The organism is Pseudomonas sp. SK2, assembly GCF_016772395.1.
Lineage (GTDB): Bacteria > Pseudomonadota > Gammaproteobacteria > Pseudomonadales > Pseudomonadaceae > Aquipseudomonas > Aquipseudomonas taiwanensis.
Genome location: NZ_CP061944.1, coordinates 57672 through 112246, shown reverse-complemented (window position 1 = coordinate 112246; position 54575 = coordinate 57672). Strand labels below are relative to the sequence as shown.

Sequence of the window (54575 nt, the reverse complement as noted above, 5' to 3'; positions counted from 1 at the left end):
ATTTCCTTCATGCACTGGTCGACCGCCTTGTCGCTGCCTTCGGCTGCCAGGGTGCTGCGCACCAGGCCCCGGCGCAACAGGTCAAGTCGAGCATTCCAGCGACGCTCGAGCTTTTCCTGCTGTTCGATGCTTTTTAGATATTTTTCTTTCCAGCGCTCGGCGTCGATGGTCATGCCTGGATCCGCAAAAAGTGATGCATCTATGAGCTGTGATTACACGCTTTCGGCGAACGCTTCGAACACTTGAGCGCTCGAAACGCTTCTGCTGATCTACCTCAGGACCGGCAGCGTATCCACAGTCAATGCTTCAGGCAATCGGATCTCGACAGCGACGGGAAGGTGGTCGGAAATTGGCTGCGCCAGCACCTCGACCCGTTCGAGGGTCAAGCTCGGGCTGAGCAGGATATGGTCCAGGCAGCGCTGAGGGCGCCAGCTGGGGAAGGTGGCCTCGGCCTGCGGGGCGATCAGGCCCAGATCGCGCAGAGGCGAGTGGTCGAGCAGGTCGGTGGCATGGGTGTTCATGTCGCCCATCAACACCTGGTGACGATAGCCGCCGATCAGCTCGCGAATGTAGGCCAACTGCCTGGCACGGGTCTTCGCCCCCAGTGCCAGGTGCATCATCACCACGATCAGCGCGTCGTCGCCCTCGCCGAATCGCACCAGAATTGCCCCTCGCCCAGCCGGGCCAGGCAACGGATGGTCTTCCAGCAGATGCGGTTTGAGGCGGCTGAGCACCCCGTTGCTGTGCTGGGCGAACCGCCCGAGGTTGCGATTGAGCTGCTGGTACCAGTAGGGGAAGGCGCCCAACTGGGCCAAGTGCTCGACCTGGTTGACGAAGCCTGAACGCAGGCTGCCGCCATCGGCCTCCTGCAGGGCCACCAGGTCAAAATCGTTGAGCAGCTCGCCGATCTTTTGCAGGTTGCCCGCCCGCCCGTTGTGCGGCAGCAAATGCTGCCAGCTACGGGTCAGGTAATGACGGTAACGCTCGGTGCTGATGCCGACCTGAATGTTGAAGCTCAGCAACCGCAGGCGGCCATCCTCGGGCAGGCCAGGGGCCTGCAGGTGATGTTCGTTGACCTGCGGCTGATGCAGGCCAATGCCACGCGTGTTTCTGAAGCGGGGCATAGGGTTCGCCGCTTACTTAGCGGCGCGCTCCTTGGCGATCAGTTGGTCGGCGACGTTCAGGACGCCTTCCGGACCGCCTGCGGTACCCAGGTCGAAGCGGTACTTGCCGTTGACCACCATGCTCGGTACACCCGTGATTTCGTACTTTTTCGCCAGCTCCTTGGCCTGGTTGACCTGGCCTTTGATGGCGAAGGAGTTGTAGGTCGCCAGGAACTTGTCTTTGTCGACGCCCTGGGTAGCGAGGAAGTCAGCCATGTCGGCAGGGTCGGTCAGACGCTTGCGCTGGTTCTGGATGGCATCGAACACGGCGGCGTGCACCTTGTGCTCCACACCCATGGCTTCGAGAGTCAGGAACATCTGGCCATGGGCATCCCATGGGCCGCCGAACATTGCCGGAACGCGTTTGAAATTGACGTCCTTGGGCAGCTTGTCTACCCATGGGTTGATGGTCGGCTCGAAGTGGTAGCAGTGTGGGCAGCCGTACCAGAACAGCTCGATCACTTCGATCTTGCCAGGCACGGATACCGGAACAGGGTTGCTCAGCTCGATGTATTCCTTGCCGGCCACGGGCTCCGCAGCCTGGACGGCAGTCATACCGAATACGCTGGCAGCGACCAGCGCAGCGCTGAGAATCAGTTTACGCATGCTTTACTCCTGAGCAGTCATTGGTCGCCTCGACGCGACCTGAATTCAGACAGGTCGGGAAGGGCCCGAGTTCTGTAGTGTAACGGCTGCGGACTGAAAAAAGGGCGGTCCGGCCGCCCTTTCATCTTTGCCGTACAGCATTAACCGAATGTTAATGCAGGCCCTGGATGTAGCTGGACAACGCCTCGATATCCTTGTTGCTCAGCTTGCCGGCAATCGAGCGCATGGGCATGGCATCGCCATCATTGGTGCGATTGCCTTCGCGGAAGTCCGTGAGCTGCTTGGTCACGTACTGCGCATGCTGGCCCCCCAGGTGCGGGAAGCCGGCGAGGGCGATGCCAGCGCCATTGGGCGAGTGGCAGCCGGTACAGGCCGGCATGCCTTTCTCAAGGTCACCGCCGTTGAACAGGGCACGGCCCCGCTCGACCAGTTTTGGATCGGCCGCCCCCACGCTGCCTTTCTGACTGGAGAAATAGGCGGCGATATCGGCCAGGTCCTGGTCGTTGAAGTTGGCGAGCATGCCTGTCATTTCCAGCACGGTACGCTTGCCGGACTTGATGTCATGCAGTTGTTTTTCGAGGTAGCGCTGGCCTTGGCCGGCCAGTTTCGGGAAGTTCGGCGCCAGACTGTTACCGTCGGGGTTGTGGCAGGCACCACAGACGGCCGTCTTGGCCTGGCCGGCGGCGGCATCGCCTTTGATGGGGTCAGCAGCAGTGGCCGCACCTGCGACACCCATGGTCAACAGCAGACTCACGACTAGTTTGTTCATCAGCTAATCCAACACGGCTAAGGGTGAAATGTTATGTATCGGGACTGCCACTCATCCAAAGGATGACCAAACGGTAGTCCTCGGCACTGCAGTCCATGCACAATCCACGCGGCGGCATAGCCTTGAAACCCTGGGTAACATGCGCCACCAGTGTGTTCACACCTTGCGCCAGCCTTGGCTCCCAGGCTGCCCGGTCACCCCGCTTGGGTGCCTGTGGCAACTGCCCGGCGTGACAGGCCGCACACGTGCGGTTGTACAACGCCTCGGGATCCTGTGTAGCCTGTGCGCTGAAAAACGGTAGGAACATACCGACAGCAAGCAGCCATTTCGCCATGCGGAACGACCTGACAGGGTTGGGGGCCGCGCTGCGTTCTGATGCGCGAGCTATTGTTCGACACCCCATGCTCGATCTCCTTCGCTGGGAGAATGAGCACACAAAAACTGGGGCATTATATACTTCCGCCATCCAAACGGAAACGACACCGCTTGCCGGCTTCGGCCTTGGCAACACCCACATCGGATATCCCATGCAAGTCAAGAACCCCATCCTCGGCCTCTGCCAGAAAGCCAAATTCGCCCTCAGCGCAGCCAAGGTCGAACAATGTCCGGACGACCAGGGTTACGAGGTGGCTTTCGCCGGTCGCTCCAACGCCGGCAAGTCCAGTGCCCTCAATACCCTGACTCATGCCAGCCTGGCGCGCACCTCGAAGACCCCAGGGCGCACCCAGCTGTTGAATTTCTTCAGTCTGGACGATGAACGGCGTTTGGTCGACCTGCCGGGTTACGGATATGCAAAAGTCCCGATCCCGCTCAAGCAGCACTGGCAGCGCCACCTGGAGGCCTACCTGGGCAGCCGCGAGTGCCTGCGTGGCGTCATCCTGATGATGGACGTGCGTCACCCCATGACCGACTTCGACAAGATGATGCTCGACTGGGCAAAGGCCAGCGGCATGCCGATGCACATTCTGCTGACCAAGGCCGACAAACTGACCCACGGTGCCGGCAAGAACACCTTGCTCAAGGTGCAGTCGGAAATTCGCAAGGGTTGGGGCGACGGTGTGACCATCCAGCTGTTCTCGGCGCCCAAGCGCCTGGGAGTCGAGGATGCCTACCGCGTGCTGGCGGATTGGATGGAGCTCGAAGACAAGCCAACTGCCTGAAGTGAGCACAACCACCCTGCAGGAGCGGGCCCACCCGCTCCTGCGGGTGTGTACCGGCTGGTCAAATTCCGGGCAAAAAAAACCCCGGACTTCATATGGGGAGGGGGAAGTCTGGGGTTCAAGTCCGGACCGCTAGGGCGGGGTCCGGGTATCTGCCAACACTTAACACAACATAGGAGCATCGAAAGGCTTCACCAGCCATTCAGTTACTCTGAGCCCCGTTTCACCGATTTAGTTCCGAAGCCCTCAAAACTATTTGCGATAGTTTCATGAAACTTCAGAACCAGAGGCCCGAGGCCTGCTTCGGATCCGCGGCACACATCCCCGATCCTACACAGCTTTTCCAGCGTAATCAGTGAGCTTCGTCCCAATTCGAGCCCACGCCTACCTCTACCAGCAGCGGAACATCCAGCTGCGCGGCATTGCTCATTTGCGTGCGAATTTCATCTTTCACCTGCTCGACCAGACCCTCTTTCACTTCGAGTACCAGTTCGTCGTGAACCTGCAGGATCACACGGGCATCCAGATTGCTCTGGGTGAGCCAGTTGTCCACATTCACCATCGCCCGCTTGATGATATCGGCTGCGGTGCCCTGCATCGGCGCGTTGATCGCCGTGCGTTCGGCGCCTTTGCGCAAGGCTGGGTTCTTGGCGTTGATGTCCGGCAGGTACAGGCGGCGTCCGAACAGGGTCTCGACGAAGCCTTGCTCGGCCGCCTGGGCACGCGTGCGCTCCATGTAGGCCAGCACACCGGGGTAGCGGGCGAAATAACGGTCAATGTAGTCCTGTGACTGCTTGCGATCGACACCGATCTGCTTGGCCAGTCCAAAGGCGCTCATACCGTAGATCAAGCCGAAGTTGATGGCCTTGGCGCTGCGGCGCTGGTCCGTGGTGACCGCCTCGAGTGCCACACCGAAGACTTCGGCGGCAGTCGCACGGTGGACATCGAGGTTGTTGCGGAAGGCATGCAGCAGGCCTTCGTCCTTGGCCAGGTGAGCCATGATGCGCAGCTCGATCTGCGAGTAGTCCGCCGCCAGCAGCTTGTAACCGGGGCTGGCAATGAAGGCCTGACGAATGCGTCGGCCTTCGGCCGTGCGGATCGGGATGTTCTGCAGGTTCGGGTCGCTGGACGACAGGCGCCCGGTCGCGGCCACGGCTTGCTGGTACGAGGTGTGGATGCGCCCAGTACGCGGGTTGATCTGCCCTGGAAGCTTGTCGGTGTAGGTGCTCTTGAGTTTACTCAGGGTGCGGTACTGCATCAGTACTTCGGGCAGCGGGTAACCCTGTTCGGCCAGTTCATCGAGCACCGCTTCAGCGGTGGAAGGCTGCCCTTTGGCAGTCTTGCTCAGCACGGGCATGCCCAGCTTGTCGTACAGGATGGCACCCAGCTGCTTGGGCGAACCCAGGTTGAACTCCTCGCCAGCCAACTCGAAGGCGCGGCGCTCCAGCTCGGCCATTTTCACACCCAGCTCGCCACTTTGGATCTTCAGCAGTTCGGCATCGACCAATGCCCCCTGGCGCTCGATCTTGGCCAGCACCGGCACCAGCGGCATCTCGATGTCCATCAGAACCGGCTGCACGCTCGGGGTCTTGGCCAGGCGCGCCTGCAGCGCCTGGTGCAGACGCAAGGTGATATCGGCGTCCTCGGCAGCATAGGGGCCGGCCTTTTCCAGGGGAATCTGGTTGAAGGTCAGCTGCTTGGCACCCTTGCCCGCAATCTGCTCGAAGGTAATGGTGGTGTGATCGAGGTATTTCTGCGCCAGGCTGTCCATGTCGTGACGGGTGGCAGTGGAATCCAGCACGTAGGATTCGAGCATGGTGTCATAGGCGACGCCACGCATCTGAATGGCCAGCTCGCAATTGGCGAGAATATTGATGTCGTACTTGGCGTTCTGACCGACCTTGGCCTTGCCTGGGTCCTCCAGCAACGGCTTGAGCGCCTTCAACACTTGCTCGCGGTCCAGCTGCGTCGGGGCCCCTTCGTAGTCGTGGGCCAGCGGCACATAGGCCGCCTCATGGGGCTCGACTGCGAACGACAGGCCCACCAACTGTGCCTGCTGTGCATCCAGGCTGGTGGTTTCGGTGTCGAAGGCAAACAGCTGGGCCTGGCGCAGCTTCTCAAGCCAGGCATCGAAGCGAGCCTGGTCGAGGATGGTTTCGTATTTAGGTTCAACCTTGGCCGCCGGTGCCTCGACCGGTTCAAGGGCTTCACCGGCCTGGCTGGCGTCACGCTGGACCTCGGCGATCCAGCTCTTGAATTCCATTTCGGTGTACAGCGCCAGCAGCGCCTCGCGGTCGGGTTCGCCGCAGACCAGGTCATCGACGTCGATTTCCAGCGCCACGTCGACCTTGATGGTGGCCAACTCATACGACAGAAACGCGGCATCGCGATGCTCTTCGAGCTTGGCTGGCAGGGTCTTGGCACCACGGATCGGCAGGGCCGCCACCTTGTCGAGGTTAGCGTACAGGTCGCTCAGACCACCGCCGATCCCTGTCAGCAGGCCGACCGCCGTCTTTTCGCCCACGCCCGGCACGCCGGGGATGTTGTCGACCTTGTCGCCCATCAGGGCAAGGAAGTCGATGATGTGCTCGGGCCCGACACCGAACTTTTCGCGCACGCCCGCCACGTCCAGCACGCTCCCGGTCATGGTGTTCACCAGTGTGACGTGCCCGTCGACCAACTGCGCCATGTCCTTGTCACCGGTCGAGATGATCACCGGCCGGCCAGCGGTGGCACTGCTGCGAGCCAGGGTGCCGATCACGTCGTCGGCTTCGACGCCTTCGACGCACAACAGGGGGTAGCCCAGGGCCTTCACACTGGCGTGCAGCGGTTCGACCTGTACCCGCAAATCGTCGGGCATGCTTGGCCGGTTGGCCTTGTACTCGGCGAACATCGCATCGCGGAACGTGCCGCCCTTGGCGTCGAACACCACGGCGAACAGGCTGTCTGGATATTGCTTGCGCAGGCTCTTGAGCATGTTCAGCACACCCTTGACCGCGCCGGTTGGCATGCCCTTGGACGTGGTCAGCGGCGGCAGCGCGTGAAAGGCGCGGTAGAGATAGGAGGAACCGTCCACCAGGACGAGGGGCACTTGGCTCATGAGGAGAATCAACCTTTTCGGCGGGTCCGGCGCTAGAATAGCCAGATCAATGACGACAAAGGGACAAGGTTATCATGCGTACACCCATTCGCCTGTTACTGCTCGGCCTGTTGGCAACCACGCCGGTCGTCACCCTGGCGGCGGACGACGCCCCATCGGCAGATCCCGATGTGACCATTCGCACGGAAGGCGACAAAACCATCCAGGAATATCGGCAAAACGGCTTCCTGTATGCGATCAAGGTCACGCCGAAGAACGGCAAGCCTTACTTTCTGGTACGCGCCGACGGCTCCGAAGGCAATTTCATTCGTTCCGACCAGCCGGACATGCTGATTCCGTCCTGGAAGATCTTCGAGTGGTAATCTGACGCGCACCGTTCACATCAACCTGGCACTTCCCGGCGGAAGTGCCCGCATGGGCAACTCTTCATCATGTCAGTCTTCACCCCCGTGACCCGGCCTGAGCTGGAAACCTTTCTGGCGCCCTACGAGCTGGGCCGTTTGCTCGATTTCCAGGGCATTGCCGCCGGTACCGAGAACAGCAACTTCTTCGTCAGCCTCGAACAGGGGGAGTTCGTCCTGACATTGGTCGAACGGGGCCCGGTCGAGGACATGCCGTTCTTCATCGAGCTGCTCGATGTTCTGCACGAAGCAGACATGCCGGTGCCCTATGCACTGCGTGACCGCGACGACAACGCCCTGCGCGAACTGTGCGGCAAGCCGGCCCTGCTGCAACCACGGTTGTCGGGCAAGCACATCAAGGCGCCCAACAACCAGCATTGCGCTCAGGTGGGCGAACTGCTCGCGCACATTCACCTCGCCACCCGCGAGCGCATCATCGAGCGCCGTACCGACCGCGGCCTGGACTGGATGCTGCAATCGGGTGCCGAGCTGTTGCCGCGTCTCACCGCCGGGCAGGCTGCGCTGCTACAGCCGGCACTGGACGAGATCACCGCGCACAAGGCGCAGATCCTGGCCTTGCCCCGGGCCAACCTGCATGCCGACCTGTTCCGCGACAACGTGATGTTCGAAGGCACCCACCTGACCGGTGTGATCGACTTCTACAACGCCTGCTCGGGCCCGATGCTGTATGACATCGCCATCACCGTGAACGACTGGTGCCTGGATGAGCACGGCGCCATCGATGTGCCCCGCGCCCAGGCGCTGCTGGCGGCCTACGCGGCGCTGCGACCGTTCACGGCGGCGGAAGCTGAGCTGTGGCCAGAGATGTTGCGAGTCGGCTGCGTGCGGTTCTGGCTGTCGCGACTGATCGCGGCCGAGTCGTTCGCCGGCATGGACGTGATGATCCATGACCCGAACGAGTTCGAGGTGCGTCTGGCGCAGCGTCAGCAGGTGGCGTTGCACCTGCCGTTCGCGCTCTAGGCCGCGCCTGCCTCTTGGTGGGTAAACCCGCTCCTGCACTAAAGCGATAACCTGGGAGTTTTCGCTAGCGCCGTGGGAGCGGGTTTACCCGCGAAGCGGTCGGAACAGGCTTACAACTGTTCCAGACACCCCGCCAGATCAGCACCCAATTTCTCCAGCAGCCGCTCATAGCCCCCGGCATCCACCAGGTCGGTGCCACCCAGGGCATCCAGCTCGGCCAGGCGCACCGGCAACCCTGCCGTCAGGGTCTCGGCCAACCGCGGCCGCAGCGGTGGCTCACTGAAGACACAGGTCTTGCCCACTTCCTGCAGGCGCTTGCGCATGGCGGCCACATGTTGCGCGCCAGGCTGCACCTCGGCAGCGACAGTGAACACTCCGGCGTGTTTCAGACCGTAAGAGGCCTCGAAGTAGTCGAAGGCTTCGTGGAACACGAAGTACGGCTTGTTGGCGATACCCGATACCCGCGCCTTGATACGCGCATCCAAGGCATCCAGACGTTCGACGAAAGCTTTCAGGTTGCCCTGGTAGCGCGCCGCGTTGGAAGGATCGACCGACGCCAGGTCGGCGGCCATCTTCGTCGCGATCACCCGGGCGTTGACCGACGACAGCCACAAATGCGCATCCAGGCTACCCGGCCGGTGATCGTGATCATGGTCGTCGTGGTCTTCTTCCTCATGGGAATGGCTATCCTCGCCGAAGTGACGAAGGCTCATGCCCGGCAGCGACTGAACCGCGACCGTGGGCTTGCTGCGGCTGCCCAGCACCCGTGGCAGGAAGCTCTCCATGTCCGGCCCGATCCAGTACAACAGGTCAGCATCGCCCACACGCCGCATGTCGGAGGGGCGTAGGGCATAGTGGTGCGGCGAGGCGCCCGGCGGCAGCAGCACATCGGGCGTACCTACGCCGTCCTGCACGGCGGCGGCAATCTGCTGCAGCGGCTTGATACTGGTGAGCACCCGCACGTCGGCGTGCGCCGAACAGGCGAGGAAAGCGACAAAAAGCACAAGGAATCGGGACACGATGAATACTCGACTCGTCAGAAACAGGTAACATAATAACGTCTCCATCCAGAATCGTCGCTGCCCATGTCCATTACGCCGCTGGCTCACCGTCCCCACGATCACTCCCATTGCGTACACAGCGCACTGGCTGAGGCCGACGCCCTGTGCACGCGCCAGGGCCTGCGCCTGACCGCTCTGCGCCGTCGCGTACTGGAGCTGGTCTGGCAGAGCCACAAGCCGTTGGGCGCCTATGACATCCTTGCCGTGCTCAGCGAGCAGGATGGGCGCCGCGCCGCGCCCCCTACCGTGTACCGGGCACTGGACTTCCTGCTCGAAAACGGCCTGGTCCATCGCATCGCATCGCTCAACGCCTTCATCGGTTGCAGTCACCCTGAACATGCGCACCAAGGCCAGTTCCTGATCTGCCGGGTATGTCATGTAGCCATCGAGCTGGAGCAGGACAGCATCAGCGACGCCATCATCGCCAGTGCCAAGGACGTAGGTTTCAGCGTCGAAACCCAGACCGTCGAGATCGTCGGCCTGTGCGGCAACTGCCGGAGCGCGGCATGAGCGATGCACTGATCCGCCTTGAGCAGGTCGGCGTCACTTTCGGTGGCGAGGCAGTGCTCGACAGCATCGACCTGTCGGTCTCCCCTGGGCAGATCGTCACGCTGATCGGCCCCAACGGCGCCGGCAAGACCACGCTGGTACGCGCCGTGCTCGGCCTGCTCAAGCCGCACCGCGGTACGGTATGGCGCAAACCGCGCCTGCGCATCGGCTACATGCCGCAGAAAATCCAGGTGGACGCCACGCTGCCACTTTCGGTACTGCGCTTCCTGCGACTGGTACCGGGTGTCGACCGTGCGGCTGCTTTGTCGGCCTTGCAGGAAGTGGGCGCCGAACAGGTCATCGACAGCCCGATCCAGACCATCTCCGGGGGTGAGATGCAACGCGTGCTGCTGGCCCGCGCACTGCTGCGCGAACCTGAGCTGCTGGTACTGGATGAGCCGGTGCAGGGCGTCGACGTGGTCGGGCAGACCGAGCTGTACAACCTGATCACTCGCCTGCGCGACCGCCATGGCTGCGGCGTGCTGATGGTGTCGCACGACCTGCACCTGGTGATGAGCGCCACCGACCAGGTGGTTTGCCTGAACCGCCATGTGTGCTGCTCCGGCCACCCCGAGCAGGTCAGCAACGACCCGGCGTTCGTCGAGCTGTTCGGCCAGAACGCGCCAAGCCTGGCCATCTACCATCACCACCACGATCACAGCCATGACCTGCATGGCTCGGTGATCGCCCCTGGCACCCATGTTCACGGAGAGCACTGCAAGCATGGCTGATTTTCTTCTGTATGCCCTGCTTGCGGGCCTTTCCCTGGCGCTGGTGGCCGGCCCACTGGGTTCCTTCGTGGTCTGGCGGCGCATGGCCTACTTCGGCGATACGCTGTCCCACGCGGCCCTGCTCGGCGTGGCACTGGGCTTCGCCCTGGATGTCAGCCCTGCGCTGGCAGTGACCGTGGGCTGCCTGCTGCTGGCGATCCTGCTGGTGACGCTGCAACAGCGCCAGCCGCTGGCCTCCGATACCCTGCTCGGCATCCTGGCCCCCAGCACCCTGTCGCTGGGCCTGGTGGCGCTCAGCTTCATGCACGATGTGCGCATCGACCTCATGGCCTATCTGTTCGGTGATTTGCTGGCCATCAGCACCACCGACCTGGCCTGGATCCTCGGTGGCAGCGCGCTGGTCCTGCTGCTGCTCGCAGCCTTGTGGCGCCCCCTGCTGGCGGTCACCGTGCACGAAGAGCTGGCCATGGTCGAAGGCTTGCCAGTGGCGAGCCTGCGCATGGCGCTGATGCTGCTGATTGCAGTGGTCATCGCCGTCGCCATGAAGATCGTCGGGGTGCTGTTGATCACATCGCTGCTGATCATTCCCGCCGCCGCGGCACAACGTCACGCCCGCTCCCCCGAGCAAATGGCCTTGGGTGCCAGCCTGCTGGGCGTCAGCGCCGTGTGTGGCGGCCTGGCCCTGTCATGGTTCAAGGACACACCGGCCGGCCCGTCGATCGTGGTGTGCGCCGCAGTGCTATTCTTGCTGAGCCTGGCCTTGCCCAAGCGCTGAAAACCGGGGGGTGCCCAGGCATACCCTGCAACCTTTTCAAGGGTAAAGGGTCTGTAAGACCTGTTTTCGAGCATATGCCCCTGGGTGTAGACTTGCTCGCTTTTTGCGCAAATAGAGAGTCGCAGGAATGAAGCCGTTCGCCTCCCGTTATCTGCTTGTTGCCGCGTTTTCGCTGTTCCTGGCTGCCTGTTCCAGCGCGCCGGTCGAACAGGCGGGTGCACCTGCCCAAGCCGATGCCTGGCAGCAATTGCAGCAAAGTATCACCAGCGATGAGCTGGCCACCGCCGAAGATCAGCTGGCGGCGCTGCAAACCCAGTCGCCCGACGACGCACGCCTGGAGCAATACCAGCGCCAGCTTGCCGAAGCCTACCTGCAGCGTAGCCAGATCGTCCTGCAGAAGGGCGACGTCAATGCTGCAGCCACCGCGCTGGCCCGTGCCCGGGCGCTGATGCCCCAGGCGCCAGCGGTGACCGGTGGCGATGCCGTTACCCAGGCACGCAAGGCCGAGCTGGAAAAAGCCGAGGCAGCGCTGAAGGCTGCCGAGGCCAAGCCCCAGGCGCGGGTGATCGACCCGGCTGCACCAAGCACCGTCGTTGCGCTGAAAACCACCGATATCCGGGCGATGCGACGCCAGCTCGACGAAATTGCCAAGGACGTGGTGAATTACCAGTGCGAGGTGGTGTTCCAGGTACCTCGGACCGAAGACGCGCCTTGGCTGAAGACACTGCTTGAGAAGCGCGTGCACAAGATCGACAGCGATTTCGAGCTCAAGCAGAAGCATGAAATCCGACGCTCGATGCGGGCACAGGTCGTTCTGGTCCCGCATCAGCAGTGACGATCAGGGCTGCGTTTGCAGCCCTCAGGCCGGCACACCCTCCGCGACGGCCTCTCGCTCCCATACCCGATGCCCTTCGACGGCTTTGACGAAGGCATTCATTACCGCCTTGTCATCTTCCAGCAGCAGCCCCCTGTCTTGCTTCAGGCCCAGGCTGCTTGCCAGATCCTTGGTCAGCACCATCGCCTTCAGATGCTTGTAACCCTCCAGCAGGAAATGCTTCGCCAAGCCGCTAGACGCCAGCGCCTTGACCGATTCGCTGCCGCCCGGAACGACTATCCCATCGAACATGATCGACGGCATACCCTCCATCGACGCGTCTACCGGTAACTGCTTGCCATCTGCCGTCTTCACCGGCGCGGAGCTCGGCCCCAGCAGCAGTGGACGGGCGCTCTCGGCCTCCAGCGCCTTGACCAGCGCGTCAACGCTAGCCGCATCCACCCCATCGGCCACCAGCAGCGCAATCTTGCGCCCCTTGATACCGACGTCACCAGGATGGTTCATCTGGCTCAGCGCCTCGGATTGCGCGAGTTTGCTTCCCTTGACCTTCACCGTGCCCTGCTTGGGCGCCGGCAACCCGAGGTTCGCTGCTACTGCAGCCGCCAGCTTCAGGTCGATGTTAGCCAGGATCTCGTTCACCTCACGCTGGCGGATGGTCTCTCGCTCCACCTTGCCCAACTCGAAGCTGTAGGCCTTGATGATGTGTTGCTGCTCAGTCGGGCTCATGCTCTGGAAAAACAGCCGCGCCTGGGAGAAATGGTCGCCGAACGATTCGCTGCGCTGGCGGATCTTGTGCGCGTCGATGCGCTCCTGATAGCTCTCGAAACCGCCGTCCTGCGCCGCAGGAGGCGTCTCCTTGGGCCAACCGCCGTCGATAGAGTTCGGCTCGTATGAGGCACGCCCCCTGTTGATGGTCATGCGGTGCATGCCATCGCGCTGGCCGTTGTGGTTCTGCGACATCGGGCAGTTGATCGGGATCTCATGGAAGTTCGGGCCACCCAGCCTGCTGATCTGAGTATCGGTGTAGGAAAACAGCCGGCCCTGCAGCAGCGGATCATTGCTGAAGTCGATACCCGGCACGATGTGCCCCGGACAGAAAGCCACTTGCTCGGTTTCGGCAAAGAAATTGTCCGGGTTGCGGTTGAGCACCATCTTGCCCAGCTTGGTGACTGGCACCAGTTCCTCGGGAATGATCTTGGTCGGATCGAGCAAGTCGAAGTCGAACTTGTGCTCATCGGCCTCAGGTACGATCTGCACACCCAGCTCCCACTCAGGGTAGTCACCGGTTTCGATCGCTTCCCACAAGTCGCGGCGATGGTAGTCGGTGTCTTTGCCCGCCAGCTTCTGTGCCTCATCCCATAGCAATGAATGCACGCCCTGGCGCGGCTTCCAGTGGAACTTGACGAAACTGGCCACGCCCTCGGCGTTGATCATGCGGAAAGTATGCACGCCAAAGCCTTCCATCATCCGCAGGCTGCGCGGAATGGCGCGATCGGACATGGTCCAGATGACCATGTGCGCCGATTCCGGCACCAGCGAAACGAAGTCCCAGAAGGTGTCATGGGCCGAGCCGCCCGTCGGTATCTCGTTGTGCGGTTCAGGCTTCACGGCATGCACGAAGTCAGGAAACTTGATCGCATCCTGAATGAAAAACACCGGCATATTGTTGCCAACAAGGTCGAAGTTGCCTTCATCGGTGTAGAACTTGACGGCGAAGCCGCGCACATCGCGCACCGTGTCTCCCGAGCCGCGTGGCCCTTGTACCGTGGAAAACCGTACGAACACCGGCGTGATCTTCTCCGGGTCCTGGAGGAAGCCAGCCTTGGTCAACTGGGCATGACAGCCGTAGCTCTGGAAGTAGCCATGGGCACCGGTACCCCGGGCGTGGACGATACGCTCAGGGATGCGTTCATGGTCGAAGTGGGTGATCTTCTCGCGCAGGATGAAGTCTTCGAGCAGCGATGGTCCGCGAGGGCCCGCCTTCAGGCTGTTCTGGTTATCGGCGATCTTCACGCCCTGGTTGGTGCGCAGCGCCTGCCCGGTGGCATCGCTGCGGCAGGACTCCAGCCGCTGCAGCTTGGCATTGGTGTTGGCCCGGTCAGGGGTATCGGTGCCGGCGACTTCACTGTGCTTGGGCGCGTCGTTCTTCTTGGTGGGCATGAGTCGGCTCTCCTCGTCAGTCTTCAGGCATGCCCTGTACGGGCTCGTTCAAGTAGTGACTAGGAAGCTTTGCCGAGCGTTCAATCAGGATTACCGGTTGTCGCGTTATGCCCGCTGGATTGGTGCATGACGAAATAAATGCTAAGAACAGCTATGGGAAAAGGCTAAAATGCGCGACCCCCGGCCAACCGCCGACACAAATTCCATGCGCCCCACAAGGTTCGCTACGTGATCGAGTTCCAAAATGTGCATAAGACCTACCGCGTCGCCGGTAGGGAAATCCCAGCTCTCAACCCGACCAGCCTGACCATCGAAAACGGCCAGGTATTCGGCCTGATTGGCCACTCCGGTGCGGGCAAGAGCACCATGCTGCGCCTGATCAATCGCCTCGAGGAGCCCTCGGGCGGCAAGATCATCGTCGACGGCGAAGATGTCACCGCCTTCAATGCCAACCAGCTACGCGGTTTTCGTCAGCAGGTCGGGATGATTTTCCAGCACTTCAACTTGCTGGCATCCAAGACCGTGGCCGACAACGTGGCGCTGCCACTGACCCTGGCCGGCGAGCTGTCGCGCAGCGAGATCGACAAGCGCGTCAGCGAACTGCTGGCCCGCGTTGGCCTGCAGGACCATGCCAGGAAGTACCCGGCACAGCTGTCTGGCGGTCAGAAGCAGCGCGTCGGCATCGCCCGTGCCTTGTCCACCAACCCAAAAATCCTCCTATGCGACGAGGCCACCAGCGCCCTCGACCCACAGACCACGGCCTCGGTGCTGCAGCTGCTGGCCGAGATCAACCGCGAGCTGAACCTGACCATCGTGCTGATCACCCACGAAATGGACGTGATCCGCCGGGTGTGCGACCGCGTTGCGGTCATGGATGCCGGCCATATCGTCGAGCAGGGCTCGGTGGCCGAAGTATTTCTGCATCCGCAACACCCGACCACCAAGCGCTTCGTGCAGGAAGACGAACACGTCGATGAAAGCGAGCAGCGTGACGACTTCGCCCACGTGCCAGGCCGCATCGTGCGCCTGACATTCCAGGGCGATGCGACCTACGCACCGCTGTTGGGCACCGTGGCCCGTGAGACCGGGGTCGACTACAGCATCCTCGCTGGACGTATCGACCGCATCAAGGATGTCCCCTATGGACAGCTGACCCTGGCCGTCACCGGCGGCGACATGGAGGCGGCGTTCGACCGCTTCAAGGCAGCTGACGTACATATGGAGGTACTGCGTTGATGGACGCGCTCAATTTCTTCGCCAACGTCGACTGGGCCGAAATCTGGCTGGCCACCGTCGATACCATGATCATGCTGTTCGGCTCGCTGTTCTTCACCGTGCTGCTGGGGCTGCCGCTGGGCGTACTGCTGTTCCTCTGCGGACCACGGCAGATGTTCGAGCAGAAGGGCGTCTATGCGCTGTTGTCGTTCGTCGTCAACGTGCTGCGTTCGCTGCCGTTCATCATTCTGTTGATCGTGATGATCCCGGTCACCGTGATGATCACTGGTACCTCGCTGGGTGTCGCGGGCGCCATCCCGCCGCTGGTGGTAGGCTGCACGCCGTTCTTCGCACGCCTGGTCGAAACGGCCCTGCGCGAAGTGGACCGTGGCATCATCGAAGCCACCCAGTCGATGGGCGCCACCACCCGCCAGATCATCACCAACGCGTTGCTGCCAGAGGCCCGTCCGGGCATCTTCGCAGCCATCACCGTCACTGCCATCACCCTGGTGTCCTACACCGCCATGGCGGGTGTGGTGGGTGCCGGCGGCCTGGGCGACCTGGCGATCCGCTTCGGCTACCAGCGTTTCCAGACCGACGTGATGATCGTTACCGTCGTGCTGCTGCTGATTCTGGTTCAAGTCCTGCAAAGCGTGGGCGACAAACTGGTCGTGCATTTTTCCCGTAAGTAACCCCAATGGGGTCGGCCAGGCCGACCCGTTCGGGGGCCGTCGCGGCCCTCACAAGGAGTGATCAATGAAGAAGCTGCTTGCTGTCGCTGCCGCCATCGCGGCCTTCTCGGCCCACGCCGACACCCTGACCGTTGCCGCCACCCCGGTGCCGCACGCCGAGATCCTCAAGTTCGTCCAGCCACAGCTGGCGAAGGAAGGCGTAGAGCTGAAGGTCAAGGAATTCACCGACTACATCCAGCCGAACGTGCAGGTCGCCGAGAAGCGCCTGGACGCCAACTTCTTCCAGCACCAGCCGTACCTGGATGAATTCAACAAGTCCAAGGGCACTCAGCTGGTCAGCGTTACCGGCGTGCACCTGGAGCCCTTGGGCGCCTACTCGACCAAGATCAAGAAGCTCGACGAGCTGTCCTCCGGTGCCACCGTGGTCATCCCCAACGACGCCACCAACGGCGGTCGTGCCCTGTTGCTGCTGGACAAGGCCGGTGTGATCAAGCTCAAGGACAACAAGAACATCCTGTCCACCGTCAAAGACATCACCGGTAACGACAAGGGCCTGAAGTTCCGTGAGCTCGAAGCAGCCACCATCCCCCGCGTACTGACCCAGGTCGACCTGGCGCTGATCAACACCAACTATGCGCTGGAAGCCGAGCTGAACCCGGAGAAGGATGCACTGGTCATCGAAGGCAGCGACTCGCCTTACGTGAACATTCTGGTGGCTCGTCCGGACAACAAGGACTCGGACGACATGAAGAAACTGGCTGCTGCGCTGCACTCGCCAGAGGTGAAGAAATTCATCGAAGAGAAGTACAAGGGTGCGGTGATTCCGGCGTTTTAAGCCGCAGATCTACACCCGCCTCTTCGCGGGCAAACCCGCTCCCACAGGTGAACCGCTGTGCTCCAGATCAGCGGAAAAGCTCTGGGAACGGGTTCACCCGCGGGGCTTACAGGGCCTGGTTCAATCCCGCTTGACCAACCCCGGCAACTGCGCCACCAGCTTCTGGTTATTGAACGGCGCTCGAATGAACCCACGCTGACGCCCGTCCGGCCCGACGATTGCCAGGTTGCCACTGTGATCCACGGTATACCCAGGCTTGCTGGTATCGGCCGGAATGAAGGGAATGCTCAAGGCGTTGGCCAGTTTCTGGGTATCCTCGATCGACCCCGCGACCCCCACGAAATCCTTGTCGAAATAGCCCAGGTAGTGCTTGAGCTGGTTCGGCGTATCGCGGTTCGGGTCAACGCTCACCAGCATCACTTGCAGCCGGTCCACGGCCTCCTTGGGCAGTTCGCTCTTCACCTGGCGCAACTGGGCCAGGGTAGTAGGGCAGATGTCCGGGCAGTAGGTGTAGCCGAAGAACAGCAGCGACCACTTGCCCTTGAGGTCATCCAGCTTTACCGGCTGGCCGTCCTGATTGGTCATGGTCACGTCCGCCACCGTACGGCTCTGGGGCAGCAGGATAATGCCGGCGTCGATCAGCTCGGCAGGGTTGGGTTGGCTGCGGCCATTGAGCACCTTGTTGACGGTAAGGCCCAGGATCAGCGCGACCAGGGCGACGAGGATGAATACGGTTTTCTGGGTTCGAGTCATAGGTTCAGCAACAAGTAGTGGTCAACGAGCAACGCGATGAACAGTGCGAACAGGTAGCCGATAGAGTACTTGAACGTGCCGATCGCCGCGTGCGGCCGGCTGCCACGGTACAACACCCACGCCCAATGCAGAAAGCGCAGGCCGAGCAAAAGGGCACAAACCAGGTAGAGCAGGCCGCTCATGTGGATGGCGTAGGGCAACAGGGTAACCGCCAGCAGAATCAGGGTGTAGAGCAGGATATGCAGCTTGGTGTATCCCTCGCCGTGGGTTACCGGCAGCATCGGAATATCGGCCTTGGCGTATTCCTCCTTGCGGTGAATGGCCAACGCCCAGAAATGCGGGGGCGTCCAGGCAAAGATGATCAGCACCAGCAGCAGTGGCTCGGCGCTGATGTGGCCGCTGACCGCCACCCAGCCGAGCAACGGCGGTGCCGCGCCAGCCAACCCGCCGATGACGATGTTCTGTGGCGTGGCGCGCTTGAGAAAGCCGGTGTAGAGCACTGCATAACCCAACAATGAAGCCAGGGTCAGCCAGGCCGTGAGGGCGTTGGTGAAGACCAGCAGCGAAGCCATGCCCATCAGGGCCAACGCCAGCGCGAACAACAGCGCCGGCAGAGGCGCTACCCGGCCTTCGGCCAGTGGCCGCTTCTGGGTGCGTGCCATGAGTGCATCGATACGCCTGTCGACCACATGGTTGACGACCGCCGCACCACCGGCGCACAGGGCTATGCCCAAATTGCCGAACACCAGCACGCTCCAGGCCACACCCGCACGGGTGGCGAGAAACATGCCCACCAGCGAGGTGATCAGCATCAACACGACCACCTTGGGTTTGGTCAATTCCAGATAGTCGCGCCAACCGGCACGCGAGCGGTGTGCACTCAGAAGCGTCGCCACGAATCATTCCTCATAGGTTGCGAGAGGCCTACGCCTGGCACAGGCGTAAGACGCCAGCCATGACCGACGCGAACCTTGTCGACCACCCGAATGCGGTAGTTCACAAGCACCATGCTCAGCAACAACAGCGCGCCGCCTGCGTTATGTGCCACGGCGACGGCCAGGGGCAAATGGAACAGCACGTTGCTGATGCCCAACCCGACCTGCATCACCAATGCCAGGAGCACCAGGCGCGCCAACCGGCTCAGGCCACAGCGGTGAAGCTTCCAACTGAGCATCAGCAGGACACAGGTGACGATCATCGCGCCCAGTCGATGGCTGATATGAATGGCCGTGCGCGCATCGCTGTCCAGCTGCCCGCCGAGGTAGTTCGGACCGACATGTTGGGTCAGGTGGAAGCCATTGCTGAAGTCGGCTGACGGCCACCATTGCCCATGGCAGGTGGGCAAGTCGATACAGGCAACCGCGGCATAGTTGGCACTGACCCAACCACCCAAGGCGATCTGCCCAATCACCACCAGCAATGCCAAGGCAGCCACCCTGCGCAGGCTCAACGGCAGTTTTGGCAGTGGCGCAAATGCCCGGGATAGACGCAGCGACAACAGTAACAGCAGGCTCAACGTGGTAAAGCCCCCCAGCAGGTGCGCAGTGACCACCTGCGGCCACAACTTGAGAGTGACCGTCCACATCCCGAATGCCGCCTGGGCCAGGACCACCCCAAGCAGCAATACCGGCAAGCGGTAGGGCTGGCCATCACGCGCGTGACGGCGCACCGCCTGTAGGGCCAGGTAAGCGATCACCAGCGCTAAGGTACCGGCAAAGTAGCGATGGACCATTTCGGCCCAGCCTTTGGCCTCTTCCACTGGGTGTTCGGGAAAGTGCAATTCGGCATGGGCCAGCTGCGCTTCAGTCTTGGGCACGCTGATGAAGCCATAGCAGCCTGGCCAGTCCGGGCAACCGAGGCCTGCATGGGTGAGGCGGGTATAGGCACCGAGCAGGACGACCAGCAGTGCCAGCAGGGTGGCGAACACAGCGAGGCGGAATCCAGGTCTGGCCATGACAGGCTCCTAGCCGATGTTGGACAGCTTGAGCAGGTGACGCAGGTCGTCCAGCACATGCTTGCCGTTGACCTTGGCGTCATAGCGCAGCACCAGGTTGCCGTGAGGGTCGACGATCCACAGTTGCGGACCGGCCTCCTCCACTTTCTGCAGGTAGCGTTGAATATCCAGCGGGTAGCGCTGCAACTGGGGATATTCGCGACCCAGCAGGGCCTGATAGTCGGGGCTCAATGGCTGGGCGATGGCCAAGGCATGACTGGCACGGCTGGCGTCGCGACCAAGGCCGATCTGGATCTGCCGGGCCAGGTACACCAGTTTCTGACAATCGTCGGCGCAGGCCTGGGGCGTGCTGACCAGCAGCTGCCACCGTTCGTCCTGCGCAGTGACGCCGATGTCTGCAAGGCTCTCGCCATTGCCGATCATCACGCCGTGATAGCTGCGCCCCTCCGGCACCCAGAACTGCAGCTTGTACATGAAGGTGGCGAGCAGCATCGGCCCGAGCACCACCAGCAGGATCAGAATCAGCTGCAAACGCCCACGGGCTTTGGGTTTGCGGCCTTCAGGCACGTCCAGTGGACTGGTGGCGGCGGCCATGGTCGTTCTCCTTCTTGTTGTGCCAGCCAAAGTAGAGGTAAAGCAGCACCAGGGCGGTGGCCAGGGCGAACCACTGCACGGCATAGCCCTGGTGCTTTTCCGGGCCCATGGCGACCACCGGCCAGTCTGCACGGTAGCTGGCGGGGCCGGGCTGCAGGCGCAATTCATGGGCGAAACCTTCGCGGTCCAGCTGTTGCCACAGGTGGGCGGGGTCGACAGCGGTCAGCAGGTGAGGCCATTGACCGCCCTCCGGGTCGGGGTGAAGCTGGAAAGCACTGCCCGGCGCCACATAGACCGAAGCATCCAGCACCATGGATTGCGCAGGCGTCTCGAAGTGCACGGGTACACGGCGGTCGGGCCAGGGCAGCCAGCCGCGGTTGACCAACAGCCACAGCCCGCTGGCCTGGTCATGGAAGGGCTGGAGCAGCTCGATGCCTGCCTGGCCGTCGCGCATGCGGTTATCCAACAGCACACTGTGTTCGCCATCGAAGCGTCCAAAGAGGTGCACGCGTCGGTAAGCTACATCCTCAGCCAGCTGCAACTGGGCCGCGCCCACCGGGGCCTCCACCTGGCGCTGGGCATAGGTGTCCAGCAGGGCGCGTTTTTCCTGTGCGCGGCCGAGCTGCCAGCCGCCGAGCGAAATCAGCACCGGCAGCAGTGCAAGCACTACCAGGGTGGGCATCCAGCCTGGTCGAAACGGCCTCACAACGGCCTCATACGGTCGAGCGCTATACTTATCCACATCACCGCATCCCCCCGGAGTATCGTCATGCTCAAGGCCGCGATTGTCCTGATGCTGTTGGCCACGATTGCCAGCCTGTTCAGTGGCCTGGTGTTTCTGGTCAAGGACGATGAAAACTCGACCCGGCTGCTCAAGGCACTGACCGTTCGTGTCGCCCTGGCCGCCGTCACCGTGGGGCTGGTGGCCTGGGGCTTCATCAGTGGCCAGCTGGTTTCCAACGCCCCCTTCTGAAACACGTTGCATCTGCGGCTAAAGCCGGCTTGCCCGCAACCGCCCCTACAGCACGTAGACAAAGATGAACAGCCCGACCCACACCACATCGACGAAGTGCCAGTACCAACTGGCCGCCTCGAAACCGAAGTGTTTGTCCGGGTTGAAATGCCCGCGCAGGATACGCACGAGCATGACGATCAGAATGATCGTGCCAAGGGTAACGTGGGCACCGTGAAAGCCCGTGAGCATGAAGAAAGTCGCGCCGTAGATGCCAGAACCCAAGGTCAGCCCAAGCTTGGTGTAGGCCTCGTGATATTCGTACGCTTGCAGCGCGATGAAGCTGATGCCCAGGATGATGGTCAGCGCCATCCACAACTTCAGTGCCCCACGATGATCACGCCGCAAGGCGTGGTGGGCGATGGTGATGGTTACACTGGAACTGACCAGCAAGATGGTATTGATCAGCGGCAGGTGCCACGGGTCGATCACCTCCTTGGGCGGCGGAAAGAGTTTCGGGTCCGGGGTGTTGAGCAACGGCCAGGCGAACTCGAAGCTTGGCCACAGCATGTGGGCGATCCCCTTGTGTCCTTCGCCCCCCAGCCATGGGCCAGCCAGCACGCGCACGTAGAACAGCGCACCGAAGAAGGCCAGGAAGAACATCACTTCGGAGAAGATGAACCAACTCATGCCCCAGCGGAACGAGCGGTCCATCTGCGCGCTGTAGAGACCGGCATGGCTTTCCTTGACCACCGCGCCGAACCAGCCAAACAGCATGTAGGCCAGAAACAACGCACCGATGAAAAAGATCAGTGGCCCATGGGAATCGGGATGCCCGGCCTTGAGGTCATTGAACCAGGTGCCCAGGCCGAACATGGTGATGAACATGCCGATCGTCGCGATGATCGGCCACTTGCTCTGCGCCGGGACGTAATAGTGCTCGTGACTTGCCATTGCTGTTCTCCTTCCCTTAACGGGCGCCCTGGACGTCCTGGGTCGCGAGATGCGCGACCGGCGGGTGGCGAGCGGTGATGTCGAACAAGGTGTAGGCCAGTGTCAGGTGCTTCACGCTGGCCGGCAGGTCGCGATCGACGATGAAACGCACCGGCATCTCGATGCGTTCGCCGGGTTGCAGCACCTGCTGGGTGAAGCAGAAACATTCGGTCTTGTGGAAATACGCCGCCGCCTCGGCCGGGGTGATGCTGGGAACGGCCTGGGCGCTCATGGGCCGCTCCGTCGGGTTCCGCGCGATGAAAATCATCTGGTTCACCGCCCCTGGGTTGACGTCGATCTGGTCGGCCGTGGAATAGAAGTCCCAGACCATGTCACCGGCATTGGTCGACATGAACTGCACCCGCACGCTGCGCGACGGGTCGCTGAGCTGGGTGCCTTCGTACTGCCCGCCGGTCTTGCCATTGATGCCAAAGGCTTTGCACATCACGTCGTAGAGGGGCACCAGGGCAAAGCCGAACGCGAACATCACAACGGTCAGCATCAGCAGGCGCAGCACCAGGCGTTTGAGTGACAGGCCGTTCATGGGCACTTTCCTATTTCACTTCCGGTGGCGTCTGGAAGGTGTGGTAGGGCGCTGGCGAGGGGATCGACCATTCCAGGCCCTCGGCGCCATCCCAAGGCTTGGCCGGCGCAGGTGCGCCACCGCGGATGCACTTGATGACGATGAACAGGAAGAAGATCTGCGTCGCACCGAACATGAAGGCACCGATCGATGACACCATGTTGAAGTCGGCAAATTGCAGGTTGTAGTCGGGAATCCGCCGTGGCATGCCGGCCAAGCCAACGAAATGCATGGGGAAGAAAGCCAGGTTCATGCCGATGAACGACAACCAGAAGTGCAGCTTGCCCAGGGTTTCGTCGTACATGTGGCCAGTCCACTTGGGCAACCAGTAGTAGGCAGAGGCAAAGATGCCGAAGATCGCCCCGGGTACCAGGACGTAGTGGAAATGCGCCACCACGAAGTACGTGTCGTGGTACTGGAAGTCAGCCGGTGCGATGGCCAGCATCAATCCTGAGAACCCGCCGATGGTGAACAGGATGACGAAGGCAATGGCGAACAGCATCGGCGTTTCGAAGGTCAACGAGCCCTCCCACATGGTGCTGACCCAGTTAAACACCTTGACCCCGGTGGGTACGGCGATGAGCATGGTGGCGTACATGAAGAACAGCTCGCCAACCACCGGGATGCCAACCACGAACATGTGGTGCGCCCAGACGATGAACGACAGGAAGGCAATCGCACCGGTGGCGTACACCATCGACGTGTAGCCGAACAGCGGCTTGCGCGAAAATGCCGGAATGATCGAGCTCACAGCGCCGAACGCCGGCAGGATCATGATGTACACCTCGGGGTGGCCGAAGAACCAGAACACATGCTGGAACAGTACCGGGTCACCGCCACCGGCGGCGCTGAAGAAGCTGGTGCCGAAGTGAATGTCCATCAGCATCATGGTCACCACGCCAGCCAGTACCGGCATCACCGCAATCAGCAGGAAAGCGGTGATCAGCCAGGTCCAGACGAACAGCGGCATCTTCATCAGGGTCATGCCGGGGGCACGCAGGTTGAGGATGGTGGCGATCACGTTGATCGCCCCCATGATCGAGCTGATACCCATCATGTGGATGGCGAAGATGAAGAACGTCACGCTGGCCGGCGCATAGGTGGTCGACAGCGGGGCGTAGAAGGTCCAGCCGAAGTTAGGCCCGCCGCCCGGGGTGAACAGGGTCGAGACCAGCAGCAGGAACGCCGCCGGCAGCAGCCAGAAGCTGAAGTTGTTCATCCGCGGCAGGGCCATGTCCGGTGCCCCGACCATCAGCGGGATCATCCAGTTGGCGAGTCCGACGAAGGCGGGCATCACGGCACCGAACACCATGATCAGGCCATGCATGGTGGTCATCTGGTTGAAGAAGGCCGGCTCCACGATCTGCAGTCCCGGCTGGAACAGCTCGGCGCGTATCACCATGGCGAACGAGCCGCCGAGCAGGAACATCATGAAGCTGAACCACAGGTACATCGTGCCGATGTCCTTGTGGTTGGTGGTCAGCACCCAGCGCATCAAGCCCTTGGCTGGGCCATGGGCATGTTCGTGGCCGTGGGCGTGGTCGTCGATCACTGCACTCATGTCCTGTCTCCTGCAACCCATTGATTGCCGCGAGTATCCCGGTTCATTGCGCTTCGGCCTGCTTGAGCGCCAGCACGTCTTTGGGCGTGACCATGTCGCCCTTGTTGTTGCCCCAGGCATTGCGCTCGTAGGTAACGACGGCGGCGATGTCGACTTCCGACAGTTGTTTGCCGAAGGCAGCCATGGCCGTGCCAGGCTTGCCGTGGAAGACGATGTTCAAGTGACCTTCCTTCGGTCCCGTTGCGATCTTCGAGCCTTTGAGTGCCGGGAACATGGGCGGCAAGCCTTGGCCTTCGGCCTGGTGACAGGCCACGCAGGTTGTGTGATAGACCTTGTCGCCACGCTCGACCAGCTCTTCAAGGGTCCACTCCTTGCTGGTCAACTCCTTGAGCTTGGCCGCTTCTGCCTTGCGCTCACCCAGCCAGGTGTCGTAATCGGCCTTGGACTTGACCTCCACCACCACTGGCATGAAGCCGTGGTCCTTGCCGCACAACTCGGTGCACTGGCCACGGTAGATACCGGGCTTCTCGATGCGGGTCCAAGCCTCGTTGACGAAGCCTGGAATGGCATCGCGCTTGACGGCGAAGGCGGGTACCCACCAGGAATGAATGACATCGGCAGCGGTCACCAGGAAGCGCACCTTTGCACCCACCGGCAGCACCAGTGGCTGATCGACCTCGAGCAGGTAATGCTCGTCCTTGGGCGCCTTGTTATGGATCTGGTCCGCTGGCGTGGCCAGGTTGCTGAAAAACTCCACGTCCTGGCCCAGGTACTTGTAATGCCACTTCCACTGGTAACCGGTCACCTGGATATCGACGTCCGACTCACTGGCGTCGTAGATGTCGATCAGCGTTTTGGTGGCTGGAATGGCCATGGCCACCAGAATCAGGAAGGGGACGACCGTCCAAAGGATTTCCACCCAGGTGTGTTCGTGGAAATGTGCGGGCTGCTGCCCCGTGGAACGCCGATGGATGACCATCGACCAGAACATCGCACCGAACACCACGATGCCAATGATCACGCAGATCCAGAAGATGGTCATGTGCAGGTCGAACACGGCGTTGGAGACTTCCGTCGCCCCTGGCGCCATGTTCACAGTCCAGGCGGCGTGTGCCTGACCGAAAACCGACCACAACAGAAGGCCCATCCAGACATGTGGATGTCGCATCATTGCGGGTTCCCCTTCTAGTTCTTGTTGTCCCGGAGGCATTCACCTGCGGCAAGCGGGAACGGCGGTCAAGACTGCCTGACTTCGACGACCGAGCCCCTGCGAAAGCAGACGGGCCTCATCAACGAATCACGTTCAACGGGAGTATAGACAGCGACCAATGGTGCGCAATGAAGGGCGTGAAATGAACCGCACGAAATTGGATAATGCCCCCACAAACCGCGGGCTAGAGCCTTGCTAGCACAATAATGGCATATTGATATAGCTCGCTCCGCACACGTTTGCGGGTTTTATAACAAACTTGTCTTAGGCATTCCGTATACCGAGCTACCTTAGTGTCTTCCGTTTGTAATGCCTTGTCCCTGGAGTTGTCATGAACATCGCTGCCGTGCGCGAGCAGATTAGCCAAGCCCACCAACATGAGAGCCGTACCGGCCAACTGAAACAGCGTCTCGAGGCGCAACTACCCCATCTGCACCCCTCGATCCAACTGCCTGAGCAGGACGCCCAGGGTACTTTGGCGCGCTTCGTCAGCGCTTACATCGACCAGGTTCCAGAATTGCTGGAGGCGGCAAACGCAGTCGCCCGCGAGGCGGGTATCGAGTCGCAGATCAAGCCGGTGCTGAAGATCGCCGAAGCCTACTTCCTGCAGCCACCCAGCGTGATGCAGGGTCATGTGGGCCTGGATTGCCTGCTGGACGAGGCTTACCTGGCACACCGGCTGGTGGAAGAGGTCAACGACCTTTACATCCGCCACTTCCAGCAGCCATTGATCCCGGTCGACACGACCGTGGCCAACCTCATCGCTCACCAACTGATCGGTGAAAGTTTCGCCAACCAGCTGGATGAGGTGGTGCACCACTCGGTCGATGAAATGCTGGACGACGAAAGCTTCGCCGCGGAGTCGGTCGAACAATACCGCGAAAACCTGTGCAGCCCGGAAACCGGCGCAGCCTGGAAACGCTGGCCGTGCCTGTCGCGCCAGCTTGGCGTGGAGCTGGGCCAGCCGGCTTGACCGCCAAGGCTGCGCAACAGAGGCCTTCGATTCCACCGGACCTGTGGGGGCGGGTTTGTCCCGCGCCCACCAATGACCACGTCGCCCTGTACGCCAGTTTGGGGTTACGCTCCGACGCCCACGGTCGTACGCAACCGGCCCTCGATGCGCCGTTTCAAGCGGCGCTGCTCGATCTTCAACCGCGAACCATTGGCCGAATTGCTGCGGCTCCAGTCCTCCAGCAGCTCAAGGCATGAGTGGTCTATGTAGCTCAGGTTGCCCAGCGGCACATGCAATGTGGTACCCGCCGGAACGGTATCGAGCACCTGGGTCAGCGCCGGCACCTTGAGAAAGGTCGCGGCACCACTGAGCCGAAGCTCCATGTGCCCAGGCTTTTCCAGGGTTACCAGGCTGATCTTCAGGCGCGCCGCCTTGAAAGCCAGCTTGAGCAGGGTCAGGGCAAAGCCCAGCAGCACACCGGTCAGAAGGTCGGTGAAAATGATGGCCAGCGCGGTGGCCGCGTAGGTGAACATCGGCATCCGCCCGTAGCGCCCCAAACCACGGAAGGCCTTGAAGTCCACCAGTTTGATACCCGTGAACACCAGAACGCCTGCCAGGCTTGCCACCGGGATTTGCTGCAGCACGCTGCTCAGGGCGACGACGAACGCCAGCAGCCAAAGGCCGTGGAAGATGGCCGAGGCGCGGGTCTTTGCTCCCGCCTGGACATTGGCTGAGCTGCGTACGATCACCCCGGTCATCGGTAAGGCGCCAAGCACGCCGCACAGCATGTTGCCGATACCTTGGGCGGACAATTCACGGTCGAAGTCCGAACGCTGGCCACTGTGCATGCGGTCCACCGCAGCGGCTGACAGCAAGGTTTCGGCACTGGCGATGAAAGCCAAGGCGAAGGCCGCTACCAGAAGCGTAGGGTCGGCCAGCTTCAGCAGGTCATCCGGGCGAATCCAGTCGATGGCCTCGGTCAGGTCGGCCGGCACCTGCACCCGATTCACCGAAAGCCCCAGCCATATGCTGACTGCCGTCATTGACGCCACGCCCAGCAGGGCGCCGGGGATGAAGCGCAGTCGCTGAGGCCGCAGGCGCTCCCAGCCCCACATGATGGCGATGGTGCCCAGCCCCAGCGCACCGGCCTGCCAGGCCGCGCCGGCGCTTTCCGACGGCAGGGCTGCGGCAACTGTCGCAGGAAACGCCAGCAGATTCTGCATGCCGGTTGGCTGCGGGGCGGTGTCAAACATCACGTGCAACTGCGACAGCACGATCAGCACCCCGATGCCGGCCAGCATGCCATACACCACCGCTGGGGCCGTGACCCGGAACCAACAGCCCAACTTCAGGCGCCCGGCCAGCAGCTGCAACAAGCCTGCTACCAGCAGAATCGGCCCCAACATGGCGATGCCATGCTGGCGTACCAGCTCGAACACCAGCACCGCCAGACCAGCCGCCGGTCCACTGACCTGCAGCGGCGAACCTGCCAGGAAGCCAACCACGATACCGCCGATGATGCCTGTGATCAGGCCCTTGGCCGGAGGCATGCCCGAGGCGATCGCAATGCCCATGCACAACGGCAGGGCCACCAGAAACACTACGACTGATGCCAGTAGTTCGCGCGGCAATGCCGCTGTTATCTGTGTCTTGTTCACCATTTCTTTCCTTCCTCTGTCACAGGCCATTCCTCTGGCCATAGGCATGTTGGCCCTGACAAGCGCGCAGGCGCGGGCCGCCAGCAGCGTTGCCGGCAAGACAGTCAGGGAGATTCAAGGCAGCAGAAGGCCGCACCGCACCCAGAACGGGTGCAGTCGGCTATCAAGGTAATGCGGGTGTCAGGGTCGCTTAGTAGCGGCCTCTCGGGGTCGCGCAGGGGATCGGCTCACCCGCGGTGAGCGGCAGGAAGCTGTCGCTTGCCGCGTCGTAGGCTTCGATCTGACTGGTCTCGATGTCGTAGATCCAACCATGGATATACAGCTGGCCCGCCGCCAGGCGCGACGCGACCGAAGGATGTGTGCGCAGGTGGTGCAATTGGGCGATGACGTTTTCCTTGGTCACCACTTTCATGGTCTCGTGCTCGCTGCCGCACGAGCAGTTGTCCTCGACCACGGTACGGGCGACTTCGGCGTGGCGCAGCCAAGCCTTGACCGTTGGCATCTTCTCCAACGAGCTGGGGTTGAGCACGGCACGCATCGCGCCGCAGTCGGAGTGGCCGCAAACGATGATGTGATGCACGCCCAGGGCGAGCACCGCATATTCGATGGCGGTGGAAACGCCGCCGTTCATCTGACCATACGGGGGGACCACGTTGCCGACGTTGCGGGTCACGAACAGATCGCCTGGCGAGCTCTGGGTGATCAGCTCAGGGACGATGCGCGAGTCGGCGCAGGTGATGAACATGGCGCGCGGCTTCTGCGCGGTGGCGAGCTTCTTGAACAACTCTTGCTGCTCGGGGAAGACGTCATGGTGAAAGCGCAGGAAGCCGTCGACGATGTGCTTCAGGGCGGCATCGGCGCTCTCGGCGGGGGCCTCCGGAACGACCTTGGATGGGTCCTTGACGGGCATGATTCATCCTCTTGACGGTTTGTAGGTAAATCCATTTTACCGGTGAAAGATTCTGGCTATGCGGGGATTTAGATGACGCACGCAGGCCATTCATCACAGTCGCTGCCGACTGATTGCATACGCTAGCGGGGAAAACTTAATTGAAACTGAATTCGGAGGCTCTAGAACAAGCGTTCCAGACCAAGGAGGAGGGAGCTGAATAATATCAAAAAAGCATCAGCCGCCAACCCCTATGAGTGAAATTATTGGCTGCCATTAGCCTCATTGGATGCAACAGCATTGCCTCGATGGTTCAGAACAGCGCCATCTGTCCACCCGGAGGGCAAAAGGACGAGCAGTCCAGAGACTGAGCCTCCCGGCGTTCGAAAGCCAGACGACGCATGGCCCTGGCGAAACGCTGGGCCAGCAGATCGGCGAATACCCCCTCGCCACGCATGCGTGCCCCGAACCGACTGTCGTAGAGCTCGCCGCCTCGGCTCTGGCGGATCAAGCTGAGCACATGCGCGGCACGTTGTGGATAGTGGTCGTGCAGCCATTGCTCGAACAGCGGCGCCACTTCCAGTGGCAGGCGCAGCATCATGTAGGCGGCGCTCTGCGCGCCGGCTTCCTTGGCGGCTTCCAGCAGGTGCTCCAGCTCGCTGTCATTGATCATCGGGATGATGGGGGAGCACAGCACGCCCACCGGCACCCCTGCTTCGCGCAATACCCGAATCGCCCTCAACCGCGCCTTGGGTGCCGCCGCGCGGGGTTCCAGCACGCGCTTGAGCTCATCATCCAACGTGGTGAGGCTGATCATCACCCGCACCAGGCGCTGGCTGGCCATCTCCGCCAACAAGTCGAGATCACGCAGCACCAGCGCACCTTTGGTGACGATGGTGACCGGATGGCGAAAGCGCAACAGCACCTCAAGCAGACGCCGGGTCAATTGCTGTTCACGTTCGATGGGCTGGTAGGGGTCGGTATTGGAGCCCAGGTTGATCGGTGCGCAGACATAACCCGGTTTGCTCAGCTGTTGTGCCAGCACCTCGGCTGCGTTGGTCTTGGCGATCAGTTTGGTTTCGAAATCCAGGCCCGGAGACAAGTCCCAGTAAGCATGCGAGGGGCGGGCATAGCAGTAGATGCAACCATGTTCGCAGCCACGGTAGGGGTTGATGGAACGATCGAAGGGCAGGTCGGGGGAGGTGTTGCGGCTGATGACCGACTTGGCCGTTTCGACGCTCACCTCGGTACCCTGGGTGAGAGGAACCTCTTGATACCAGCCATCGTCTTCGGCCACCGATTGACTCGGTGCGAAGCGGTTGTGCGGATTGTGAACCGTGCCACGGCCCTTTTGCGGCGCTGGAGGAATCATCGCTCACCTCGATACTGTATTTACATACAGTGCCTCAGCCCAGATGATTCTTCCAGCCCCTTTGGTCAGGGCAGTATCAATTCACACCATGCCAGCGCAAGTAGGGCAGGTGGCTTGGTGCACGCCCAAGGAAGGCCTCGATTCCTTCGCGAAGTGGCCGTGAGGCTCCTGGGGCGAACAATGCCTCCTGCAACGCGCGCCCGGTGCCACGGTCGAGCAGGCCTTGAGCCTCGAAACGCGTGAACAGGTCGAAGGCATGCACGTCCGACCATAAATAGGCGTAGTAGCCCGCATCGTAGCCGCTTACCAGGTGCTGGAAGGCATGGGCAGGACGCTCGAAGTCGGCAAGCGGCCAATATCCGCAGCGTGCGCGGGCGTCGGTCAGGCGTTGTTCAAGGGTCCGACCATCCTTCGGTGTGGCATGCAGGTCCAGGTCGAACAGCGCAAGGCTCAGGTGGCCTGCCGCTTCCTCCAGGCCATCCTGCCTAAGGCGGCCCAGGCATTCCTCCACCCGCGTGCGATCGAGCTTAGTGCCGTTCCATTGATGCGACGAGATTCCGGCCAGGTAATCCGCGTTCCACACCCAACGCTCGAACAGCTTGCCAAACAGCTCGACGCCGTCCGTACCGAGCGCGGACACATTGGACAATACATGGTTTGTGGTACGCACCAGCAGGTGGTGCAAGGCATGGCCAAACTCATGGTAGAGCTTGCGCAGGGACAGGTGATCGAGTAGCGGCTGGCCGCCATCGACGGCGGCTGGAATGTCGCTGAACACTACGACGGCAGCTTCTTGATACACCCCTTCGGCATTGACCCGACGGCTGCGTATGTAAGTGGTGCTCACCCAATCCAGCTGCTTGCCAGGATGCTGCACGGCGTCCAGATACAAGAAGCCGATCAAGGCGTTGTCCTGCCAGGCCTCGAATGTCTGCACGCTTTCATCCCAGGCGGCGAACGGCTTTGGTACAAGCAAGAGGCCAAATAGCTTCTCAGCCAACTGGGTCAATGCCGACACTACCACGGGCAACGGGAAGAACTCGCGCAGTGACTCGGTGGAAAGCACTTTGGTCGACGCTTTGTGTCGCGCCTGCAAGAAGCTCATGTCCCACGGCTCAGGGTCGCTCACACCCTGCACGGCGGCTTGGCTCTCGATCCGTGAGCGACGCTCGATCATGGCTGGCCGCAGATTGTCGGCCAGGTCGTGAAGGAACCTGTTCACCTGCGCGAGTCCCCCCGCGCTCTTGGCTTGCAAGCTCAGTTCAGGGTGGTTGGCAAAACCGAGCAAAAGCGCTTTCTCATCCAGCAGTTCCGCCAGACGCTGCAAGTACGTGCCATTGTCCTGCTGCCCATCTTCGCTGACACCTCGAAGGTGGTACGCACGATAGACGCTTTCACGTAGCGGACGATGCTCAGCGTACATGAGCACCGTTTCAGTGACCGCAGTCTCGCACGCGATCAACCAACCTCGCTCACCTGCCTCCCTCGCTCGGGATGCCAGTTCGTCGCGCACACGCTGGGGAATGCCACGCAATTGAGCTTCATCGTCGATGCGCAGGCCGGGGCGGTTGAGATTCAACTGATATTGCCCGCGCAAGGTGGTGATCTGCCTCTGCAACTCAGCCAGACGGGCCTTGCCGTCGGTATCGAGGGCCGTGCCGCTGATGGCGAAGTTGTCGAGGTACCAGCGCAAGGTGGCACGCTTGTGCGCGTCCAGATTCACGCCGTTGGCACGCCTCGCCAAGCGCTCGTACAGCGCTTGCAGGCGGCCATTGGTCAGCTTCTGGTCGAAGCGTTCAACAACCTTTCCATAGAACCCGAGGACGGCCTTGCCCCAATCCTCTCCTCTGCCCAGCAGCGGCAACGACGCATTGAAGACGGCCAGCAACTGGGCGTCCAGTTCATCGATCGCCAGCACGAAGTCGTCCCAGGTCGGATGCGTCTGTTGAGCGTCGATGATCCGCGCAATACCGTGTTCATGGGCTTGCAGCACGAAATCGAAAGCCGCGAGCATGTTGTCCAGGGTCACCGCATGGTAGTCCAGCGGTACCTTGCTGTGTTGCAGGAATGGATTACGGGTATCCATGGTGCGTTGCCTTGCTCATGTTGAAGAGCAGGCGAGCATGCGCACTGGAGGGACAACAGGTGGCGTCACTATGTACCACCCAGGGCAGAGGAGAATGCCACCCAGGCACAAGGCCCAGGTGGCATCAGGGCGTCACTCAGCCGGTTTCTTCAGCTTCGGATTGGGGAAGAACTGCACCATCTGGACCTTGGCAGGAGCAGCCTTGGGTGCCAGCTGGTTGACCCGGGTGCCGAGTTCCTTGGGCACCGACAGGCCCTGCTCATTGAGCGTGTCGGCAAAGCCGCAGGCCACGCATTCGCGGTGCGGCACATCGTCCTCGTTCCACATCATCAGCTTGTCGGGCTCGCTGCATGCCGGGCATACCGCCCCAGCGATGAAGCGCTTCTTGGTTCTGTTCACGACTACCTCGCTCATGCCGCTGCGTCCTCGCTCAAGCCACTATGACGCAGCAATGCATCAATGGAAGGCTCACGACCACGGAAGTCGACGAACAGTACCATCGGCTCGCGGGAGCCACCACGGGCGAGGATCGCCTCACGGAATGCACGCCCGGTCTCGGCGTTGAGCACACCTTCTTCTTCGAAGCGCGAGAAAGCGTCAGCCGACAGCACTTCCGCCCATTTGTAGCTGTAATAGCCTGCCGCGTAACCGCCCGCGAAGATGTGGGCAAAGCTGTTGGGGAAGCGGTTGTAGGCCGGCGGACGCATCACCGAGACCTCGTCACGCACGCCTTCGAGCACTTCCAGTACGCTGCGGCCGTCGCCGTGGCGAGCGTGCAGCTCGAAATCGAACAGCGAGAACTCCAGCTGGCGCACCATCATCATGCCGGACTGGAAGTTCTTCGCAGCCAGCATCTTGTCCAACAGGTCCTTGGGCAGCGGTTCGCCCGTTTCATAATGGCCAGAGATCAGCGCCAGGCCTTCGGGCTCCCAGCACCAGTTTTCCATGAACTGACTCGGCAGCTCGACCGCATCCCAAGCCACGCCATTGATGCCCGATACACCCGCATGCTCGATCCGAGTCAGCAGGTGGTGCAGGCCATGGCCGAATTCATGGAACAGCGTGGTGACTTCATCGTGAGTCAGCAAAGCGGGCTTGCCAGGTGCGGCCGGGGTGAAGTTGCACACCAGGTTGGCAACCGGGCTCTGCAACTGGCCACTGGCGGTGCGACGACGGTCGCGAGCGCCGTCCATCCAGGCGCCGCCACGCTTGTTGGCGCGGGCGTACAGATCGAAGAAGAAGCGGCCGACGTGCTGACCATTTTCCTTGATCTCGAACAGACGCACATCGGGGTGCCAGGTGTCGAAGCCTTTGAGCTCGGCGATCTCGATGCCGTACAGACGCTGGACGATGTTGAACAGGCCGGACAGCACCTTGTCGATCGGGAAGTAGGCACGCAGGGCTTCCTGCGAAACGCTGTAGCGTTGTTCGCGCAGCTTCTCGCCGAAGTAGCCGGCGTCCCAACTGGCCAGCTCAGCGCAGCCTTGTTCGGCTGCATAGGCCTTGAGCTGTTCCAGATCCTGGGCAGCGAAGGGCTTGGAGCGCTTGGCCAGGTCGCGCAGGAAGCTCAGCACCTGGTCGCTGGACTCGGCCATCTTGGTGGCCAGGCTCAGGTCGGCGAAATTCTTGAAACCGAGCAGCTCGGCCAGTTCCTGGCGCAGGTCGAGGATTTCACGCATCACCGGGCCGTTGTCGAACTGCCCGGCATTCGGGCCCTGGTCCGAGGCGCGGGTGCAATACGCGGCATACAGCTCCTCGCGCAGGGCGCGATCGCTGGCGTAGGTCATTACCGCGTAATAGCTGGGGAACTCCAGGGTGATCAGCCAACCCTCAAGGCCCTTGGCCTGAGCGGCGGCGGCCATCTGCGCCTTGGCCGAATCGGTCAGACCGGCCAGGGCTGCCTCGTCGGTGACGTGCTTGGTCCAGGCCTGGGTGGCATCGAGCAGTTGGTTGGAGAAGCGGCTGCCCAGCTCGCTCAGCTTGCTCTGCACTTCGGCGTAGCGCTGCTGCTTGTCGGCAGGTAGGTCGATACCCGACAGGCGGAAGTCACGCAGGGCGTGCTCCAGGATGGTTTTCTGCGCCACGTCGAAGCCTGCGGCTTCCGGGCTGTCGATCAGCGCCTGGTAGGCTTCGAACAGCGCGCGGTTTTGCCCCAGTTCGGTAGAGTAGGCGCTCAGTGCCGGCAGGCAGGACTCATAGGCCTCGCGCAGCTCCGGGCTGTTGCACACCGCATTGAGGTGGCTTACCGGACTCCAGGCGGCGCCCAGTCGGTCGTTGAGCTCGTCCATCGCCAGCACCAGGCCGGCCCAGGTGGGCTGCTTGCCTTGCTGTTCGAGGATCTGGCCAATGGCTTTACGGTTGTCGGCCAGGATCTCTTCGATCGCCGGCAGCACATGTTCGGCACGGATCGCCGAGAAGGGCGGCAGATCGTAGGACTGCAGAAGCGGGTTGTTCGCACTCACGGTTTGGATACCTTGGCAGGAGAAACACTGGACCATCTTAATTACAATCGACGCCGACCGCAGCAGGCAGCCTGCCTATCGGCACAGATGAGAGACGCTATCATGGCCATCCGAAGCTTCCAGCAACACACTCCGAAAGTTGGACCACGGGCCTTCGTCGACCGTTCGGCGGTGGTGCTGGGCGATGTGGAAATCGGCGAGGACAGCTCGGTCTGGCCACTGACGGTGATCCGCGGCGACATGCACCGCATCCGCATCGGTGCGCGCACCAGCGTGCAGGACGCCAGCGTGTTGCACATCACCCATGCAGGCCCGTTCAACCCCGATGGTTTCCCGCTGATCATCGGCGACGATGTCACCATTGGCCACAAGGTCATGCTGCATGGCTGTACCCTGGGGAGCCGCATCCTGGTCGGCATGGGCAGCACCATCATGGATGGCGCCATCGTCGAGGACGAAGTGATCATCGGCGCCGGCAGCCTGGTGCCGCCGGGCAAGCGTCTGGAAAGCGGTTACCTGTATGTCGGCAGTCCGGTGAAGCAGGCCCGACCGCTGACTGACAAGGAACGCGCCTTTTTCCCCTACAGCGCCAGCAATTACGTGAAGCTCAAGGACCAGCACCTGGCCGAAGGCTACGACCGACCGGAATGACCTCTTCGCGGGTAAGCCCGCCAATGGAACGATCAACGACTTGAGTGACCCCCTTCACATGCACCAGCAAAACATACTCTTCGACCTTGACGGCACCCTCACCGACCCCCGCGAGGGCATCACGCGCTCGATCCAGTACGCCTTGGCCAAGCTGGGTATCGACGAGCCGGACCTGACCCGCCTCGAACACTTCATCGGCCCCCCCCTGCTGCAGGCCTTCATGCAGTTCTACAACTTCGACGAGGCCAAGGCATGGGATGCGGTGAACTTCTACCGTGAACGTTTCAGCGTCACCGGCTTGTACGAAAACCTGGTGTTCGATGGGGTTCCCGAGCTGCTGAGTGCGCTCAATGGGCAGGGCCGCACCTTGTACATCGCCACGTCCAAGCCTTGGAAGTATGCCCGCGAGATCGCCCGGCACTTCGCGTTCGACCACCACTTCAAGGTGATCTACGGCAGTGAGCTCGATGGTACTCGCACCAACAAAGTGGAGCTGATCCGGCACCTGCTCGACGAGCAGGGGCTGAACCCGGCCGAGACCTTGATGATCGGCGACCGCAAACACGACCTGATCGGCGCCCGCAGCAACGGCCTGCAGGCAGTGGCCGTGGGTTACGGCTTTGGTAGCCATGAAGAGCTGATGGCACAGGAGCCGGCGTTCCACTTCGCGACCTTGGCCCAGATGCACGCGGCATTCATCAAGGCCTGATGGCAGTCGGGGCTGCTGCGCGGCCCCAAAACCTCAATGCCCGGTCAACAACTGCTCCAAAGCTGCCTTGCGCGCTGCAAGGGGCAACCGCCCAAGCGCTTCGACCCGTCCATAGAACCGCGCCCAATCCCCGCCCACGTCGTCGAACAGCGCCGCAAAGGCCGGCACCCACTGGTCGTACAGCCCAAATGGCAACAGCTTGGCATTGTTCATTGGCCCGTATACCCAGGCGTCGTAACGCTTGTCGCCACTCCACTGGGTGTCGCGCAGCACTCGATACTCCCGACGCAAGCGTTCGAACTCCGCCTGCTTCGCGATACGCTTGTGGGCATCGTCCAGCGGCCCGGCATAGATCGCCTGGAGTCGCTCGCGGCTGGCCAGAACCAGTCGCGTGAACTGGTCGCGTTGTTTCACCTGACCGTCCCGAATCGTTGCAAACCCGCGCGCCACGTGCCATTGCCGCGATCCTTCCTGCTCGACGAAGGTGGCGAATGACTCGTTGAACTCGGTGTCATCCTTCACATAGACACGTTGGTGGGCCAACTCATGGAAGATCAGCGCAGCCAGCCGCTCATCCCCCCAGCCGACCATCGACGACAGAATGGGGTCATCGAACCAGCCGAGGGTGGAGTAGGCCTCCACGCCGCCGACATAGACATCCATGCCGTCCCGGCGCATCACCGCCGCCGCACCGCGTGCCGCGCCCTGTCGGTAATAGCCGCGATAGGCCACACAGCCCGCGATGGGGAAGCAGTGGGTCACCGGCTGCAGCGAAAGCTCCGGCGTGGCGAATACGTTCCAGACGACGAAGGGGCGCCCCAAGTTGGCGTATACCCGGTAACTACCGTTGTCCGGCAGTTTCAGATGCTCGCTGGCAAATGCCCGAGCTTGCTCGGCATGCTCCAGTCGAGCTCGCAAACGTGGCGTGGTAGCAGGGTCGGCAATGACCTGCGCCACCGGCGTGCGGGCATTCAACAACTGCCATTGACCCTCAGCCAACTGACCGTAATACCCAAGGCTGCTGCAACCGTTCAGCAGAAGGGCGGCCAACCAGGGAACCAAACAGGTCAAAACGCGGTCGAGTGGCCCAGAGCCTGAGCGCTTTAAAAGAAGAAATCGAACCATCTTGGGCTATCTACTCGCTCACAGCCGATGCGCTCCAAGACTATCTTGCCAAGGGGGAGTTTCGCCATGCGTCCACTGTTTGCCATCGGCTTGCTGATGCTGTTGTCCGCCTGCTCGACGCTGCCCAACCCAGACCCCAACCAGGCCTGGGTCGATCTCGCCCCAAGTGACGACACCTCACTGCACGCCGTTGAAGTGGACGAGCGCGAATGGGCAGACAAACGCTATTTCGAAGTGGCGCCCGGCAGCCACGAATTGACCGTGCGTTACCAGTTTCCAGTCACACCGAGCAATATCGGCCCGGTCAGCGAGCCCCTGTGGCGCGACTGCCAACTCAATCTCACGTTCAAGGACTTCAGCGCTGGCCAGCGCTACCAGATGCAGGCCGGCAGCATCGGTTTCCGCCCCTGGATCAAACTCTACGACCAGCAGCAAAAACTGGTCGGACAAGGGCTGCCAGCGGGCTGTCAACGTACCTGAACATGCTGAACGGCGCTATGCTTGTAGCTTGTGAACCGCAAGCGGGAGTTTCGCCATGCGCCAGCCTATGATGCTGATCGCTCTCAGCGCACTGGGGGCTTGCGCCAGCCCCTTGCCGCCCGCCGACCCCAAGCAGGCCTGGGTCGACCTCTATACCACCACCCCAGGACGGGTCATCATGGCCGATCGACTCGATGGCAAGCGCCTGGAGGACGGTCGCTTTTTCCAGGTCACGCCGGGCAAGCATGAACTGGTGGTGCGTTTCGACTACGAGATCTACTCCGGCGGGGTCATGTCCCAACCCGTGGATCGCACCTGTTACCTGACCGTACGCTACGACGACTTCAAGGCCGGCGAGCGCTATCGCCTGGAGGCCAGGGCACCGGTGATGAAGCCACAAGTGCTGTTGTACGATGCCAACCGCGAGGTGCTGGTGAATGAACCCAGCAGGGTCTTCTGCGTGCCCTGAGCGCTTGGGGCCGTAAAGCGGCCCCACCTGCTACCGGTCATTCTTCTGGTAGATGATTTTCTTAGTACCGCCATCACAGCTGCCCACGACCATGTTGGGGTCCTTGACCTCGCTGTTAGGCACGATTTCCAGGGTGTAGGACGGCACACCTTGCGCCTGGATCTTCGCTTCGATCTCGGCCTTCAGTTCCTCGCACGGTTTGACCGCGGCCAGTGCGGACGTAGCGACCAAGGAAGCCAGCACGGCGATTGTTACGCGGATCATTGAACAGCTCCTCAAAAGGCAGTCTCGCTGCCAACGCTGTTTAGACTACCGCAAACCGCCGCAGTTGCGCCGCCTAGCCCACCAGCAAGGCATCGAGGCTGACAGTGGCATTGAGCAGTTTGGAAACCGGGCAGCCTGCCTTCGCCTTGTTGGCGATTTCCAGGAACTGCGACTCGCTGGCCCCCGGCACCTTGGCCCGCAGAACCAAGTGCACCGCGGTAATGGCAAAGCCATCGGCCTGTTTATCCAGAGAGACCTCGGCGATGGTGTCGATGCGCTCTGCGGTCAGCCCCGCCTCGCCCAGCATCATGGAAAGGGCCATCGAAAAACAGCCTGCGTGGGCTGCGCCGATCAACTCTTCCGGGTTGGTGCCAGGTGAGCCTTCGAAACGGGTATTGAAGCCATAAGGGTTCTGCTTCAGGGCCCCGCTTTCCGTGGAGAGAAAGCCGCTGCCGTCTTTCAAACCACCTTGCCAGATCGCTGATGCTGTCTTCTTCATATTGCCTCCTGAGCGCTGGGTTAGGTACTCATGGGTTCAGAGGCCAACGCCCCCCGGCAAGTTCAGACTAATCGGCCATCACGCATTGAAACGGCCGAATGTGCCCATACAGAGTTCACATGGCCTCTGGCCAATCACCCTTACGGAGGCTCCGATGACGCAGTTGCGTGACCTGAAAATTTCCACCCTCGACCTGGTGCCCGTCCGTGCCGACGCCGGCCCGGCGCAGTCGCTGCGCAACTCGCTGGACCTGGCACAACACGTCGAGCGCTTCGGATACAACCGCTTCTGGGTCGCCGAACACCACAACATGGATGGGATCGCCAGTTCGGCCACGTCAGTGCTGATCGGCTACCTGGCCGGTGGCACATCGACCATTCGGGTCGGCTCCGGCGGCATCATGCTGCCCAACCACGCGCCCCTGGTGATCGCCGAGCAGTTCGGTACCCTGGCCAGCCTCTATCCGGGCCGCATCGACCTGGGCCTTGGCCGTGCGCCAGGCTCCGACCAGATGACTGCAAGGGCCCTGCGCCGCGAACGCTCCGGCAGTGCTGACGACTTCCCCGACGATGTCGAAGAACTGTCGCGCTATCTCGGACCGCGCACACCTGATCAGAAAGTGATCGCCGTCCCCGGCCACGATACCGAGGTGCCACTCTGGTTACTCGGCTCCAGCTTGTTCAGCGCCCAGTTGGCGGGCATGCGTGGGCTGCCCTATGCCTTCGCATCGCACTTCGCGCCGCGCTACATGCATGAGGCCATCCGCATCTACCGCGACCATTTCAAACCGTCCACGGTCCTGGACAAGCCTTATGTAATGCTCGGAGTACCGATGGTCGTGGCAGAAACCGACGAGAAGGCCGAATACCTGGCCACATCCGTGTACCAGCGCATTCTCGCCCTGATTCGCGGACAAAGCCTGATGCAGCGGCCCCCGGTGCCGAGCATGGACGGCCTTTGGCTGCCCCATGAGCGGGACGCAGTGGGCAGCTTCCTGGGCCTGGCGATGATCGGCAGCCCGCAGAAAGTGCGGGCTAAGGTGCAAGTGCTCTTGGAACAGACGGGCGCGGATGAGCTGATCTTCACCTGCGACTTGTACGAGCATGCAGACCGGGTCCGGTCCTATGAATTACTGGCGCAGGCCTTGAAGGCCGAGTAGCGCCCAATCAACCGGCAAACCGGCTCCTGCGGGGGCACCGCCCGTGGGAGCGGGTTTGCCAGCGAACGGGCCAACGCTCATCCACGTCGGTAGACGATTTCTTTTTTGCCGCCTTCGCAGGTGCCGACCACCTTGCCCGCTGGGTCACCCTTGTTGACGATCTCAAGCGTGTAGCCTTTGACACCCTTGGCATCGAGCTTGGCCGCGATTTCCGCCTTGAGTTCCTCGCACGGCTTCCCGGCCGCCATCGCACCACCGGCCAGCGCCATCAGGCCTATCGCAAGCATCAGTTTCTTCATCGACCGCATTCCTTGTTTCAGATGAGAAAAGACAAGAAGGGCCCCACCCAGGCACCCTCCAGCGTTATAACGCCATCACGCCGGGACTTTCCATCCCGATCATGGGTCAACTATTGGCGATGCGGAACCCGACCTTAAGCGTGACCTGGAAGTGCGCCGCCTTGTTGTCCCGGATGTGACCCCGGGTGTCGACCACTTCGAACCATTCCAGGTGCTTGATGCTCTTGCCAGCTTCGGCCAGGGCATTGTTGATCGCCTCTTCGATGCTGTTGGGTGAAGATCCCACCAGCTCGATCTTCTTGTAGGTGTGATGATCGGACATGAGCACTCTCCTTGGATGACGGTGAGATTCAGCCTAGCAGCGCAGGCATGGTTTACCTGCGAGCAGCAGCCACCATCGAAAGTTCGATCGCACTTTTGCCTGCCCGCGCAGTCGCAACCTGTACAGTCCACCCTGCGAAGGAGAGTCAACATGCACCGCAACTCGCTGCGCAAAGCATCCCTGGAAAGCATGGAAGCGGAAATCGAAAGCCTTTTGAAAACCCTTGAAACGCTCAAACATGACGCGTCCGAGGAATCCCAGAAGTCGATGAAGGCCATCCGCAGCAACGCCGAAAGCGCGCTCAAGCATTCGCGCAGCCTGCTCAGCGATGCCTACGAGGAGGTGAAGACCCGTACCCGTCAGACCGGCATTGCCACCCGAGACTACGCACAGCAGCATCCTTGGACGACCACAGGCGTGGCGGTGGGCGCACTTGGTCTGCTGGCGGCTTACCTGCTGTCCCGTCGCAACTAACCCGCCTGACGCTGAAGTTCACGACGCAACCAATCCGCCAGTTGCTCGGCGCGCCCATCCGCGGCGCGCCGGGGCACCCAAAGCGCCAGGGCAGCGGAGGTCGGTGAAAAGCCCCACGGCGCAGTCAAACGTCCCGCACGCAAGTCATCGGCCACCAGGGGCTGCGGGGCAATTGCCACGCCCAGGCCGGCAACGGCCGCCTCCAGCAAGTAGTACAAATGCTCGAATGCCTGGCCGTACTTCAACGCCGCGGGGTCCAGCCCCTGCTGCCCGGCCCAGGTCGGCCAAGCCTGAGGCCGTGATGTGGTGTGCAGCAACGCCTCCTCCAGCAAGGCCTTGGCCGGTGCGCCACGCAAGCGCTCGAAACCGGCGAAGTGCGGGCTCAGTACCGGCCCGATGCGCTCCTCGGCCAGCACATGCACTTGCATGTCCGCCGGCCAGGGCGGCTCGGCATACACCAGCAAGGCATCCAGTCCAGGCCGTCGTGGGTCCAGGTCGCCTTCACCTGCAGACAGGTGCAGGCGCAGTTCGGGGAGGTCCGCCTTCAGCCGACCGAGCCTGGGAATGAACCAACGCGCCAGCAGGCTGCCCGAGCAACCCAGGACGAACGGCGCCTCCCCGACATCCCGGCCCAGCTCGGCGCACACAGCACGCAGGCGGTCGAAGGCATCGGAACTGGCGTCACGCAGGCGCACACCGGCATCTGTGAGTTTGATGCCACGCCCGTCCTTGACGAACAGCGCCACGCCCAGGTGCTCTTCCAGCACCTTGATCTGCCGACTGACGGCACCATGGGTTACATGCAGCGCTTCGGCCGCCAAGCTGACGCTGTTGAGTCTGGCGGCAGCTTCGAAAGCGCGCACGGCGTTGAGGGGAGGGAGATCCTGAGCCATTTACGTGTGAGTTTTTCTGACAGGTTTACGCAATCTTATCGGTTTTCAGGCGAGCGTGTCGTGGTTAGAGTAAAGCCCATATCCCTTTGATCACGCCTTGGAGCGCACCATGACCCAGACTCAATACCGCGCCGGCCCCGATGCCAACGGCCTGTTCGGCTCGTTCGGCGGCCGCTACGTGGCCGAAACCCTCATGCCGCTGGTGCTGGATTTGGCCCGTGAGTACGAAGCGGCCAAGGCCGACCCCAAGTTCCTCGAAGAACTGGCCTACTTCCAACGCGACTATATCGGCCGCCCGAACCCGCTGTACTTCGCCGAGCGACTGACCGAACACTGCGGCGGCGCGAAGATTTTCTTCAAGCGTGAAGAGCTCAACCATACCGGCGCCCACAAGGTGAACAACTGCATCGGCCAGGTGCTGCTGGCCAAGCGCATGGGCAAGAAGCGCCTGATCGCCGAAACCGGCGCCGGCATGCACGGCGTGGCCACCGCCACCGTCGCCGCACGCTTCGGCCTGCCCTGCGTGATCTACATGGGCGCCACCGACATCGAGCGCCAGCAGGCCAACGTGTTCCGCATGAAATTGCTGGGCGCCGAGATCGTCCCGGTCACCGCCGGCACCGGCACCCTGAAAGACGCCATGAACGAAGCCCTGCGCGACTGGGTTACCAATGTCGAAGACACTTTCTACCTGATTGGCACCGTGGCCGGCCCGCACCCGTACCCGGCGATGGTCCGCGACTTCCAGTCGATCATCGGCAAGGAAACCCGCGCCCAGCTGCAAGAAAAGGAAGGTCGCCTGCCCGACAGCCTGATCGCCTGCGTCGGCGGTGGCTCCAACGCCATGGGCCTGTTCCACGATTTCCTCGATGATGCCAGCGTGCAGATCATCGGCGTGGAAGCCGGTGGCCACGGCGTGAACACCGACAAACATGCCGCCAGCCTCAACGGTGGGGTGCCAGGCGTGCTGCACGGTAACCGCACCTACCTGCTGCAGGACAATGACGGTCAGATCACAGACGCCCACTCGATTTCCGCAGGCCTCGACTATCCAGGCATCGGCCCGGAGCACGCCTACCTTCACGAAGTGAAGCGCGTGGAGTACGTCAGCATCACCGACGACGAAGCCCTCGCGGCCTTCCACACCACGTGCCGCCTCGAAGGCATCATCCCGGCCCTGGAAAGCTCCCATGCCCTGGCTGAAGCCATCAAGCGTGCGCCGACCCTGCCCAAGGACCATTTGATGGTCATCTGCCTGTCCGGCCGTGGTGACAAAGACATGCAAACCGTGATGAATCACATGGCCGCCCAGGAGAAACAGGCATGAGCCGTCTTGAACAACGCTTCGCCGAACTGAAGGCCGAAGGCCGCTCCGCGCTGGTCACCTTCGTCACCGCCGGCGACCCTGGCTACGACGCCTCGCTGCAGATCCTCAAAGGCCTGCCTGAAGCCGGCGCGGACGTGATCGAACTGGGCATGCCGTTCACCGACCCGATGGCCGACGGCGTCGCGATCCAGCTGGCCACCCTGCGCGCACTGGAGGCCGGTCAGACGCTGGCGAAAACCCTGCAGATGGTCCGTGAGTTCCGCGTGGGCAACCAGACCACGCCGATCGTGTTGATGGGTTACTACAACCCCATCCACCGCTTTGGCGTTGAACAGTTCGTGGCCCAAGCCAAAGAAGCGGGTGTCGATGGCTTGATCATCGTCGACCTGCCACCGGAGCACGACGCTGAACTGGCTACCCCGGCCCAGGCCGCGGGCATCGACTTCATCCGCCTGACCACCCCGACCACCGACGATGCTCGCCTGCCGCGGGTGCTCGAGCGCAGTTCGGGCTTCGTCTACTACGTTTCCGTGGCGGGTGTGACCGGAGCCGGCTCGGCGACCACCGAGCACGTGACCGAGGCGATCGCCCGTCTGCGTCGACATACCGATCTGCCGATCAGCGTTGGTTTCGGTATTCGTACGCCGGAGCAGGCTGCCGCGATTGCCCGTCTCTCGGACGGTGTCGTGGTGGGTTCGGCGCTGGTGGACAAGATCGCCAAGGCCGAGAATGCCGATCAGGCTGTGAAGGACGTGCTGAACCTTTGCTCGGCACTGGCCGATGGCGTGCGCAGCGCTCGCGCCTGATACACGTCGTACTCATCGCCGGCAACCCGGCTCCTACAGGTCTGCTCGGACCTCGTAGGAGCCGGCACACCGGCGATGGGACCTGAAGCCCTAACTCGCAAAAATCGACAGATCCAGCGGCCGCACAGCGCCCATCCAGATCGCATGGTCCCTGTGGTCAGCCAGCTCATCCCCCGTCAGCGGATGCAGAAACACCACCAGCCCCTTGCGGTACAACGCCAACCACGGCAACACCACCCCCACCACCTCTGGTCCGAACGCCAACTGACAACTCCAGTCTGGGTGCGGACCGACCGGTTTCTGGTGCATACGCCCCATGGTTACAGGAAACAGCCGCGCGGCCTCTTCGCACAACTCGCGGGCCTGGTCGATGGTGGACGCGTCGTAATAGACATGGGCGTGATAGCCCTTGATTCTTTGCACGAAAACTCCTGAATGCACTACGAAGTGCCACTGCGCTCTTGCTCCAGCCAGTCGACAAACCGCTCGATCAATGCCCCACGCCGTTTGCGCGGTGGCAATACCACATAATAGCCCCGACTCGACTTCAGACTCTGCTCCAGCGGCCGGCATAGAAGCCCCTGTTCCACCAAGCCATCGACCAGATGCCGCCAGCCGATGGCCACCCCTTGGCCTGCGATGGCAGCCTGGATCAGCAACGTATAGTTATCGAAACGCAGCTGGCCGGAGGGGGCCGGACTTTCCACACCGAGTCCACGAAACACGCCCGCCCAGTCGAACCAGCGACTGGCCTGCTCGCCCCGCAAATGGAGCAACGGCAATCGTTGCAAAGCCACGGCTGACAGGGGTTTGCCATGAATCAGCCGAGGGCTGCAGACAGGGAATACTTCCTCATCGAACAGCCACCTGCTCTCGCCCTGATGAAAGCGCCCGTCCCCGAACAGGATTGCCACATCGATATCGGGCCGCAACATGCCCTGACTGCGCTCGCCAGTGACAAGACTCACATCGACCTGTGGATAAGCCTGATGAAAACGCTGCAGCCTCGGCATCAGCCAGAACGCCGCGAAGGCGAAATCAGTGGCCACCTGGAGCACTTCACGCTGGCCACGGCCACTGACCTGGCCGATGCCTTCGTTCATGGTCTGCAGGCCCTGATGTACCTGCTCGAACAGCTGTTGGCCCGCTTCGGTCAGCTCTATTCCCCGGTAGATCCGGTCGAACAAGCGCGCCCCCAGCTGCGCCTCAAGCCGCTTGACCTGCTGACTCACTGCCGGCTGGGTGGTCCCCAGTTCGGTCGCGGCAGCGGTGAACCCGCGCAGCCGGGCAGCGGCCTCGAATACGCGCAGAGCATCGAGGGATAACTTGGCAAGGTGCTCAAACATAAGCTTGGCTAATCCCAGTCATTGCCCGCCATGGGCTTTACCCATGTTATCCACAGTCGCATCTTGGTAGGCAAGCGGTTCGCATAATACTGAACGATGGAAGCCAACCATGAAGCGCCCGAATATCCTGTTCATCATGGCCGACCAGATGGCCGCGCCCCTGCTACCGATCTACGCCCCTTCACCCATTCAGATGCCCCACCTGAGCCGCCTGGCCGAGCAAGCCGTGGTGTTCGACTCCGCCTACTGCAACAGCCCGCTTTGTGCGCCGTCGCGTTTCACCCTGGTCAGTGGCCAGCTCCCGAGCCGCATTGGTGCCTATGACAACGCGGCCGATTTCCCCGCTGATGTGCCGACCTACGCCCACTACCTGCGCCGCCTCGGTTACCGCACCGCACTGTCCGGCAAGATGCACTTCTGCGGTCCAGACCAGTTGCACGGCTATGAGGAGCGCCTGACCAGCGACATCTACCCGGCCGACTATGGCTGGGCGGTGAATTGGGACGCCCCGGACGAGCGCCCGAGCTGGTATCACAACATGTCCTCGGTACTTCAGGCCGGCCCTTGCGTGCGCACCAACCAACTGGACTTCGACGAGGAGGTGGTGTTCAAGGCGCGCCAGTACCTCTACGACCATGTCCGCGACAATGATGGCCGCCCGTTCTGTCTGACGGTGTCCATGACCCATCCCCATGATCCGTACACCATCCCCAGACGCTACTGGGATCGCTACGAGGCTGTGGATATCCCCATGCCGCGCGCTGAGTTCGGCCAGCATGAGCAGGACCCGCACTCGCAAAGGCTGCTCAAGGTCTACGACCTGTGGGACCGAACCCTGCCTGTGGATAAGATTCGCGACGCACGCCGCGCGTACTTCGGCGCATGCAGCTATATCGACGACAACATCGGCCAACTCCTGCAAACGCTCGAGGAGTGTGACCTGGCGGATGACACCCTGATCGTATTCTCCGGCGACCATGGCGACATGCTTGGCGAGCGCGGGCTCTGGTACAAGATGCATTGGTTCGAGATGTCGGCCCGTGTGCCACTGTTGATCCATGCACCGAAACGCTTCGCTCCAACGAGAGTCAGCGCTTCGGTCTCCACTTGTGACCTGCTGCCGACCCTGGTCGAACTGGCCGGCGGTGCTGTGGATAAAAACCTGCACCTGGATGGCCGCTCATTGCTCGGCCACCTGCAAGGGCAGGGTGGCCATGACGAGGTGATCGGCGAATACATGGCCGAAGGCACCGTCGGCCCACTGATGATGATCCGTCGTGGCCCGTACAAGTTCGTGTACAGCGAGGACGATCCTTGCTTACTCTATGACTTGAGCAGCGACCCGCACGAGCGGGAGAACCTCACCAGCAGCCCGGACCATCAGGCGCGGCTGCAGGCATTCGTCGATGAAGCCCGCCAACGCTGGGATATCCCCAGCCTGCGCCAGCAGGTGCTGGCCAGCCAGAGACGCCGCCGTCTGGTGGCCGAAGCGCTGGCCATCGGCACGCTGAAAAGCTGGGACCACCAACCGATGGTCGATGCCAGCCAACAGTACATGCGTAACCACATCGATCTCGACGACCTCGAGCGCAAGGCACGTTATCCACAGCCCGCCCCCCTGGATTGAGAAGAGAGGCCGCCATGCAGAAGTTCTCCGCCGCCGTGTTCGCCCTTACCCTGAGCCTGGGCACGGCCCATGCCGCCGACAGCGATGCACAATGCAGCACCGTGAAAATGGCTGACCCCGGCTGGAGCGATATCGCTTCCACCAACGCCATCAGCCGCCTGCTTCTGGAAAGCCTGGGCTACCAGGTGAAGATCGACAGCCTGGCGGTACCGATCATCTACGGTGGCCTCAAAGATGGCCGGGTCGACGCGTTCCTTGGTAACTGGATGCCTGCACAGCAGGGCTTCCATGACAAATTCATCGCCAACGGCGATGTGCAGCGGCTGTCGCGCAACCTGGAGGGAACCGAGTTCACCCTGGCAGTGCCGGACTATGTCTGGCAGGCAGGCGTGAAAGACTTTGCCGACCTGCAGAAGCATGCCGAGCAGTTCGACAAGAAGCTGTACGGGATCGGTTCCGGGGCCCCCGCCAACCTGTCGCTGAAAGAGATCATCGACAAGAACCAGTTCAACCTCGGCCAGTGGAAACTGGTCGAATCCAGCGAGCAGGCAATGCTGGCGCAGGTGGACCGCGCCGTGAAGAAGCAGCAGTTCATCACTTTCCTCGGCTGGACACCTCACCCTATGAACGTGAAACTTAAAATGCATTACCTGACCGGCGGGGAGAAGTGGTTCGGCAGCAAAGGCGACGTCTACACGTTGACGCGCAAGGGTTATCCACAAGCATGCCCAAATGCGGCGAAACTGCTTGGCAACCTAAAATTTACCTTGGACATGGAAAACAGCATCATGGCCGAGGTTGTGGATAAGAAGATCGGCTTCGATGAAGCGGCCAAAGCGTGGGTGAAGGCCAATCCGCAGGTGCTGGAAGCGTGGTTGGCAGGCGTTACCACCAAGGCCGATGGCGATGCCCTGGAGGCAGTGAACGCTAGGCTCTGATTTTTGACTGTGGGCTACTGAGGCCGCTCCGCACACCCAGAGAATTTGCGGGGGCGGCCTTGTGTCGCGTAACGAAGGCCAAGCCCTCGTAGGCGATATTGAACAGGAACGATGCATGCCGCGCCTTTACCACCTGCTGCCCTTCCTCACCTGGCTGCCCCGCCAATCGGGCCGCAGTCTGCGCCAGGACCTGCTGGTGGGCCTGAGCGGGGCCATCCTGGCCTTGCCACAATCCATCGCCTATGCCCTGATCGCCGGGCTGCCTGCCGAGTATGGCCTGTACGCCGCCATCGTGCCGGTTCTGGTCGCCTGCCTGTGGGGGTCCTCCTGGCACCTGATCTGCGGCCCGACCGCCGCCATCTCCATCGTCCTCTACGCCAGTGTCAGCCCGCTGGCCGTGCCCACAAGCGCTGACTACGTGACCTTGGTGCTGCTGCTGACGTTCCTCGCCGGCATTTTCCAATTGCTGCTGGGCTTGCTGCGTTTCGGCGCGCTGGTCAATTTCGTTTCCCATTCCGTGGTGCTTGGATTCACGCTGGGCGCCGCCATCGTCATCGCCCTCGGCCAATTGCCCAATCTGCTGGGCATGGACCTGCCCAGCCAGGCCACGGCGCTGAAAACCCTGCAGGACTTGGCTAGCCATGCCGGAGAAGTCGACTGGCCGTCGCTGGCGCTGGGATTGGCCACCTTGCTGATCGGGATGGCGTTCAAACGCCTGCGACCCCGCTGGCCCAGCCTGTTGATAAGTCTGGTGCTGGTGAGTCTGGTGACCTGGCTGTTGCCGAGCGTCTTTGGCCATGTACAGCGCGTGCCTGCCTTCGTCGGCCAACTGCCGCCGCTCAGCCCACTGCCATTGCTGGACTTCGAGCTGATCTTGCGTCTACTGCCCAGTGCCGTCGCCGTGGGCATGCTGGGGTTGGTGACCAGTCTTTCGATTGCCCGTTCCTTGTCGTCGCGCTCCGAGCAACTGATCGACGCCAACCAGGAAATCCGTGGCCAAGGCGTGTCGAACATCGTCGGGGCATTCTTCTCCGGCTACTTGTCGTCCGGCTCGTTCACCCGTTCCGGGCTAAGTTACGACGCGGGTGCTCAGTCCCCCATGGCTGGCGTGTTCTCGGCCCTGTGGGTGGCGTTGTTCGCCGTCATGGGCGCCGGGTTGATTGCGCATCTGCCCATTCCGGCCATGGCCGGCAGCATTTTGCTGATCTGCTGGGGGCTGGTGGACCATCGGGCAATCCGGGCGCTGTTTCGGGTCAGCCGCTCTGAGTTCCTGGTCATGGCACTGACCGCCGCCGCCACCTTGCTGCTGGAGCTGCAGACAGCGATCTATGCCGGGGTGCTGGCGTCACTGTTCTTCTACCTCAAGCGCACTTCGCGGCCACGGGTGCAGCAGAGCCGGGAAGGCGAAGCCGACATGCTGCGGGTGGGCGGGTCGATATTCTTCGGCGCAGCGCATTACCTGCAAGTGCGGTTACAGCGCTGCCAGGGGCCGCATGTGGTGATCGATGCGCGGCAGGTGAACTTCATCGACTACTCGGGTGTGGATATGCTGCACCGCGAAGCGCGGCGATTGATGCGCCTTGGTGGGAGCCTGACATTGCAGCGGGCAAGGCCGCAGGTGGTAGAGGAATTGCAGAAGCTGGAAGGCCTTGCGAACTGTCCAATACGTTTCGAAGACTGACAGTCAACTGTCAATTCTGTCAGTTGCGGACAACCTGCAGGCGATGAAAAAGTGCATGGCGTCCATTCACCACAGAGTACGCCATGAGTAGCTGCGTTTACCTCGCGTTGGTGCCATTGCTGGTGGCGCCAGGCACCTATGCTGCGGATGACTGCTGGAGCGTTGCCGATGCACAAGCACGCATTGCCCGGCTGGAAAGCCAAATGACCGCTCGGGATCCCTATACTGGCAAAGCGCAATCCGAAGCAAAGCTCGCTCAATACCGGCAGCAGATCGCCCTGGAACGCCAATTCATCCAACAGCGATCCGAGGTCAACGGCGCGCCAACTGCCGACGCAGCTCATCCAGCACAGGCGCCGTGTCCGGCCGCACCCCACGCCAGATGAAGAACGCCTCGGCCGCCTGCTCGGCCAGCATCCCCAGCCCATCCAGCACCTTGGCAGCCCCAAGCTTGCTGGCCCATTGGCAAAACGGCGTCGGCTCCTTGCCATACATCATGTCGTAGCAAACCGTCCGCCCCGGCTCGACCAGGCTGTCGGCAATCGGTGGCAACTCACCGGAAAGGCTCGCAGACGTCGCATTGATGATCACATCCACCGGCTCCTGTAACCAGGAAAAACCGCTGGCCACCACCGGCCCCAGCTCATCGAATTCACGCGCCAGCTGCTCGGCCTTTTCCACCGTGCGGTTGGCGATCACCAATGATTGTGGCTTGTGCGCCAGGATCGGCTCCAGCACGCCGCGTACCGCACCTCCGGCACCGAGAATGAGGATGCGCTTGCCTGTCAGCTCGACCCCGGCATTCACCGTCAGGTCTCGCACCAGGCCCGCGCCATCGGTGTTATCCCCTTGCAGCGTGCCGTCCGCCAGTTTGCTCAAGGTGTTCACTGCGCCCGCTCGCCGGGCCCGAGGCGTGAGGCTTTCGCAGAGCCGGAAAGCCTCTTCCTTGAACGGCACGGTCACATTGGCCCCGCTGCCTTGCTTGAAGAAGCCGCGGGCGCAATCGCTGAACTCATCCAGCGGCGCCAGCAGGGTGGCGTACTCCAGATCCTGACCGGTCTGCTCGGCGAACAGACGATGGATCAAAGGCGACTTGCTGTGGCCAATCGGGTTGCCGAAAACGACATACTGGTCCATGAGGGCTCCTTGGTTATCCACAGACTTACTGGGCGAGCCAGTCACGGTCCTGCAGGAAATACTCGGTCAGGCGCGCTTCTTCGCTACCTGGTGCGGCCTTCCAGTCATAACCCCAGCGTACCTGCGGTGGCAACGACATCAGGATCGACTCGGTGCGCCCACCCGATTGCAGGCCGAACAGAGTGCCACGGTCGTAGACCAGGTTGAACTCGACGTAGCGGCCACGGCGGTACTCCTGGAACTCACGCTGCTGGGGCGTGTAGGGCGTGTCCTTGCGGCGCTGGACGATCGGCAGGTAAGCGTCGACGTAGGCGTCACCGATGGCGCGGATGAAAGCGAAGCAGGTATCGAAGTCCCACTCGTTCAGGTCATCGAAGAACAAGCCCCCAATACCCCGAGGTTCACCACGGTGCTTGAGGTGGAAGTAACGGTCGCACCAGGCCTTGTAGCGGGGGTACACGTCGGCGCCGAACGGCGCGCAGGCCTGCTGGGCCACACGGTGCCAGTGGATGCAGTCTTCCTCGTTGCCGTAGTAGGGGGTCAGGTCGAAACCACCGCCGAACCACCAGACCGCCTCTTCGCCTTCCTTCTCGGCAATGAAGAAACGCACATTGGCATGGGAGGTGGGTACATGTGGATTGTGCGGGTGAATCACCAACGACACGCCCAACGCCTCGAAGCCACGACCCGCCAGCTCCGGGCGGTGGGCACTGGCCGAAGGCGGCAGGCCGGCGCCGAATACATGGGAGAAGTTCACGCCGCCTTTCTCGATCACTTTGCCTTCACCGATCACCCGCGTACGGCCACCGCCACCGGCTTCGCGCACCCAGGCGTCCTCGACGAAGCGGGCGCCGCCGTCTTCAGCTTCGAGGGCAGAGCAGATGCGGTCTTGCAGGTCGAGCAGGTAGGCTTTCACGGCCTCGGTGCGGCTGGTCATCGGGTCACCTGGAAGGAGCAGGAAGAAATTCGCCGCGTAGCATACCACCGGCAGCCAGCGCGCCGCAGTTGACGACGATCAAGCAAAGGCGTCCGATAGAAGGCCTTCCGATCCCGACAACAGGAGTGCGAGATGGCCAAGCGTATACAGTTCAGCCAGCATGGCGGCCCAGAGGTTCTGCAACTTGTGGAGTTCGAGCCTGCGCCACCCGGTCCGCAGCAAGTGCGGGTGCGTAACCATGCGATTGGCCTGAACTTCATCGACACCTATTTCCGCAGCGGGCTTTACTCGCCACCGTCTCTGCCTTCGGGCCTGGGCACCGAAGCAGCCGGCGTTGTCGAGGCAGTTGGCGAAGGCGTCACCCGGCTGAAGGTCGGTGACCGTGTGGCCCACGCTGGCGGCCCACTGGGCGCCTACAGCGAGGTACATACCTTGCCCGAAGCCAATCTGGTCAAGCTGCCCGACAGCATCAGCTTCGAGCAAGCCGCGGCAGTGATGCTCAAGGGTCTGACCGTGCAGTACCTGCTCAAGCAGACCTACGCCGTGCAGCCGGGTGACTTCGTTCTGTTCCATGCAGCAGCCGGTGGGGTAGGGTCGCTGGCGTGCCAGTGGGCCAAGGCGCTGGGCGCCAAACTGATCGGAACCGTAAGCTCCGCCGAAAAGGCCGAGCGGGCCAAGGCACTAGGGGCTTGGGCGACCATCGACTACAGCCGCGAAGATGTCGCCCAGCGCGTGCTGGAACTGACCGACGGTCAGAAATGCCCGGTGGTGTATGACGGCGTGGGTGCCGACACCTGGCTGACTTCGTTGGACTGCCTCAAACCACGGGGGCTGATGGTGAGTTTCGGCAATGCCTCCGGAGCGGTGACCGGCGTCAACCTGGGGATCCTGTCGCAGAAGGGTTCGCTGTATGTCACCCGACCAACGCTGGCAAGCTATGCCAACAATGCGCAAAACACTCAGGCCATGGCGGACGATCTGTTCTCGATGATCGCCAGTGGCAAGCTGGTCGTGGATATCCAGCAGCGCTATCCGCTGAGCGAGGCGGCCAAGGCGCAGGCTGAGTTGTCGGCGCGCAGGACCGTGGGTTCGACGGTACTACTGCCCTGAAATCGCCGGCAAGTCGGCTCCTGCGAGGGCTGCGCAGTAAAGATTCGCGCTGATGCAGCCCCTCTGCAGGAGCGGCCTTGCGTCGCGAAAGAGCGGCAACAGTAACCACACAGCCACCGCCCCATCAAAAGTCGGTGTCCACCAGGCAAATCAACCCGGTCGAACGACTTCGCCAGTCACCAGGTCACGAATCACGCTCGGGTTCTTTCGCCCACCCAACGCTCCACCCAGCACCAGGTCCAACTGGTTGTGGAAATACTGCTCAACCCGCAACCGGGTCTTGGCTGCCGGGCGCCCGCCAGGGTTGCAAGAGGTGGAAATCAGCGGCCCCACCAGCGCACACAGTTCACGTACCAATGGGTGGTCACTGACCCGCAGCGCCACGGTGTCGTGCTGCCCCGTCACCCATTCCGGCAAAAGGTCCTGGTGCGGCACCAGCCAGGTGTTGGGTCCCGGCCAGGTGCTGCTCATGCGGTCGATCCAGTCTTCAGGGAAATCCTCGAACAGGAAATCGAATTGCTGGATGCTGTCGGCGACCAGAATCAGCCCCTTATCCACAGGCCGCGACTTCAGGGCCAGCAGGCGATACACCGCGTCCTCGTTCCAGGGGTCGCAGCCCAGGCCCCAGACCGCTTCCGTCGGATAGGCGATCACCGCCCCCGCCCGAATTTCACGTGCGGCTTGTTGCACACGCCAACTGCTCACCATTTGTATCTCTCCGCATTTAAGCCTTGGGCGCAGTTTACTTAGGCCGAGCGGGCAAACCAACGTCCGGCTTCATTGCTGACCTGGCCCTGGAGCTCCAGCTCGGTCAAGCTGGCCAGTACCTCGGCCAAAGGCCGGCCACTGCTGAGCGCCAACCCCTCGCTGGTCTGGGGTGCTGCGTGCAGAAGGGCCAGGAGCGGATGTTGAGGTTTATCCACAGCCGGTTGCGGCAGATTCTGCCAACCCCGCAGGGTATCGATGATCTGCTCCACGCTCTCGACCAGCAGCGCGCCATCGCGTATCAACTGATGGCATCCCCTGGCGCCCGGGTGGTGGATCGAACCGGGAATGGCATACACCTCCCGGCCTTGTTCAGCCGCCAAGCGGGCAGTAATCAGCGAGCCACTGCCCAGACTGGCTTCGACAACCAGCACCCCCAGGGACATGCCGCTGATGATGCGATTGCGTCGCGGAAAATTGGCAGGCAGGGGATCAGCATCCAACGGGTACTCCGAAACCACCGCACCGCCGCTGTCGATGATCGCTCGCGCCAAGTCACGATGGC

The 54575-nt window shown here is 62.0% G+C and carries 59 protein-coding genes (2 of these 59 cut by a window edge); 24 read left to right on the top strand and 35 right to left on the bottom strand.

What is annotated here, in order from left to right; all coding sequences use genetic code 11:
* From IF103_RS00530 to IF103_RS00510, 5 genes are all read right to left on the bottom strand, one after another.
* A protein-coding gene (locus IF103_RS00530; protein WP_023378031.1) for a GGDEF domain-containing protein crosses the window boundary here: on the bottom strand, nucleotides 1–173 show its 5' end (the start). It extends 1825 nt beyond the left edge of the window; only the first 173 of its 1998 coding nucleotides appear in the window; the start codon lies at nucleotides 171–173; its stop codon lies off the left edge, out of view.
* Nucleotides 174–269: 96 nt separating this feature from the next.
* Entirely contained in the window at nucleotides 270–1124 is an 855-nt protein-coding gene (locus IF103_RS00525) for an endonuclease/exonuclease/phosphatase family protein (RefSeq protein WP_023378030.1), read from the bottom strand.
* 12 nt (nucleotides 1125–1136) lie between these two features.
* The gene (gene dsbA / locus IF103_RS00520; protein ID WP_023378029.1) at nucleotides 1137–1769 is read right to left on the bottom strand and encodes a thiol:disulfide interchange protein DsbA; all 633 of its coding nucleotides are present in this window, start codon (nucleotides 1767–1769) and stop codon (nucleotides 1137–1139) included.
* Nucleotides 1770–1920: 151 nt separating this feature from the next.
* The gene (locus IF103_RS00515; protein ID WP_023378028.1) at nucleotides 1921–2538 is read right to left on the bottom strand and encodes a c-type cytochrome; all 618 of its coding nucleotides are present in this window, start codon (nucleotides 2536–2538) and stop codon (nucleotides 1921–1923) included.
* 31 nt (nucleotides 2539–2569) lie between these two features.
* Nucleotides 2570–2872, bottom strand: coding sequence for a c-type cytochrome (locus IF103_RS00510; RefSeq protein WP_023378027.1), 303 nt, complete (start codon nucleotides 2870–2872; stop codon nucleotides 2570–2572).
* 193 nt (nucleotides 2873–3065) lie between these two features.
* On the opposite strand from IF103_RS00510, the gene yihA reads away from it, so the two are divergent.
* Nucleotides 3066–3698 (top strand): ribosome biogenesis GTP-binding protein YihA/YsxC, encoded by a 633-nt coding sequence (gene yihA, locus IF103_RS00505; protein WP_023378026.1) that lies wholly within the window; start codon nucleotides 3066–3068, stop codon nucleotides 3696–3698.
* Nucleotides 3699–4050: 352 nt separating this feature from the next.
* Here yihA and polA read toward each other — a convergent pair whose 3' ends face one another.
* The gene (polA, locus tag IF103_RS00500) at nucleotides 4051–6798 is read right to left on the bottom strand and encodes a DNA polymerase I (protein ID WP_023378025.1); all 2748 of its coding nucleotides are present in this window, start codon (nucleotides 6796–6798) and stop codon (nucleotides 4051–4053) included.
* A gap of 74 nt (nucleotides 6799–6872) precedes the next feature.
* On the opposite strand from polA, the gene IF103_RS00495 reads away from it, so the two are divergent.
* The gene (locus IF103_RS00495) at nucleotides 6873–7160 is read left to right on the top strand and encodes a DUF2782 domain-containing protein (RefSeq protein ID WP_023378024.1); all 288 of its coding nucleotides are present in this window, start codon (nucleotides 6873–6875) and stop codon (nucleotides 7158–7160) included.
* 69 nt (nucleotides 7161–7229) lie between these two features.
* On the top strand, nucleotides 7230–8180 hold the full coding sequence (locus IF103_RS00490) for a homoserine kinase (RefSeq protein ID WP_023378023.1): 951 nt from the start codon (nucleotides 7230–7232) through the stop codon (nucleotides 8178–8180).
* Nucleotides 8181–8290: 110 nt separating this feature from the next.
* Here the strand turns inward: IF103_RS00490 and IF103_RS00485 are convergent, their stop codons facing one another.
* Nucleotides 8291–9247: a zinc ABC transporter substrate-binding protein gene (locus tag IF103_RS00485; protein ID WP_049818686.1), complete on the bottom strand. Its 957-nt coding sequence runs from the start codon at nucleotides 9245–9247 to the stop codon at nucleotides 8291–8293.
* A gap of 18 nt (nucleotides 9248–9265) precedes the next feature.
* Between IF103_RS00485 and zur the strand changes: the two genes are divergently transcribed.
* From zur to IF103_RS00465, 4 genes are all read left to right on the top strand, one after another.
* Nucleotides 9266–9751, top strand: a complete 486-nt coding sequence (zur, locus tag IF103_RS00480; RefSeq protein ID WP_023378021.1) for a zinc uptake transcriptional repressor Zur — start codon at nucleotides 9266–9268, stop codon at nucleotides 9749–9751.
* Entirely contained in the window at nucleotides 9748–10521 is a 774-nt protein-coding gene (gene znuC / locus IF103_RS00475) for a zinc ABC transporter ATP-binding protein ZnuC (RefSeq protein ID WP_023378020.1), read from the top strand. The genes zur and znuC overlap by 4 nt, the downstream gene beginning before the upstream one ends.
* A complete protein-coding gene (znuB, locus tag IF103_RS00470) occupies nucleotides 10514–11296 on the top strand; it encodes a zinc ABC transporter permease subunit ZnuB (RefSeq protein ID WP_202675794.1) in 783 nt (260 codons plus the stop codon). Before znuC ends, znuB begins: the two co-directional genes overlap by 8 nt.
* Before the next feature lie 127 nt (nucleotides 11297–11423).
* Nucleotides 11424–12131, top strand: a complete 708-nt coding sequence (locus tag IF103_RS00465) for a PA5502 family lipoprotein (RefSeq protein WP_023378018.1) — start codon at nucleotides 11424–11426, stop codon at nucleotides 12129–12131.
* A 24-nt stretch (nucleotides 12132–12155) separates the two neighbouring features.
* On the opposite strand, the gene katE is transcribed toward IF103_RS00465, so the two are convergent.
* A complete protein-coding gene (gene katE, locus IF103_RS00460; protein WP_202675793.1) occupies nucleotides 12156–14291 on the bottom strand; it encodes a catalase HPII in 2136 nt (711 codons plus the stop codon).
* A 228-nt stretch (nucleotides 14292–14519) separates the two neighbouring features.
* Here katE and IF103_RS00455 point away from each other — a divergent pair, with 228 nt between their 5' ends.
* The 3 genes from IF103_RS00455 (at nucleotide 14520) to IF103_RS00445 (ending at nucleotide 17033) form a co-directional block, all read left to right on the top strand.
* Entirely contained in the window at nucleotides 14520–15527 is a 1008-nt protein-coding gene (locus IF103_RS00455) for a methionine ABC transporter ATP-binding protein (protein WP_023378016.1), read from the top strand.
* Nucleotides 15527–16198, top strand: a complete 672-nt coding sequence (locus tag IF103_RS00450) for a methionine ABC transporter permease (RefSeq protein ID WP_023378014.1) — start codon at nucleotides 15527–15529, stop codon at nucleotides 16196–16198. Before IF103_RS00455 ends, IF103_RS00450 begins: the two co-directional genes overlap by 1 nt.
* A gap of 64 nt (nucleotides 16199–16262) precedes the next feature.
* The gene (locus IF103_RS00445; protein WP_202675792.1) at nucleotides 16263–17033 is read left to right on the top strand and encodes a MetQ/NlpA family ABC transporter substrate-binding protein; all 771 of its coding nucleotides are present in this window, start codon (nucleotides 16263–16265) and stop codon (nucleotides 17031–17033) included.
* Between the two features lie 120 nt (nucleotides 17034–17153).
* Here the strand turns inward: IF103_RS00445 and IF103_RS00440 are convergent, their stop codons facing one another.
* Genes IF103_RS00440 through IF103_RS00420 form a run of 5 tightly spaced genes read right to left on the bottom strand, consistent with a single transcriptional unit; the run spans nucleotide 17154 to nucleotide 21040 of the window.
* The gene (locus IF103_RS00440; RefSeq protein ID WP_202675791.1) at nucleotides 17154–17786 is read right to left on the bottom strand and encodes an SCO family protein; all 633 of its coding nucleotides are present in this window, start codon (nucleotides 17784–17786) and stop codon (nucleotides 17154–17156) included.
* Nucleotides 17783–18682 (bottom strand): heme o synthase, encoded by a 900-nt coding sequence (cyoE, locus tag IF103_RS00435; protein WP_104881025.1) that lies wholly within the window; start codon nucleotides 18680–18682, stop codon nucleotides 17783–17785. The genes IF103_RS00440 and cyoE overlap by 4 nt, the downstream gene beginning before the upstream one ends.
* Entirely contained in the window at nucleotides 18667–19740 is a 1074-nt protein-coding gene (locus tag IF103_RS00430; RefSeq protein ID WP_104883090.1) for a COX15/CtaA family protein, read from the bottom strand. Before IF103_RS00430 ends, cyoE begins: the two co-directional genes overlap by 16 nt.
* 9 nt (nucleotides 19741–19749) lie before the next feature.
* Entirely contained in the window at nucleotides 19750–20334 is a 585-nt protein-coding gene (locus IF103_RS00425; protein WP_202675790.1) for a PA_0111/PP_0108 family redox-active disulfide protein, read from the bottom strand.
* Entirely contained in the window at nucleotides 20300–21040 is a 741-nt protein-coding gene (locus IF103_RS00420; protein WP_041925427.1) for an SURF1 family protein, read from the bottom strand. The genes IF103_RS00425 and IF103_RS00420 overlap by 35 nt, the downstream gene beginning before the upstream one ends.
* Before the next feature lie 63 nt (nucleotides 21041–21103).
* Here IF103_RS00420 and IF103_RS00415 point away from each other — a divergent pair, with 63 nt between their 5' ends.
* Nucleotides 21104–21307, top strand: coding sequence for a twin transmembrane helix small protein (locus tag IF103_RS00415; protein WP_023378002.1), 204 nt, complete (start codon nucleotides 21104–21106; stop codon nucleotides 21305–21307).
* Nucleotides 21308–21352: 45 nt separating this feature from the next.
* Here IF103_RS00415 and IF103_RS00410 read toward each other — a convergent pair whose 3' ends face one another.
* Genes IF103_RS00410 through coxB form a run of 4 tightly spaced genes read right to left on the bottom strand, consistent with a single transcriptional unit; the run spans nucleotide 21353 to nucleotide 25594 of the window.
* Nucleotides 21353–22240 (bottom strand): cytochrome c oxidase subunit 3, encoded by an 888-nt coding sequence (locus IF103_RS00410; protein WP_023378001.1) that lies wholly within the window; start codon nucleotides 22238–22240, stop codon nucleotides 21353–21355.
* Nucleotides 22241–22256: 16 nt separating this feature from the next.
* Entirely contained in the window at nucleotides 22257–22823 is a 567-nt protein-coding gene (locus IF103_RS00405; protein ID WP_023378000.1) for a cytochrome c oxidase assembly protein, read from the bottom strand.
* A gap of 10 nt (nucleotides 22824–22833) precedes the next feature.
* On the bottom strand, nucleotides 22834–24423 hold the full coding sequence (ctaD, locus tag IF103_RS00400) for a cytochrome c oxidase subunit I (RefSeq protein ID WP_023377999.1): 1590 nt from the start codon (nucleotides 24421–24423) through the stop codon (nucleotides 22834–22836).
* 43 nt (nucleotides 24424–24466) lie between these two features.
* On the bottom strand, nucleotides 24467–25594 hold the full coding sequence (gene coxB, locus IF103_RS00395) for a cytochrome c oxidase subunit II (RefSeq protein ID WP_023377998.1): 1128 nt from the start codon (nucleotides 25592–25594) through the stop codon (nucleotides 24467–24469).
* Nucleotides 25595–25964: 370 nt separating this feature from the next.
* On the opposite strand from coxB, the gene IF103_RS00390 reads away from it, so the two are divergent.
* Nucleotides 25965–26606 carry a hypothetical protein gene (locus IF103_RS00390; protein WP_023377997.1) on the top strand — a complete coding sequence of 214 codons (642 nt, stop codon included), beginning with the start codon at nucleotides 25965–25967 and terminating at the stop codon, nucleotides 26604–26606.
* Nucleotides 26607–26710: 104 nt separating this feature from the next.
* Here IF103_RS00390 and IF103_RS00385 read toward each other — a convergent pair whose 3' ends face one another.
* From IF103_RS00385 to prlC, 6 genes are all read right to left on the bottom strand, one after another.
* The gene (locus IF103_RS00385; RefSeq protein WP_023377996.1) at nucleotides 26711–28246 is read right to left on the bottom strand and encodes a SulP family inorganic anion transporter; all 1536 of its coding nucleotides are present in this window, start codon (nucleotides 28244–28246) and stop codon (nucleotides 26711–26713) included.
* 187 nt (nucleotides 28247–28433) lie between these two features.
* Nucleotides 28434–29153: a carbonic anhydrase gene (locus tag IF103_RS00380; protein WP_023377995.1), complete on the bottom strand. Its 720-nt coding sequence runs from the start codon at nucleotides 29151–29153 to the stop codon at nucleotides 28434–28436.
* A 292-nt stretch (nucleotides 29154–29445) separates the two neighbouring features.
* Nucleotides 29446–30504, bottom strand: coding sequence for a PA0069 family radical SAM protein (locus tag IF103_RS00375; RefSeq protein ID WP_023377994.1), 1059 nt, complete (start codon nucleotides 30502–30504; stop codon nucleotides 29446–29448).
* Between the two features lie 76 nt (nucleotides 30505–30580).
* Complete coding sequence (locus IF103_RS00370) at nucleotides 30581–32590, bottom strand: M3 family metallopeptidase (protein ID WP_104883092.1); 2010 nt, start codon at nucleotides 32588–32590, stop codon at nucleotides 30581–30583.
* 132 nt (nucleotides 32591–32722) lie between these two features.
* A complete protein-coding gene (locus IF103_RS00365) occupies nucleotides 32723–33004 on the bottom strand; it encodes a YheV family putative zinc ribbon protein (RefSeq protein WP_202675789.1) in 282 nt (93 codons plus the stop codon).
* Nucleotides 33001–35088, bottom strand: a complete 2088-nt coding sequence (prlC, locus tag IF103_RS00360) for an oligopeptidase A (protein ID WP_027906636.1) — start codon at nucleotides 35086–35088, stop codon at nucleotides 33001–33003. The genes IF103_RS00365 and prlC overlap by 4 nt, the downstream gene beginning before the upstream one ends.
* A 66-nt stretch (nucleotides 35089–35154) precedes the next feature.
* Between prlC and IF103_RS00355 the strand changes: the two genes are divergently transcribed.
* Together IF103_RS00355 and IF103_RS00350 are read left to right on the top strand one after the other, a co-directional pair.
* On the top strand, nucleotides 35155–35703 hold the full coding sequence (locus tag IF103_RS00355; RefSeq protein ID WP_023377990.1) for a gamma carbonic anhydrase family protein: 549 nt from the start codon (nucleotides 35155–35157) through the stop codon (nucleotides 35701–35703).
* Between the two features lie 58 nt (nucleotides 35704–35761).
* Nucleotides 35762–36412: an HAD family hydrolase gene (locus tag IF103_RS00350; RefSeq protein ID WP_023377989.1), complete on the top strand. Its 651-nt coding sequence runs from the start codon at nucleotides 35762–35764 to the stop codon at nucleotides 36410–36412.
* 33 nt (nucleotides 36413–36445) lie between these two features.
* On the opposite strand, the gene IF103_RS00345 is transcribed toward IF103_RS00350, so the two are convergent.
* Nucleotides 36446–37537, bottom strand: coding sequence for an aminopeptidase (locus tag IF103_RS00345; RefSeq protein ID WP_027906637.1), 1092 nt, complete (start codon nucleotides 37535–37537; stop codon nucleotides 36446–36448).
* Between the two features lie 66 nt (nucleotides 37538–37603).
* Between IF103_RS00345 and IF103_RS00340 the strand changes: the two genes are divergently transcribed.
* Both IF103_RS00340 and IF103_RS00335 read left to right on the top strand, forming a co-directional pair.
* The gene (locus IF103_RS00340; RefSeq protein WP_023377987.1) at nucleotides 37604–38017 is read left to right on the top strand and encodes a PA0061/PA0062 family lipoprotein; all 414 of its coding nucleotides are present in this window, start codon (nucleotides 37604–37606) and stop codon (nucleotides 38015–38017) included.
* A 55-nt stretch (nucleotides 38018–38072) separates the two neighbouring features.
* The gene (locus IF103_RS00335; RefSeq protein WP_023377986.1) at nucleotides 38073–38486 is read left to right on the top strand and encodes a PA0061/PA0062 family lipoprotein; all 414 of its coding nucleotides are present in this window, start codon (nucleotides 38073–38075) and stop codon (nucleotides 38484–38486) included.
* 30 nt (nucleotides 38487–38516) lie between these two features.
* On the opposite strand, the gene IF103_RS00330 is transcribed toward IF103_RS00335, so the two are convergent.
* Nucleotides 38517–38750, bottom strand: a complete 234-nt coding sequence (locus tag IF103_RS00330; protein ID WP_023377985.1) for a DUF1161 domain-containing protein — start codon at nucleotides 38748–38750, stop codon at nucleotides 38517–38519.
* 73 nt (nucleotides 38751–38823) lie between these two features.
* A complete protein-coding gene (locus IF103_RS00325) occupies nucleotides 38824–39249 on the bottom strand; it encodes an OsmC family protein (RefSeq protein ID WP_023377984.1) in 426 nt (141 codons plus the stop codon).
* 154 nt (nucleotides 39250–39403) lie between these two features.
* Between IF103_RS00325 and IF103_RS00320 the strand changes: the two genes are divergently transcribed.
* Nucleotides 39404–40408: an LLM class flavin-dependent oxidoreductase gene (locus IF103_RS00320; RefSeq protein WP_023377983.1), complete on the top strand. Its 1005-nt coding sequence runs from the start codon at nucleotides 39404–39406 to the stop codon at nucleotides 40406–40408.
* Between the two features lie 77 nt (nucleotides 40409–40485).
* On the opposite strand, the gene IF103_RS00315 is transcribed toward IF103_RS00320, so the two are convergent.
* Both IF103_RS00315 and IF103_RS00310 read right to left on the bottom strand, forming a co-directional pair.
* Nucleotides 40486–40707 (bottom strand): DUF1161 domain-containing protein, encoded by a 222-nt coding sequence (locus tag IF103_RS00315; protein ID WP_027906638.1) that lies wholly within the window; start codon nucleotides 40705–40707, stop codon nucleotides 40486–40488.
* A gap of 106 nt (nucleotides 40708–40813) precedes the next feature.
* The gene (locus IF103_RS00310) at nucleotides 40814–41029 is read right to left on the bottom strand and encodes a dodecin (RefSeq protein ID WP_023377979.1); all 216 of its coding nucleotides are present in this window, start codon (nucleotides 41027–41029) and stop codon (nucleotides 40814–40816) included.
* 150 nt (nucleotides 41030–41179) lie between these two features.
* On the opposite strand from IF103_RS00310, the gene IF103_RS00305 reads away from it, so the two are divergent.
* Nucleotides 41180–41503: an ElaB/YgaM/YqjD family protein gene (locus IF103_RS00305; RefSeq protein WP_023377978.1), complete on the top strand. Its 324-nt coding sequence runs from the start codon at nucleotides 41180–41182 to the stop codon at nucleotides 41501–41503.
* Here IF103_RS00305 and IF103_RS00300 read toward each other — a convergent pair.
* Nucleotides 41500–42396, bottom strand: a complete 897-nt coding sequence (locus IF103_RS00300; RefSeq protein ID WP_023377977.1) for a LysR family transcriptional regulator — start codon at nucleotides 42394–42396, stop codon at nucleotides 41500–41502. The genes IF103_RS00305 and IF103_RS00300 overlap by 4 nt on opposite strands.
* A 109-nt stretch (nucleotides 42397–42505) precedes the next feature.
* On the opposite strand from IF103_RS00300, the gene trpB reads away from it, so the two are divergent.
* Together trpB and trpA are read left to right on the top strand one after the other, a co-directional pair.
* A complete protein-coding gene (gene trpB, locus IF103_RS00295; protein WP_023377976.1) occupies nucleotides 42506–43723 on the top strand; it encodes a tryptophan synthase subunit beta in 1218 nt (405 codons plus the stop codon).
* Nucleotides 43720–44529 carry a tryptophan synthase subunit alpha gene (gene trpA / locus IF103_RS00290; protein WP_023377975.1) on the top strand — a complete coding sequence of 270 codons (810 nt, stop codon included), beginning with the start codon at nucleotides 43720–43722 and terminating at the stop codon, nucleotides 44527–44529. The genes trpB and trpA overlap by 4 nt, the downstream gene beginning before the upstream one ends.
* A gap of 90 nt (nucleotides 44530–44619) precedes the next feature.
* Here the strand turns inward: trpA and IF103_RS00285 are convergent, their stop codons facing one another.
* The gene (locus tag IF103_RS00285; RefSeq protein ID WP_023377974.1) at nucleotides 44620–44952 is read right to left on the bottom strand and encodes a DOPA 4,5-dioxygenase family protein; all 333 of its coding nucleotides are present in this window, start codon (nucleotides 44950–44952) and stop codon (nucleotides 44620–44622) included.
* Between the two features lie 17 nt (nucleotides 44953–44969).
* Nucleotides 44970–45875, bottom strand: coding sequence for a choline sulfate utilization transcriptional regulator (locus tag IF103_RS00280; protein WP_023377973.1), 906 nt, complete (start codon nucleotides 45873–45875; stop codon nucleotides 44970–44972).
* Between the two features lie 109 nt (nucleotides 45876–45984).
* Here IF103_RS00280 and betC point away from each other — a divergent pair, with 109 nt between their 5' ends.
* The 3 genes from betC (at nucleotide 45985) to IF103_RS00265 (ending at nucleotide 50121) form a co-directional block, all read left to right on the top strand.
* Nucleotides 45985–47502: a choline-sulfatase gene (betC, locus tag IF103_RS00275; protein ID WP_023377972.1), complete on the top strand. Its 1518-nt coding sequence runs from the start codon at nucleotides 45985–45987 to the stop codon at nucleotides 47500–47502.
* A 14-nt stretch (nucleotides 47503–47516) separates the two neighbouring features.
* Nucleotides 47517–48440: a choline ABC transporter substrate-binding protein gene (choX, locus tag IF103_RS00270; RefSeq protein WP_023377971.1), complete on the top strand. Its 924-nt coding sequence runs from the start codon at nucleotides 47517–47519 to the stop codon at nucleotides 48438–48440.
* 115 nt (nucleotides 48441–48555) lie between these two features.
* Nucleotides 48556–50121, top strand: coding sequence for a SulP family inorganic anion transporter (locus tag IF103_RS00265; RefSeq protein WP_027906640.1), 1566 nt, complete (start codon nucleotides 48556–48558; stop codon nucleotides 50119–50121).
* 312 nt (nucleotides 50122–50433) lie between these two features.
* Here the strand turns inward: IF103_RS00265 and aroE are convergent, their stop codons facing one another.
* Entirely contained in the window at nucleotides 50434–51258 is an 825-nt protein-coding gene (gene aroE, locus IF103_RS00260; protein ID WP_104881035.1) for a shikimate dehydrogenase, read from the bottom strand.
* A 25-nt stretch (nucleotides 51259–51283) separates the two neighbouring features.
* Complete coding sequence (gene hemF, locus IF103_RS00255) at nucleotides 51284–52195, bottom strand: oxygen-dependent coproporphyrinogen oxidase (RefSeq protein WP_023377967.1); 912 nt, start codon at nucleotides 52193–52195, stop codon at nucleotides 51284–51286.
* 132 nt (nucleotides 52196–52327) lie between these two features.
* Between hemF and IF103_RS00250 the strand changes: the two genes are divergently transcribed.
* Entirely contained in the window at nucleotides 52328–53305 is a 978-nt protein-coding gene (locus IF103_RS00250) for an NADPH:quinone reductase (RefSeq protein WP_023377966.1), read from the top strand.
* A gap of 150 nt (nucleotides 53306–53455) precedes the next feature.
* Here IF103_RS00250 and tsaC read toward each other — a convergent pair whose 3' ends face one another.
* Together tsaC and dprA are read right to left on the bottom strand one after the other, a co-directional pair.
* Nucleotides 53456–54013 carry an L-threonylcarbamoyladenylate synthase type 1 TsaC gene (gene tsaC / locus IF103_RS00245; protein ID WP_023377965.1) on the bottom strand — a complete coding sequence of 186 codons (558 nt, stop codon included), beginning with the start codon at nucleotides 54011–54013 and terminating at the stop codon, nucleotides 53456–53458.
* A 38-nt stretch (nucleotides 54014–54051) separates the two neighbouring features.
* Nucleotides 54052–54575, bottom strand: the final stretch of a protein-coding gene (dprA, locus tag IF103_RS00240; protein WP_023377963.1) for a DNA-processing protein DprA. It continues 574 nt past the right edge of the window; only the last 524 of its 1098 coding nucleotides appear in the window; its start codon lies beyond the right edge, outside the window; the stop codon is at nucleotides 54052–54054.

What these genes read in the sequence shown, in the direction of transcription:
- ctaD (WP_023377999.1), bottom strand. Translation starts at nt 24,423, where the DNA reads ATGAGTGCAGTGATCGACGACCACGCCCACGGCCACGAACATGCCCAT.
- znuB (WP_202675794.1), top strand. Translation starts at nt 10,514, where the DNA reads ATGGCTGATTTTCTTCTGTATGCCCTGCTTGCGGGCCTTTCCCTGGCG.
- IF103_RS00440 (WP_202675791.1), bottom strand. Translation starts at nt 17,786, where the DNA reads ATGACTCGAACCCAGAAAACCGTATTCATCCTCGTCGCCCTGGTCGCG.
- IF103_RS00425 (WP_202675790.1), bottom strand. Translation starts at nt 20,334, where the DNA reads ATGGCCGCCGCCACCAGTCCACTGGACGTGCCTGAAGGCCGCAAACCC.
- IF103_RS00465 (WP_023378018.1), top strand. Translation starts at nt 11,424, where the DNA reads ATGAAGCCGTTCGCCTCCCGTTATCTGCTTGTTGCCGCGTTTTCGCTG.
- IF103_RS00410 (WP_023378001.1), bottom strand. Translation starts at nt 22,240, where the DNA reads ATGGCAAGTCACGAGCACTATTACGTCCCGGCGCAGAGCAAGTGGCCG.
- IF103_RS00375 (WP_023377994.1), bottom strand. Translation starts at nt 30,504, where the DNA reads ATGATTCCTCCAGCGCCGCAAAAGGGCCGTGGCACGGTTCACAATCCG.
- IF103_RS00445 (WP_202675792.1), top strand. Translation starts at nt 16,263, where the DNA reads ATGAAGAAGCTGCTTGCTGTCGCTGCCGCCATCGCGGCCTTCTCGGCC.
- IF103_RS00365 (WP_202675789.1), bottom strand. Translation starts at nt 33,004, where the DNA reads ATGAGCGAGGTAGTCGTGAACAGAACCAAGAAGCGCTTCATCGCTGGG.
- IF103_RS00305 (WP_023377978.1), top strand. Translation starts at nt 41,180, where the DNA reads ATGCACCGCAACTCGCTGCGCAAAGCATCCCTGGAAAGCATGGAAGCG.
- polA (WP_023378025.1), bottom strand. Translation starts at nt 6,798, where the DNA reads ATGAGCCAAGTGCCCCTCGTCCTGGTGGACGGTTCCTCCTATCTCTAC.
- IF103_RS00430 (WP_104883090.1), bottom strand. Translation starts at nt 19,740, where the DNA reads ATGGCCAGACCTGGATTCCGCCTCGCTGTGTTCGCCACCCTGCTGGCA.
- IF103_RS00525 (WP_023378030.1), bottom strand. Translation starts at nt 1,124, where the DNA reads ATGCCCCGCTTCAGAAACACGCGTGGCATTGGCCTGCATCAGCCGCAG.
- dsbA (WP_023378029.1), bottom strand. Translation starts at nt 1,769, where the DNA reads ATGCGTAAACTGATTCTCAGCGCTGCGCTGGTCGCTGCCAGCGTATTC.
- IF103_RS00250 (WP_023377966.1), top strand. Translation starts at nt 52,328, where the DNA reads ATGGCCAAGCGTATACAGTTCAGCCAGCATGGCGGCCCAGAGGTTCTG.
- coxB (WP_023377998.1), bottom strand. Translation starts at nt 25,594, where the DNA reads ATGATGCGACATCCACATGTCTGGATGGGCCTTCTGTTGTGGTCGGTT.
- IF103_RS00485 (WP_049818686.1), bottom strand. Translation starts at nt 9,247, where the DNA reads ATGGAGACGTTATTATGTTACCTGTTTCTGACGAGTCGAGTATTCATC.
- aroE (WP_104881035.1), bottom strand. Translation starts at nt 51,258, where the DNA reads ATGGACCAGTATGTCGTTTTCGGCAACCCGATTGGCCACAGCAAGTCG.
- IF103_RS00345 (WP_027906637.1), bottom strand. Translation starts at nt 37,537, where the DNA reads ATGGTTCGATTTCTTCTTTTAAAGCGCTCAGGCTCTGGGCCACTCGAC.
- IF103_RS00335 (WP_023377986.1), top strand. Translation starts at nt 38,073, where the DNA reads ATGCGCCAGCCTATGATGCTGATCGCTCTCAGCGCACTGGGGGCTTGC.
- IF103_RS00415 (WP_023378002.1), top strand. Translation starts at nt 21,104, where the DNA reads ATGCTCAAGGCCGCGATTGTCCTGATGCTGTTGGCCACGATTGCCAGC.
- IF103_RS00355 (WP_023377990.1), top strand. Translation starts at nt 35,155, where the DNA reads ATGGCCATCCGAAGCTTCCAGCAACACACTCCGAAAGTTGGACCACGG.
- IF103_RS00325 (WP_023377984.1), bottom strand. Translation starts at nt 39,249, where the DNA reads ATGAAGAAGACAGCATCAGCGATCTGGCAAGGTGGTTTGAAAGACGGC.
- IF103_RS00280 (WP_023377973.1), bottom strand. Translation starts at nt 45,875, where the DNA reads ATGTTTGAGCACCTTGCCAAGTTATCCCTCGATGCTCTGCGCGTATTC.
- IF103_RS00510 (WP_023378027.1), bottom strand. Translation starts at nt 2,872, where the DNA reads ATGGCGAAATGGCTGCTTGCTGTCGGTATGTTCCTACCGTTTTTCAGC.
- IF103_RS00495 (WP_023378024.1), top strand. Translation starts at nt 6,873, where the DNA reads ATGCGTACACCCATTCGCCTGTTACTGCTCGGCCTGTTGGCAACCACG.
- IF103_RS00320 (WP_023377983.1), top strand. Translation starts at nt 39,404, where the DNA reads ATGACGCAGTTGCGTGACCTGAAAATTTCCACCCTCGACCTGGTGCCC.
- IF103_RS00315 (WP_027906638.1), bottom strand. Translation starts at nt 40,707, where the DNA reads ATGAAGAAACTGATGCTTGCGATAGGCCTGATGGCGCTGGCCGGTGGT.
- tsaC (WP_023377965.1), bottom strand. Translation starts at nt 54,013, where the DNA reads ATGGTGAGCAGTTGGCGTGTGCAACAAGCCGCACGTGAAATTCGGGCG.
- IF103_RS00405 (WP_023378000.1), bottom strand. Translation starts at nt 22,823, where the DNA reads ATGAACGGCCTGTCACTCAAACGCCTGGTGCTGCGCCTGCTGATGCTG.
- IF103_RS00450 (WP_023378014.1), top strand. Translation starts at nt 15,527, where the DNA reads ATGGACGCGCTCAATTTCTTCGCCAACGTCGACTGGGCCGAAATCTGG.
- zur (WP_023378021.1), top strand. Translation starts at nt 9,266, where the DNA reads ATGTCCATTACGCCGCTGGCTCACCGTCCCCACGATCACTCCCATTGC.
- katE (WP_202675793.1), bottom strand. Translation starts at nt 14,291, where the DNA reads ATGCCCACCAAGAAGAACGACGCGCCCAAGCACAGTGAAGTCGCCGGC.
- choX (WP_023377971.1), top strand. Translation starts at nt 47,517, where the DNA reads ATGCAGAAGTTCTCCGCCGCCGTGTTCGCCCTTACCCTGAGCCTGGGC.
- IF103_RS00515 (WP_023378028.1), bottom strand. Translation starts at nt 2,538, where the DNA reads ATGAACAAACTAGTCGTGAGTCTGCTGTTGACCATGGGTGTCGCAGGT.
- znuC (WP_023378020.1), top strand. Translation starts at nt 9,748, where the DNA reads ATGAGCGATGCACTGATCCGCCTTGAGCAGGTCGGCGTCACTTTCGGT.
- IF103_RS00265 (WP_027906640.1), top strand. Translation starts at nt 48,556, where the DNA reads ATGCCGCGCCTTTACCACCTGCTGCCCTTCCTCACCTGGCTGCCCCGC.
- IF103_RS00330 (WP_023377985.1), bottom strand. Translation starts at nt 38,750, where the DNA reads ATGATCCGCGTAACAATCGCCGTGCTGGCTTCCTTGGTCGCTACGTCC.
- IF103_RS00490 (WP_023378023.1), top strand. Translation starts at nt 7,230, where the DNA reads ATGTCAGTCTTCACCCCCGTGACCCGGCCTGAGCTGGAAACCTTTCTG.
- IF103_RS00380 (WP_023377995.1), bottom strand. Translation starts at nt 29,153, where the DNA reads ATGCCCGTCAAGGACCCATCCAAGGTCGTTCCGGAGGCCCCCGCCGAG.
- trpB (WP_023377976.1), top strand. Translation starts at nt 42,506, where the DNA reads ATGACCCAGACTCAATACCGCGCCGGCCCCGATGCCAACGGCCTGTTC.
- betC (WP_023377972.1), top strand. Translation starts at nt 45,985, where the DNA reads ATGAAGCGCCCGAATATCCTGTTCATCATGGCCGACCAGATGGCCGCG.
- IF103_RS00350 (WP_023377989.1), top strand. Translation starts at nt 35,762, where the DNA reads ATGCACCAGCAAAACATACTCTTCGACCTTGACGGCACCCTCACCGAC.
- prlC (WP_027906636.1), bottom strand. Translation starts at nt 35,088, where the DNA reads ATGGTCCAGTGTTTCTCCTGCCAAGGTATCCAAACCGTGAGTGCGAAC.
- yihA (WP_023378026.1), top strand. Translation starts at nt 3,066, where the DNA reads ATGCAAGTCAAGAACCCCATCCTCGGCCTCTGCCAGAAAGCCAAATTC.
- trpA (WP_023377975.1), top strand. Translation starts at nt 43,720, where the DNA reads ATGAGCCGTCTTGAACAACGCTTCGCCGAACTGAAGGCCGAAGGCCGC.
- hemF (WP_023377967.1), bottom strand. Translation starts at nt 52,195, where the DNA reads ATGACCAGCCGCACCGAGGCCGTGAAAGCCTACCTGCTCGACCTGCAA.
- IF103_RS00300 (WP_023377977.1), bottom strand. Translation starts at nt 42,396, where the DNA reads ATGGCTCAGGATCTCCCTCCCCTCAACGCCGTGCGCGCTTTCGAAGCT.
- IF103_RS00385 (WP_023377996.1), bottom strand. Translation starts at nt 28,246, where the DNA reads ATGGTGAACAAGACACAGATAACAGCGGCATTGCCGCGCGAACTACTG.
- IF103_RS00370 (WP_104883092.1), bottom strand. Translation starts at nt 32,590, where the DNA reads ATGGATACCCGTAATCCATTCCTGCAACACAGCAAGGTACCGCTGGAC.
- IF103_RS00340 (WP_023377987.1), top strand. Translation starts at nt 37,604, where the DNA reads ATGCGTCCACTGTTTGCCATCGGCTTGCTGATGCTGTTGTCCGCCTGC.
- IF103_RS00310 (WP_023377979.1), bottom strand. Translation starts at nt 41,029, where the DNA reads ATGTCCGATCATCACACCTACAAGAAGATCGAGCTGGTGGGATCTTCA.
- IF103_RS00390 (WP_023377997.1), top strand. Translation starts at nt 25,965, where the DNA reads ATGAACATCGCTGCCGTGCGCGAGCAGATTAGCCAAGCCCACCAACAT.